This window comes from Bacillus pretiosus (genome assembly GCF_052947655.1).
Genome location: NZ_CM129593.1, coordinates 2,217,474 through 2,275,144, shown reverse-complemented (window position 1 = coordinate 2,275,144; position 57,671 = coordinate 2,217,474). Strand labels below are relative to the sequence as shown.

Annotated in this window: 61 protein-coding genes, 2 pseudogenes, 1 riboswitch and 2 other annotated features (2 of these 66 cut by a window edge); of the genes and pseudogenes, 20 read left to right on the top strand and 43 right to left on the bottom strand. The window is 32.9% G+C overall.

Annotated features, from left to right (window positions below; genetic code table 11):
- Positions 1-666, bottom strand: the 5' portion of a protein-coding gene (locus tag ACU8YW_RS11720; protein WP_001045580.1) for an MOSC domain-containing protein. The gene continues 21 nt to the left of window position 1, outside the view; only the first 666 of its 687 coding nucleotides appear in the window; its start codon is at positions 664-666; the stop codon falls past the left edge of the window.
- A gap of 262 nt (positions 667-928) precedes the next feature.
- On the opposite strand from ACU8YW_RS11720, the gene ACU8YW_RS11715 reads away from it, so the two are divergent.
- Positions 929-1,831, top strand: a complete 903-nt coding sequence (locus ACU8YW_RS11715) for a LysR family transcriptional regulator (RefSeq protein ID WP_426933676.1) — start codon at positions 929-931, stop codon at positions 1,829-1,831.
- A 102-nt stretch (positions 1,832-1,933) separates the two neighbouring features.
- Here ACU8YW_RS11715 and ACU8YW_RS11710 read toward each other — a convergent pair whose 3' ends face one another.
- The 3 genes from ACU8YW_RS11710 to ACU8YW_RS11700 form a co-directional block, all read right to left on the bottom strand.
- A complete protein-coding gene (locus tag ACU8YW_RS11710; protein WP_116867800.1) occupies positions 1,934-2,197 on the bottom strand; it encodes a hypothetical protein in 264 nt (87 codons plus the stop codon).
- 66 nt (positions 2,198-2,263) lie between these two features.
- A complete protein-coding gene (locus tag ACU8YW_RS11705; RefSeq protein ID WP_426933677.1) occupies positions 2,264-3,370 on the bottom strand; it encodes a C45 family autoproteolytic acyltransferase/hydrolase in 1,107 nt (368 codons plus the stop codon).
- A 167-nt stretch (positions 3,371-3,537) separates the two neighbouring features.
- Positions 3,538-4,581 carry an aspartate-semialdehyde dehydrogenase gene (locus ACU8YW_RS11700; protein WP_426933678.1) on the bottom strand — a complete coding sequence of 348 codons (1,044 nt, stop codon included), beginning with the start codon at positions 4,579-4,581 and terminating at the stop codon, positions 3,538-3,540.
- 129 nt (positions 4,582-4,710) lie between these two features.
- On the opposite strand from ACU8YW_RS11700, the gene ACU8YW_RS11695 reads away from it, so the two are divergent.
- Positions 4,711-5,577 carry a LysR family transcriptional regulator gene (locus ACU8YW_RS11695; protein ID WP_060488742.1) on the top strand — a complete coding sequence of 289 codons (867 nt, stop codon included), beginning with the start codon at positions 4,711-4,713 and terminating at the stop codon, positions 5,575-5,577.
- 58 nt (positions 5,578-5,635) lie between these two features.
- Here the strand turns inward: ACU8YW_RS11695 and ACU8YW_RS11690 are convergent, their stop codons facing one another.
- Positions 5,636-6,262 (bottom strand): PRK06770 family protein, encoded by a 627-nt coding sequence (locus ACU8YW_RS11690; protein ID WP_116300182.1) that lies wholly within the window; start codon positions 6,260-6,262, stop codon positions 5,636-5,638.
- Between the two features lie 188 nt (positions 6,263-6,450).
- On the opposite strand from ACU8YW_RS11690, the gene ACU8YW_RS11685 reads away from it, so the two are divergent.
- Positions 6,451-7,212, top strand: coding sequence for an arginase family protein (locus ACU8YW_RS11685; RefSeq protein ID WP_097906919.1), 762 nt, complete (start codon positions 6,451-6,453; stop codon positions 7,210-7,212).
- 36 nt (positions 7,213-7,248) lie between these two features.
- Here the strand turns inward: ACU8YW_RS11685 and ACU8YW_RS11680 are convergent, their stop codons facing one another.
- On the bottom strand, positions 7,249-7,890 hold the full coding sequence (locus tag ACU8YW_RS11680; RefSeq protein ID WP_088609724.1) for a nucleoside/nucleotide kinase family protein: 642 nt from the start codon (positions 7,888-7,890) through the stop codon (positions 7,249-7,251).
- 17 nt (positions 7,891-7,907) lie between these two features.
- A complete protein-coding gene (locus tag ACU8YW_RS11675; RefSeq protein WP_426933679.1) occupies positions 7,908-8,804 on the bottom strand; it encodes a CPBP family intramembrane glutamic endopeptidase in 897 nt (298 codons plus the stop codon).
- Between the two features lie 371 nt (positions 8,805-9,175).
- Here ACU8YW_RS11675 and cspD point away from each other — a divergent pair, with 371 nt between their 5' ends.
- Together cspD and ACU8YW_RS11665 are read left to right on the top strand one after the other, a co-directional pair.
- Positions 9,176-9,379 carry a cold-shock protein CspD gene (gene cspD / locus ACU8YW_RS11670; RefSeq protein WP_000176365.1) on the top strand — a complete coding sequence of 68 codons (204 nt, stop codon included), beginning with the start codon at positions 9,176-9,178 and terminating at the stop codon, positions 9,377-9,379.
- An 86-nt stretch (positions 9,380-9,465) separates the two neighbouring features.
- The gene (locus tag ACU8YW_RS11665; protein WP_000286202.1) at positions 9,466-9,651 is read left to right on the top strand and encodes a cold-shock protein; all 186 of its coding nucleotides are present in this window, start codon (positions 9,466-9,468) and stop codon (positions 9,649-9,651) included.
- 38 nt (positions 9,652-9,689) lie between these two features.
- Here ACU8YW_RS11665 and ACU8YW_RS11660 read toward each other — a convergent pair whose 3' ends face one another.
- On the bottom strand, positions 9,690-10,241 hold the full coding sequence (locus ACU8YW_RS11660; RefSeq protein WP_426933680.1) for a GNAT family N-acetyltransferase: 552 nt from the start codon (positions 10,239-10,241) through the stop codon (positions 9,690-9,692).
- A 487-nt stretch (positions 10,242-10,728) separates the two neighbouring features.
- Here ACU8YW_RS11660 and ACU8YW_RS11655 point away from each other — a divergent pair, with 487 nt between their 5' ends.
- Entirely contained in the window at positions 10,729-11,277 is a 549-nt protein-coding gene (locus tag ACU8YW_RS11655; protein ID WP_426933681.1) for a hypothetical protein, read from the top strand.
- A 51-nt stretch (positions 11,278-11,328) separates the two neighbouring features.
- Here ACU8YW_RS11655 and ACU8YW_RS11650 read toward each other — a convergent pair whose 3' ends face one another.
- The 5 genes from ACU8YW_RS11650 to ACU8YW_RS11630 all read right to left on the bottom strand — a co-directional run bounded on the left by ACU8YW_RS11650 (position 11,329) and on the right by ACU8YW_RS11630 (position 15,492).
- Complete coding sequence (locus ACU8YW_RS11650) at positions 11,329-12,729, bottom strand: protoporphyrinogen oxidase (RefSeq protein ID WP_426933682.1); 1,401 nt, start codon at positions 12,727-12,729, stop codon at positions 11,329-11,331.
- A 60-nt stretch (positions 12,730-12,789) separates the two neighbouring features.
- On the bottom strand, positions 12,790-13,518 hold the full coding sequence (locus tag ACU8YW_RS11645; protein WP_426933683.1) for an alpha/beta fold hydrolase: 729 nt from the start codon (positions 13,516-13,518) through the stop codon (positions 12,790-12,792).
- 114 nt (positions 13,519-13,632) lie between these two features.
- Complete coding sequence (locus ACU8YW_RS11640; RefSeq protein ID WP_000424361.1) at positions 13,633-13,782, bottom strand: aspartyl-phosphate phosphatase Spo0E family protein; 150 nt, start codon at positions 13,780-13,782, stop codon at positions 13,633-13,635.
- Positions 13,783-13,949: 167 nt separating this feature from the next.
- On the bottom strand, positions 13,950-14,897 hold the full coding sequence (locus ACU8YW_RS11635; RefSeq protein ID WP_088063336.1) for a hypothetical protein: 948 nt from the start codon (positions 14,895-14,897) through the stop codon (positions 13,950-13,952).
- A gap of 34 nt (positions 14,898-14,931) precedes the next feature.
- Positions 14,932-15,492 carry a helix-turn-helix domain-containing protein gene (locus tag ACU8YW_RS11630; protein WP_000581036.1) on the bottom strand — a complete coding sequence of 187 codons (561 nt, stop codon included), beginning with the start codon at positions 15,490-15,492 and terminating at the stop codon, positions 14,932-14,934.
- A 171-nt stretch (positions 15,493-15,663) separates the two neighbouring features.
- Between ACU8YW_RS11630 and ACU8YW_RS11625 the strand changes: the two genes are divergently transcribed.
- Entirely contained in the window at positions 15,664-16,551 is an 888-nt protein-coding gene (locus tag ACU8YW_RS11625; protein WP_088063335.1) for a DMT family transporter, read from the top strand.
- A 39-nt stretch (positions 16,552-16,590) separates the two neighbouring features.
- Here the strand turns inward: ACU8YW_RS11625 and ACU8YW_RS11620 are convergent, their stop codons facing one another.
- The 3 genes from ACU8YW_RS11620 to catA form a co-directional block, all read right to left on the bottom strand.
- On the bottom strand, positions 16,591-17,103 hold the full coding sequence (locus ACU8YW_RS11620; RefSeq protein WP_088063334.1) for a GNAT family N-acetyltransferase: 513 nt from the start codon (positions 17,101-17,103) through the stop codon (positions 16,591-16,593).
- 152 nt (positions 17,104-17,255) lie between these two features.
- Positions 17,256-18,182 (bottom strand): GNAT family N-acetyltransferase, encoded by a 927-nt coding sequence (locus ACU8YW_RS11615; protein WP_088063333.1) that lies wholly within the window; start codon positions 18,180-18,182, stop codon positions 17,256-17,258.
- Positions 18,183-18,403: 221 nt separating this feature from the next.
- Positions 18,404-19,054, bottom strand: coding sequence for a type A chloramphenicol O-acetyltransferase (catA, locus tag ACU8YW_RS11610; RefSeq protein ID WP_088063332.1), 651 nt, complete (start codon positions 19,052-19,054; stop codon positions 18,404-18,406).
- A gap of 185 nt (positions 19,055-19,239) precedes the next feature.
- On the opposite strand from catA, the gene ACU8YW_RS11605 reads away from it, so the two are divergent.
- Positions 19,240-19,422, top strand: coding sequence for a DUF4021 domain-containing protein (locus ACU8YW_RS11605; protein WP_000998381.1), 183 nt, complete (start codon positions 19,240-19,242; stop codon positions 19,420-19,422).
- A 47-nt stretch (positions 19,423-19,469) separates the two neighbouring features.
- Here ACU8YW_RS11605 and ACU8YW_RS11600 read toward each other — a convergent pair whose 3' ends face one another.
- Positions 19,470-21,701, bottom strand: coding sequence for an MMPL family transporter (locus ACU8YW_RS11600; RefSeq protein ID WP_426933684.1), 2,232 nt, complete (start codon positions 21,699-21,701; stop codon positions 19,470-19,472).
- A 116-nt stretch (positions 21,702-21,817) separates the two neighbouring features.
- On the opposite strand from ACU8YW_RS11600, the gene ACU8YW_RS11595 reads away from it, so the two are divergent.
- Positions 21,818-22,441 carry a TetR/AcrR family transcriptional regulator gene (locus ACU8YW_RS11595; protein WP_426933812.1) on the top strand — a complete coding sequence of 208 codons (624 nt, stop codon included), beginning with the start codon at positions 21,818-21,820 and terminating at the stop codon, positions 22,439-22,441.
- Between the two features lie 124 nt (positions 22,442-22,565).
- On the opposite strand, the pseudogene ACU8YW_RS11590 reads toward ACU8YW_RS11595, so the two are convergent.
- Positions 22,566-23,167, bottom strand: a pseudogene (locus tag ACU8YW_RS11590) (MBL fold metallo-hydrolase).
- A gap of 269 nt (positions 23,168-23,436) precedes the next feature.
- The gene (locus ACU8YW_RS11585) at positions 23,437-23,844 is read right to left on the bottom strand and encodes a GNAT family N-acetyltransferase (protein WP_088609712.1); all 408 of its coding nucleotides are present in this window, start codon (positions 23,842-23,844) and stop codon (positions 23,437-23,439) included.
- 530 nt (positions 23,845-24,374) lie between these two features.
- On the opposite strand from ACU8YW_RS11585, the gene ACU8YW_RS11580 reads away from it, so the two are divergent.
- Positions 24,375-24,815 carry a MarR family winged helix-turn-helix transcriptional regulator gene (locus tag ACU8YW_RS11580; protein ID WP_088609711.1) on the top strand — a complete coding sequence of 147 codons (441 nt, stop codon included), beginning with the start codon at positions 24,375-24,377 and terminating at the stop codon, positions 24,813-24,815.
- A gap of 37 nt (positions 24,816-24,852) precedes the next feature.
- On the top strand, positions 24,853-25,677 hold the full coding sequence (locus tag ACU8YW_RS11575; RefSeq protein WP_199695662.1) for a class I SAM-dependent methyltransferase: 825 nt from the start codon (positions 24,853-24,855) through the stop codon (positions 25,675-25,677).
- 117 nt (positions 25,678-25,794) lie between these two features.
- Here the strand turns inward: ACU8YW_RS11575 and ACU8YW_RS11570 are convergent, their stop codons facing one another.
- The 4 genes from ACU8YW_RS11570 to ACU8YW_RS11555 all read right to left on the bottom strand — a co-directional run bounded on the left by ACU8YW_RS11570 (position 25,795) and on the right by ACU8YW_RS11555 (position 28,088).
- Positions 25,795-26,265 (bottom strand): DMT family transporter, encoded by a 471-nt coding sequence (locus ACU8YW_RS11570; protein ID WP_088609709.1) that lies wholly within the window; start codon positions 26,263-26,265, stop codon positions 25,795-25,797.
- 16 nt (positions 26,266-26,281) lie between these two features.
- Positions 26,282-26,977 (bottom strand): Crp/Fnr family transcriptional regulator, encoded by a 696-nt coding sequence (locus ACU8YW_RS11565; protein ID WP_149214001.1) that lies wholly within the window; start codon positions 26,975-26,977, stop codon positions 26,282-26,284.
- A gap of 19 nt (positions 26,978-26,996) precedes the next feature.
- Positions 26,997-27,422, bottom strand: coding sequence for a DMT family transporter (locus ACU8YW_RS11560; RefSeq protein ID WP_060488717.1), 426 nt, complete (start codon positions 27,420-27,422; stop codon positions 26,997-26,999).
- Positions 27,423-27,602: 180 nt separating this feature from the next.
- On the bottom strand, positions 27,603-28,088 hold the full coding sequence (locus ACU8YW_RS11555) for a DUF2798 domain-containing protein (RefSeq protein WP_088063326.1): 486 nt from the start codon (positions 28,086-28,088) through the stop codon (positions 27,603-27,605).
- A 212-nt stretch (positions 28,089-28,300) separates the two neighbouring features.
- On the opposite strand from ACU8YW_RS11555, the gene ACU8YW_RS11550 reads away from it, so the two are divergent.
- Positions 28,301-28,903: a DUF2441 domain-containing protein gene (locus ACU8YW_RS11550; protein WP_088609707.1), complete on the top strand. Its 603-nt coding sequence runs from the start codon at positions 28,301-28,303 to the stop codon at positions 28,901-28,903.
- Positions 28,904-28,936: 33 nt separating this feature from the next.
- Positions 28,937-29,878: a nucleoside hydrolase gene (locus tag ACU8YW_RS11545; protein WP_142293542.1), complete on the top strand. Its 942-nt coding sequence runs from the start codon at positions 28,937-28,939 to the stop codon at positions 29,876-29,878.
- Between the two features lie 163 nt (positions 29,879-30,041).
- Here ACU8YW_RS11545 and ACU8YW_RS11540 read toward each other — a convergent pair whose 3' ends face one another.
- The 3 genes and pseudogenes from ACU8YW_RS11540 to ACU8YW_RS11530 form a co-directional block, all read right to left on the bottom strand.
- The gene (locus tag ACU8YW_RS11540; protein ID WP_088609705.1) at positions 30,042-30,908 is read right to left on the bottom strand and encodes an MBL fold metallo-hydrolase; all 867 of its coding nucleotides are present in this window, start codon (positions 30,906-30,908) and stop codon (positions 30,042-30,044) included.
- Between the two features lie 112 nt (positions 30,909-31,020).
- On the bottom strand, positions 31,021-31,650 hold the full coding sequence (locus ACU8YW_RS11535; protein ID WP_088609704.1) for an immunity protein Imm33 domain-containing protein: 630 nt from the start codon (positions 31,648-31,650) through the stop codon (positions 31,021-31,023).
- 48 nt (positions 31,651-31,698) lie between these two features.
- Positions 31,699-32,355, bottom strand: a pseudogene (locus ACU8YW_RS11530) (class I SAM-dependent DNA methyltransferase); the annotation flags it as partial.
- 160 nt (positions 32,356-32,515) lie between these two features.
- On the opposite strand from ACU8YW_RS11530, the gene ACU8YW_RS11525 reads away from it, so the two are divergent.
- Together ACU8YW_RS11525 and ACU8YW_RS11520 are read left to right on the top strand one after the other, a co-directional pair.
- Complete coding sequence (locus ACU8YW_RS11525; protein ID WP_426933685.1) at positions 32,516-33,253, top strand: ZIP family metal transporter; 738 nt, start codon at positions 32,516-32,518, stop codon at positions 33,251-33,253.
- A gap of 82 nt (positions 33,254-33,335) precedes the next feature.
- On the top strand, positions 33,336-35,036 hold the full coding sequence (locus ACU8YW_RS11520) for a pyruvate oxidase (RefSeq protein WP_088063317.1): 1,701 nt from the start codon (positions 33,336-33,338) through the stop codon (positions 35,034-35,036).
- Between the two features lie 442 nt (positions 35,037-35,478).
- Here ACU8YW_RS11520 and ACU8YW_RS11515 read toward each other — a convergent pair whose 3' ends face one another.
- From ACU8YW_RS11515 to ACU8YW_RS11480, 8 genes are all read right to left on the bottom strand, one after another.
- The gene (locus ACU8YW_RS11515) at positions 35,479-36,324 is read right to left on the bottom strand and encodes a DUF2785 domain-containing protein (RefSeq protein ID WP_098134188.1); all 846 of its coding nucleotides are present in this window, start codon (positions 36,322-36,324) and stop codon (positions 35,479-35,481) included.
- A complete protein-coding gene (locus ACU8YW_RS11510) occupies positions 36,321-37,079 on the bottom strand; it encodes an alpha/beta fold hydrolase (RefSeq protein ID WP_046955760.1) in 759 nt (252 codons plus the stop codon). The genes ACU8YW_RS11515 and ACU8YW_RS11510 overlap by 4 nt, the downstream gene beginning before the upstream one ends.
- A gap of 108 nt (positions 37,080-37,187) precedes the next feature.
- Positions 37,188-38,192 carry an ABC transporter permease subunit gene (locus ACU8YW_RS11505; protein ID WP_088063314.1) on the bottom strand — a complete coding sequence of 335 codons (1,005 nt, stop codon included), beginning with the start codon at positions 38,190-38,192 and terminating at the stop codon, positions 37,188-37,190.
- 1 nt (position 38,193) lies between these two features.
- On the bottom strand, positions 38,194-39,060 hold the full coding sequence (locus ACU8YW_RS11500) for an ABC transporter permease subunit (protein ID WP_060488707.1): 867 nt from the start codon (positions 39,058-39,060) through the stop codon (positions 38,194-38,196).
- A 53-nt stretch (positions 39,061-39,113) separates the two neighbouring features.
- The gene (locus ACU8YW_RS11495; RefSeq protein WP_088063313.1) at positions 39,114-40,400 is read right to left on the bottom strand and encodes an MFS transporter; all 1,287 of its coding nucleotides are present in this window, start codon (positions 40,398-40,400) and stop codon (positions 39,114-39,116) included.
- A gap of 214 nt (positions 40,401-40,614) precedes the next feature.
- Positions 40,615-41,646 carry an alpha/beta hydrolase gene (locus tag ACU8YW_RS11490; protein WP_088063312.1) on the bottom strand — a complete coding sequence of 344 codons (1,032 nt, stop codon included), beginning with the start codon at positions 41,644-41,646 and terminating at the stop codon, positions 40,615-40,617.
- A gap of 273 nt (positions 41,647-41,919) precedes the next feature.
- The gene (locus ACU8YW_RS11485; protein ID WP_426933686.1) at positions 41,920-43,803 is read right to left on the bottom strand and encodes an FtsX-like permease family protein; all 1,884 of its coding nucleotides are present in this window, start codon (positions 43,801-43,803) and stop codon (positions 41,920-41,922) included.
- Positions 43,804-43,814: 11 nt separating this feature from the next.
- Positions 43,815-44,582, bottom strand: coding sequence for an ABC transporter ATP-binding protein (locus tag ACU8YW_RS11480; protein ID WP_000106412.1), 768 nt, complete (start codon positions 44,580-44,582; stop codon positions 43,815-43,817).
- A 389-nt stretch (positions 44,583-44,971) separates the two neighbouring features.
- Between ACU8YW_RS11480 and ACU8YW_RS11475 the strand changes: the two genes are divergently transcribed.
- Complete coding sequence (locus tag ACU8YW_RS11475) at positions 44,972-45,454, top strand: DUF2975 domain-containing protein (RefSeq protein WP_046959368.1); 483 nt, start codon at positions 44,972-44,974, stop codon at positions 45,452-45,454.
- Between the two features lie 125 nt (positions 45,455-45,579).
- Here ACU8YW_RS11475 and thrS read toward each other — a convergent pair whose 3' ends face one another.
- The 4 genes from thrS to ACU8YW_RS11455 all read right to left on the bottom strand — a co-directional run bounded on the left by thrS (position 45,580) and on the right by ACU8YW_RS11455 (position 50,235).
- The gene (gene thrS, locus ACU8YW_RS11470) at positions 45,580-47,499 is read right to left on the bottom strand and encodes a threonine--tRNA ligase (protein ID WP_098134186.1); all 1,920 of its coding nucleotides are present in this window, start codon (positions 47,497-47,499) and stop codon (positions 45,580-45,582) included.
- A 44-nt stretch (positions 47,500-47,543) separates the two neighbouring features.
- Positions 47,544-47,767 (bottom strand) — a binding site (T-box leader).
- A gap of 35 nt (positions 47,768-47,802) precedes the next feature.
- Positions 47,803-48,026: a binding site (T-box leader), on the bottom strand.
- A 125-nt stretch (positions 48,027-48,151) separates the two neighbouring features.
- Positions 48,152-48,859, bottom strand: a complete 708-nt coding sequence (gene rluF, locus ACU8YW_RS11465) for a 23S rRNA pseudouridine(2604) synthase RluF (protein ID WP_001222161.1) — start codon at positions 48,857-48,859, stop codon at positions 48,152-48,154.
- Positions 48,860-49,042: 183 nt separating this feature from the next.
- Complete coding sequence (locus ACU8YW_RS11460; protein ID WP_088063309.1) at positions 49,043-49,663, bottom strand: YdbC family protein; 621 nt, start codon at positions 49,661-49,663, stop codon at positions 49,043-49,045.
- A 206-nt stretch (positions 49,664-49,869) separates the two neighbouring features.
- Positions 49,870-50,235 carry a hypothetical protein gene (locus ACU8YW_RS11455; protein WP_098133849.1) on the bottom strand — a complete coding sequence of 122 codons (366 nt, stop codon included), beginning with the start codon at positions 50,233-50,235 and terminating at the stop codon, positions 49,870-49,872.
- 132 nt (positions 50,236-50,367) lie between these two features.
- Here ACU8YW_RS11455 and ACU8YW_RS11450 point away from each other — a divergent pair, with 132 nt between their 5' ends.
- The 3 genes from ACU8YW_RS11450 to ACU8YW_RS11440 all read left to right on the top strand — a co-directional run bounded on the left by ACU8YW_RS11450 (position 50,368) and on the right by ACU8YW_RS11440 (position 54,167).
- Positions 50,368-50,943 carry a hypothetical protein gene (locus ACU8YW_RS11450; protein ID WP_046955749.1) on the top strand — a complete coding sequence of 192 codons (576 nt, stop codon included), beginning with the start codon at positions 50,368-50,370 and terminating at the stop codon, positions 50,941-50,943.
- 208 nt (positions 50,944-51,151) lie between these two features.
- Positions 51,152-51,272, top strand: a riboswitch (glycine riboswitch).
- A 107-nt stretch (positions 51,273-51,379) separates the two neighbouring features.
- On the top strand, positions 51,380-52,747 hold the full coding sequence (locus tag ACU8YW_RS11445; RefSeq protein WP_000451054.1) for an alanine/glycine:cation symporter family protein: 1,368 nt from the start codon (positions 51,380-51,382) through the stop codon (positions 52,745-52,747).
- A 226-nt stretch (positions 52,748-52,973) separates the two neighbouring features.
- Positions 52,974-54,167 carry a S8 family peptidase gene (locus tag ACU8YW_RS11440; protein ID WP_046955748.1) on the top strand — a complete coding sequence of 398 codons (1,194 nt, stop codon included), beginning with the start codon at positions 52,974-52,976 and terminating at the stop codon, positions 54,165-54,167.
- A gap of 99 nt (positions 54,168-54,266) precedes the next feature.
- Here ACU8YW_RS11440 and ACU8YW_RS11435 read toward each other — a convergent pair whose 3' ends face one another.
- Together ACU8YW_RS11435 and ACU8YW_RS11430 are read right to left on the bottom strand one after the other, a co-directional pair.
- Positions 54,267-54,791, bottom strand: coding sequence for a DinB family protein (locus ACU8YW_RS11435; RefSeq protein WP_046955747.1), 525 nt, complete (start codon positions 54,789-54,791; stop codon positions 54,267-54,269).
- A gap of 14 nt (positions 54,792-54,805) precedes the next feature.
- Complete coding sequence (locus tag ACU8YW_RS11430) at positions 54,806-55,573, bottom strand: DUF3891 family protein (RefSeq protein ID WP_046955746.1); 768 nt, start codon at positions 55,571-55,573, stop codon at positions 54,806-54,808.
- A gap of 204 nt (positions 55,574-55,777) precedes the next feature.
- Here ACU8YW_RS11430 and hbs point away from each other — a divergent pair, with 204 nt between their 5' ends.
- A complete protein-coding gene (gene hbs, locus ACU8YW_RS11425) occupies positions 55,778-56,050 on the top strand; it encodes a non-specific DNA-binding protein Hbs (protein ID WP_001043960.1) in 273 nt (90 codons plus the stop codon).
- 39 nt (positions 56,051-56,089) lie between these two features.
- Here the strand turns inward: hbs and ACU8YW_RS11420 are convergent, their stop codons facing one another.
- The 3 genes from ACU8YW_RS11420 to ACU8YW_RS11410 form a co-directional block, all read right to left on the bottom strand.
- Positions 56,090-56,632, bottom strand: a complete 543-nt coding sequence (locus tag ACU8YW_RS11420; RefSeq protein ID WP_088063307.1) for a cold-shock protein — start codon at positions 56,630-56,632, stop codon at positions 56,090-56,092.
- A gap of 35 nt (positions 56,633-56,667) precedes the next feature.
- Positions 56,668-57,417, bottom strand: a complete 750-nt coding sequence (gene sfp / locus ACU8YW_RS11415; RefSeq protein WP_046955744.1) for a 4'-phosphopantetheinyl transferase Sfp — start codon at positions 57,415-57,417, stop codon at positions 56,668-56,670.
- 64 nt (positions 57,418-57,481) lie between these two features.
- A protein-coding gene (locus tag ACU8YW_RS11410; RefSeq protein WP_046955743.1) for an MDR family MFS transporter crosses the window boundary here: on the bottom strand, positions 57,482-57,671 show its end. The gene runs 1,250 nt beyond the window's last position; 190 of the gene's 1,440 nt are visible here — the last part of the coding sequence; its start codon lies beyond the right edge, outside the window; its stop codon occupies positions 57,482-57,484.

Genomic DNA, 57,671 nt, shown 5'->3' with positions numbered 1-57,671 from the left:
CTCCCTCGTATTAATTTCTTCTCCTCTCATTCGCTTTTCAAATGTATTTCTCCAACTTGTAGAAAGTGCATGTACTTCTAAGATCCTTTTTAGCCCTTCCATATTTTGTTTTTCCTTATGCATAATACGATTAGCAAATGCTACTGTAACACCTTTTGGATCAGACTTTATTAACTTTAACGTATCAACAGGTGATACCCATCCTTCTTTTAATACACGAAAATAAAATCCTGTATATCCTGTTTCTTGAAAATAAAGTGGTAACTTTGGAATATTGTATTTCTTAGCTAATTTAAAACAAGGTTGTCTTGGCTGTGTTACTTGTACAATTGCTTCTCCAATTTGAAATGTATCACCAATACAAACATCCTCTTCACACAGACAATTAATTGTTATATTTTCTCCGAATGCTCCATATACAAGGGCTTGATTCAACTCTTTTTCCCAGTATCTATAATGTTCTCCAGAATACACACAAACTGCTTTATCTACTCCACCATGATGAACTAAGTCCGCTTGCCCATCTCCATTAAATTTTAAAAAGGATAAAAACACCGGTTCCCTTACTTGCTTCTTATTTATACCTGTATGAATTACCTTTCCGCCGTATGTAACCTCTTTTGGTAACCCTATATTTAAAGATAGTACCTCATATACTTTATTCATCTTAATCGCTCCTCTTACTTACCCTACAATTTTTCAATAGATTAATTTATACTTTCAAACTCTCTGTCTATTTTTCATTTAAAATGACAAAAGGTCAGCAAATGTAATAACCACTCAAATATCCTTGCTCCGATACTTATCTATCCTTACTTCAAAACTTTTCAATCCCTCTCTAATAAAGTGATTATAAGCTCAACAAAATCATTGTTCAATCCAATTATTTATATAATAATGATAGGTATAACCTATCATTAAACTTGAGGTGATTCCAATCGAATTAAGACAACTTGAATATTTTTTAGCTGTTTCAAAAGAATTGCATTTCACAAAAGCAGCTGAGAAACTAAATATTTCACAACCTTCTTTAAGTCAGCAAATACGTGCATTAGAACATGAAGTAGGAATGCCGCTTTTTGATCGCATTGGTAAAAAAATATCTTTAACTGATGCAGGAAGGATTTTATTATTACATAGTAAAACCATTTTTCATGAAGTCGAACAAGCTCGTTCTGCAATTCAAGATCTAAACGGATTACAGCAAGGTTCCTTAACAATAGGCTCTTTGTTAACCGTCGTAAATTATTTACTACCACCAGCTATATTAAATTTTAATCATTCATATCCCAATATAGAGCTTTCTGTATTAGGGCTTCGTACAGGAGATATTCGTGAAAAATTATTACAAAACGAACTAGATATTGGCATTACATTTCTCCCGGTGCAAGATAAGGAGATTATCTCTATCCCTCTATACAAAAGTGAACTTACATTAGTCGTACCAACCGATCATCAATTAGCTGAACGTAATCATGTATCTATTGCTGAATTACAGAACTACCCTTTAATTCTTTTACCTAAAAATTTCTTTTTAACTGAACTAATTACATCTCATTGTCAAAAATTTAACTTTAAACCAAAACCAATTTTAGAAATTAGTACGATGGAATCTTTAATCCAAATGGTTTCAAAAGGAATGGGAATTACAGTGTTACCAAAACCGTATATAGACTTTTTACAAAATAAAAACATTCAAGCAATTAAAATAGAAAATCCTACCCCAACAATAGAAATTGGGCTTATTTATAGAAAAGATAAATATATGTGCGCTGCAACTCAAGAATTTATTGAACAACTAAAAAGAACAGTACGTTCTTTACAAAGCTAAACGAACAAAAGAGATTATCCTATAAAACCGTTTCACAACGCTCTAGTAGAATAATCACTTTTCAAAACAAAATACAACATAACTTTTAAACTCAAATAAATTTCAATGTACCTTTTTAGATATCGGAATATATTTCGTAAAATATGCCCCCACTAGTAATAAAACAATTGAAATTAACCAAATAAAAATACCGCCAAAGTTAAACCAATATGCAAGCAAATTTAAGATTGCTAGTGTAAAGAAACAAATTGAAGTTAACGCACTCTTCAATCCTTTTACCCCTGCTTTTTTTCTTTTTTCATAAGTAATATACATTGAAACGGCAACAAATAAGATAAGAACAATCGGTAACATTACTTTTAGCAATGGCAATCCCTCCCGTACATACACCTTACTATTACCATTTTATCTCATTTATTCTTCTTGAATCAATTAATAGCATTCTTCTCTCCAAAAGTCAGTATACGTTTTATTATTAAATTTCACATTTACCTGAGAAAATGAAAGACTTCCTCCAACTTTCAATGAGTACCAGTCGTTGAATAGTGGAGATCCGAAGCAAATATTCATTATACGATTATGCAAATCAAATAAGACAGAATGCAAAGTTCCAAACCATTCTTCATAATTATGTACTGTCAGCCCAGTAGGATACTCTCTTTCTACTAATTCTTTTAAAGAATCCATGCTCACTAGTTCATTTTGATTTAAATATTCATACAATATGTGATATCTGTTTGTGGATTGTTCTAATCTTCTATTATTCAATTTTTGAATAGGTAAACTAATCGCATGGTTTGTTGATACGATAAAATCATGGCTTTCCTCATCAATTGTGGTTATTGATTTATATCCGTCAAATATTTCAATACGCGCTGCGTCTAAAGGATCTGCTACAATTAGATTAATATTACTTGCAATTGGCATTTCATCAACTAGTGATATCGCCTCCTGCACATTTTTACATTTCTCCAATAATACTCGAATTACCGCAAAGCATTGTAAACCACTTAACACTGGCTTTCGTAAGCCTTCAATATTTCCTACTGGTTGACCACATGCTGAAAATGTAACAGCTAACCCATGCTCGTTAACTCCTTCTGTTCGACCGAAATAAAAAGCAGAAAAACCACTATGTACATATGCACCTTCAACATGTGTTGAGCAAAAACGCATATCATCTATTTTGGGTGACAAATCATAATTTCTTAATACATATGTGTGCTTTGAATCTGTCTTTTTAGGTAATACGACACAATGACTACATCCTGCTTTTAATAGTGTTTGATAATAATACATCAGATTTCTAGCAGGAATTTTCAACACTTCACAAAACCCTTCAATTTCTTCATTAATTCCTGGACAATATTGATTTAATATATTTCTAGATTCTGTCCAATAATTATCTGATACTAAATGTTCTTGCTGTATAAATTGTGGAATGAGATACGGATGATTTTTCACAAACTCTCCTTGTTGCTTTCCAATATCATAATGACTTCCTTTTAATGATGAAAAGTACCCCTTAACTTGGTACATCTAAATCCCACCTTACATCTAATTTATCCATATCATACCAAATGAATTTTATTCATTCTTGATGTTTTTTACTGTCTTTCAAATCAAATTTGGCTGGAATAAAGAAAACAATTATAAAATAAAAATTAGGAAACTGTAATCATTAATAGTTTCCTAATTTACCTATACTATATTATCCCCTCTTCCACCAACGTTTCTGCAATTTGAACCGAGTTCCAAGCGGCCCCTTTTAATAAATTATCGGAAACAATCCAAAGATGGAATCCTTTTGGTGTATCAGGGTCTTTTCTAATTCTCCCGACAAATGTATCTATTTTCCCTTCTGCATATAATGGCATTGGGTACAGCTGTTCACTAGGATTATCTTGCAGTATAACACCTGGTGCATCCAGCAACACTTCTCTTATTTCTGCAACAGTTGCTTCTTTTTCAAGTTCTATATAAACCGATTCTGAGTGCCCGGATACGACCGGAACACGCACACAAGTAGCTGCCATTTTCAAGTTTTGGTCCTCCAAAATTTTCTTCGTTTCTTGAATCATTTTTACTTCTTCAAATGTAAAAACATTATCTGTAAATATATCTACTTGAGGCAATACATTAAACGCAATCGGATAGTGTTTTTTATCTTTTTTCGCTGGCAGTATAGTACTCTTAACCTCTTCACCTTCAAGCATTGACTTTGCCTGTTCTTTTAATTCATGAATCGCATGAATTCCTGAACCTGACACAGCTTGGTATGTGGAAACAATAATTCGTTCCAATCCGAATACTTTTCGAATTGGTTGAAGTGCCGTCACCATCTGTAATGCTGAACAATTCGGAACTGCTATGATACCGTTATGCTCCTTTAAAGTGTGCGCATTTACTTCTGGAACAACGAGTGGTACATCGTGCGCCATTCGGTATTCACTTGTGTTATCAATTACGATGGCACCACTAGTGACTGCGTGATTAACAAATTGTCTAGACACTTCTCCTCCAGCGCTAAAAAAGGCAATATCTACACCTTCAAAGCTAGTTGCTTTTGCCTCTTGTATCATTATCTCTCGTCCTTTAAATTGCACTAACTTGCCAGCGGATCGTTTTGACGAAAGCAATGTAACTTCAACTATATTAAATTTAGTTTCTTTTTCTAACAGTTCAATAATTTTCTGTCCTACTGCACCTGTAGCACCAACTACAGCTACATGATAGCCCTTTTTGATCATCATTTCTCCTCCAATATAATTTAAATGAATATTTCTATAATTTCATTTTATAAAGAATTTAATCATTTGGAAAATTGAAATACGTGATATAATCATTCACAAATCATGATAATAAAAGAGGGATAGCTTATGGAAATGAGACATGTTAAAACATTTTGTGCCATCGTTAAGTATGGTAGTTTTTCTAAAGCTGCTCATGCGTTAGGTTATGCGCAATCTACTGTAACAGCGCATATGAAAGCATTAGAAAACGATTTACGTCTCCCTCTATTCGATCGATTAGGGAAAAAAGTACTTCTTACAAAAGCAGGTCATCAATTTCATCCTTATGCTCTAGAATTACTAGCTATTTATGAAAAAGCGCAAGAAATCCCTCAAAATAGTGATGATTTAGAGGGAACTTTAACGATTACATCTAACGAATCATTAGCAGTGTACCGATTACCACAATTATTACGTATGTACAAACAGGAGAATCCGAAAGTAAATATCATACTGGAAACAACTACAAACGAACAAGCAATGAATAAGCTACGTGAAGGAGAAACAGATGTTATTTTCATAATTGGAGAAAGTATGGAACATAATGATTTTATTACGCGTACTTTTTGTAATGAAGCATTTGGATGGATTTTACCTCCCCATTACTCTACACACTCTAATCCATTTTGTTTACTAAATGATACTCAATTTATCTTTACAGAACAAAGCTGCGGCTATAGACCGATGGTAGATCGGTTTTTACGTCAAAGCGGAAATATTCCAGCTAAAACATTTGAAACTTCCAACGTTGAAGTCATTAAACAATCTGTGATGTGTGAGTTAGGAATTTCAATTCTTCCTTACATTGTTGTACAAGAAAGTTGTCAAAAAGAACAACTCTGTTTTCAGCCTATCGAAACTTCAACAGTTATTCAAAGCCATGTAATCTATCATAAATCTAGATGGATTTCACCCGTTTTACAATCGTTTCTTTCCTTACTAGAGCGAGACTAAAAGGTGCACAAAAAAAGAGTAACTGCCTAATAAGCACTTACTCTCTTCCAATATTATCTTATTTATTAGTCTGTCCCCCATCTGCAATTAATTTACTACCTGAATATGTACCTTTTTGCATAAACAATTGATTAATTAACTCTTTTTGTTCCGCTTCTGACATTACTCCTTTTCCTTCGCCTAAATTCCCGCTTTGTAATTTCCAAATCTTGTTGTGATCTGCGTCCATCTTTTCATATTTCCCTTGTTTCCATCTCTCTAAAATATCTGCATATGTATTTCCTTGTACTAGATCATTACTCTTTACAATATCAAGTAAACTTTCAATTCGTTCTTGTGTGATAAAAATATAGCCCCACTTTTGATCAGCTTTCGTTTTTTGATGTGCCATTTCATGTAATGCTGTCTGTATGTTCTCATCTGTCCATTTAAAATTTTTATTAAAACCGCTATTTGGTAATGAATGATTGCCATTTTCTAAAAGCTTTGCATCTTCAGCTTTTACATTACTATCAGCTAGTACTTCTGCTGCCGGAGCAGCTGGTGATGCCTTTTTCGCAGCTGGTTTACTATTATTTAGATAATACAGCATACCATATGTTACACCTACACCGATTACCGCCATGCCAGCTAAAATACCTATTATTTTAAAAAATGTTTTCATCTTGCTTGTTTCCTCCCACATATCCCATTCATATTTTCTATTTCTCGAACCACATATATATTTCCTTATATTATATTTCTTTTCTTTATCAATTGAAAGATTATTCTGTCAAAATATCCATCTTTTTCAAATGCAGATCCATCTCTAAGCATTTCGTTTTAATTTTATAAAAATATATGCTAGCCTACATATTAAGGAGATGAATAAATATGAGTTTATTGTATAGCGGTTTAACTTTTTTAAACTTTGACGATACATATTTATTACAAAATAAACTTCATTCTTATTCACATGAAGATATTGATTTTAGTCATTTAGAGCACACAAACCTGTATTGCGAGATTCCTTCTTTAAAGCGTATAAAACGGGAGTTATATCGTAGAAAGCAAAGAGGAATCACCTTTATCGGTTCTGGAAATTATCATTATGTATCTTATTTGCTACTAAAAGAAATAGATGAACCATTTAGCCTTATTTTATTTGATCATCACACTGACATGAACTTAAAAGAAGAAAATGAACATACTCTTATTTCTTGCGGGTCATGGGTATCGTTCACACTTCAAAATAACCCAAAATTAAAGAAAGTAATTATTATCGGACCTTCTTCTTTAACCATTCATTCTAATGATTATTCATGCGTAGAAGTATTCCCGATAGATACAACTTATGAAGTATCTACACATACGATACTTTCGCATATTCATACAGATACTATATATGTAAGCATTGATAAAGATGTTTTAGATTCAAAAGTAACTATTACAAATTGGGATCAAGGACATATGAAACTTTCTACACTATTAAAATGTTTACATTCTCTTATTAGGAATAAAAATGTTTATGGTATCGATATTTGTGGTGAACTACCGGTTTATCCTTCTCAGCTCTTTCTAGCTAAATATGCAAATGCTATTAAGAAAAATGAAAAAGCAAACTTACAAATTTTAAAATCAATATATAATACATAAAAAAACAACGAGTACCTTATAAGGCACTCGTTGTTTTTATGCACGATGTTCTTTTAACCACTTCGTAATCGCATCTAACCTCGAAACATCAAAACGTCTCTCTTCACACACATTTAAACTATTTAAACTTTTCACAATTTCTAATTCATTCGATTTTACACTTTTCGCATCAATCATTTTGCAATATCCGTCTGTAACAGCATTTAAATTTTCATAATAACGTTGAAACGATTTTGATATATGTAAATGTTTTTCAAAGTTTCTTCTTCTTTTTGTCTCGTCAGATTCTTTCCGTTTTCTAAGTTCTTCATCATTCGTATATAAATAAAAATATTGATCGGGAAAACCAATTTCCCTATGTATCAGCTTTTCTTTATAAAAGTTTTCTATTAAAGATAACGGCTGATTAAATATATCAAAATGGAAACACCAATTATAACTAAGTGGTTGATAAATGTCGCCATCAAGTATTACTAATTCATATTGCTCTGATTTCTGCGCTGCTATTTTCCAGCGCTCTACTTGTTTTTCAAAATACCATGTTCTATGTTCGTTTTTTGGTCTTTCAAACAATAAATTCACTTCAGGTATAATGTACGCACCATAATTTTTTTCTAACTCACGACACGTGCTACTCTTACCAACCGCACTTGCTCCCTCAAACGCTATAATCCCCATAGTTTCTCCCACTTTCATTAACTTAAATCTCTTTGCTTTGCATTTTTTCCCCATAACTGTCTCCATAAAACAATTGAAGCGATAGAAAGCATAATTGTTGTAATGATACTCCCCTCAATACCGAACGAGCCCCCATGAAGGACTTCCGATCCTTTTGTTACAGGTTTAAAAAGTGGTGTAGAATACATTGCCATTCCACTTACTGCAAAACCATAAATATTAAACTGTGCCCAATTCCACAACGAATGCCACGCGCATATCCCCCAAAGACTACTGTCCTTTAAAGCGTAAAAAGCTGCAAATACACCAACTAATATTATATTCGATATTGAAAGAATTGTAATACCTGGATTTAGTAAATGCAGAAAACCAAATAAAAAAGAAGTTACAACAATCCCAATCCATATACGGCTTCTAACAGAAAGGACTGGAAATAACCAACCTCGAACAACAATTTCTTCTGTTGCACCTTGTATTAAAAAAGCAACTAAAGATCCCACAATTCCAATTATAGCGGTTGGCGTAATTTGTTGCATTTGTAGTTGTACAATTCCTGTTAATAAAAGTATCATTACTGGTATTGAAATGAAAACAAAACCTATTAATGCACCTCTCAAATATTTTCTTATCCACTGATTTTTCCAAAAACCAATGGATGAAATTGATCTTTTCTCTACAAATCTAACCCATAAAAAAACAAAAAATACAGCTCCGCCAAACGTCAATATCATCTCAATATCACTATAAATTGCCTTCATTAAAAGTGTTTCTGCTTTCGGTAAAAACAACATAAATAACATGAACAATTCACCTAAAGTTAAAAATACAATTGCAAGTATAACAGCGAATATTGGATGAACTTTTTTTCTTCCTTCTTTAGCTGCATCAATTATTTTAAATTGCGTAAATTGCAATATTCTCGCCTCCATAACAAATATATTAATACTATATATCGTTTCTCTAATACAAACTTCCAATAAAAATGCTCTCCGTTTAGCATAAACCTAAATTTGGAATAATATATAAATAAAAGAGATAACTTTGTGCGTTTTACTATTATCACCAAGATTATTCACTGGTATTACCAGCACTTGCTATTTCCCACCATTTGTTGTAAGATAGTAATTAAGGTCAATTTAACATCATATTTCCTTTGCATATTATCAAGTATCAATCAGGATTATTTTGTACTCCTTATGGGTGTTTGATAATATGTGAACTTTTATTTTTCATTCAAATAAGGCCGATCATATTGTAATCTTTTTAAATTTTAGGAGGCATTACCATGACATTAACAGGTAAAGTAAAATGGTTTAACAGCGAAAAAGGTTTCGGTTTCATCGAAGTTGCAGACGGTAACGACGTATTCGTTCACTTCTCAGCTATCACTGGCGACGGCTTCAAGTCTCTTGACGAAGGTCAAGAAGTTAGCTTCGAAGTTGAAGACGGTAACCGTGGACCTCAAGCTAAAAACGTTGTAAAGCTATAATTCAAACAATAAAAAGGTTGTTACCAGCTCGGTTAACAACCTTTTTAATATATAACTAAAATTTTTTACATAAAAGGAGTGGTTATATGTATCGCAATCGAAAGAACGATGTAGCTGAAGTACCACCAGAACAAACCCCTGTCTGGGAATGTGAATCAGAGGATTGTTTAGGATGGATGAGAAAGAATTTTTCATTTGAAGAAGAGCCTAAATGCCCTTTATGTAAAAGTAGCATGAAAAGCGGAGAACGTTTATTACCTAAAATAGGTTAATTTTTACTTCCCCCCTCTTTTATAAGAGGGGGTTTTTATTATAAATTTATATCCTCTACATCCGTTCGAACTATAGAATACAATAGTGCATCATGTTGCTTATTTCCTTGATGAATATAGCCACGTAATAACCCTTCCTTATGAAAGCCTATTTTAGATAACATTTTACAAGAAGTACCATTTTCAGGGTATGTAATAGCTCCAATTCTAAATAAGCCTAAATCTCGAAATCCATAATGAATAATTTCTCGAGCCGCTTCTGACGCATAACCATTCCCCCAATAACGAGGATGTAAGTCATATCCAATTTCAGATCGTTTACTCCATAGTTGTAAATTATTTAATCCAATTGTACCCACTAAAGTATTTGTTTCTTTTAATACAATCCCCCATCGTATTGCCTTTTTCTCAAAGTAATTTTTTGAAAAAGATTCAATCATACGTGAAGCTTGTCCAAACTCCGTAAAAGAATTCATACCGTAATAACACGTTACTTCATCCAATGAAAAGATTTCATATATTTTTTGACAATAAGATTGTTCTATTTCAACTAAACGCAAACGTTCTGTTTCTAATATAGGAAACGCCACAGGATCACTCCTTTCTTTCTACTCATTCATTATAGCAGAAAAAGTATTTATAATTAGGAAAGTCCTCAATGTCCCATTTATCAAATATTTCTAGAGAAGCTTATCCTCTTAATTCAATACAAACTAAAAATAACCCTTCTTGCTTTTGCATGATTAGAAAAAATAAAGAGGTGATCAAAATACTATGATCACCTCTTTATGCTCTATTTATTTGCAACTAATGCCCAAGAGCTGTTTGTCTCCAGTTTACACTTAAAAAACCAGTTTCTCTAAGTAGTGTATCTAACTCATTAACAAAAGGATACAATCACATTCCCTACTCTTACCTTTATTTATAAAAATTAATTGTATTATTTTCATTTTCACCACTCCGTCTTATAATTTCGATTCCGTGCTCACTTTTCCCTTCTAAAACACACCCCTGATCCATACATTTATGGTAAAATGTAGTTAACGTTATGTTTTTCTGTGGAGGTGTAAATGTTCTATGTATATATTCATCGGCTTATCCCTCTTACTCATATTACTCATATTTTTATTTGCAAAAAAGTTCGCCCCAAATTCATTCATGATGACTAGTTTTAAAGGTAATAGCTTTATGACATTTTCAATCGGCATGTTAATCGCTTCCACTCTTTCGCTTTCATATGGAATCTATCACGCAGCAACCTATCAACCTAAACATTTAGATATCACGTTACAAAATCAAAACTTTACTGTTTTCGGTAATGTTGGGGTGCTTGGATATTTCTCAGAAGAGTTACTAAAAAAAGATACAGCAGTTGAATTACATTTTGCCTCTTGGGAAACAATTCAATTAAATAATCCAGAAATAATAGTAAAATACCCTTCAGGTAAACAAGAATCATGGAAACCGAACATAACATCACTTCCAGCCAATAAATTAAAAGAGAAACATGGCATAAAAGAGCTTTATCAACTCTCATCATATTCATTTAAAGAATCTGGGAACATAGCATTAACGATTACTGAGAATAATACAACTAATAAAAAAATCTCAATTCAAGTGAAATAAATAAAACGTCCCTCCAATATACTGGAGGGACATTTTATTTATATATGTATTCTATTTTGACTGTTTCTTTAATGTTGCAATTATTTCATTTGCAGTGTTCTTCCCATTTCCAATACACGCACCAATTCCGACACCGTAATATGAAGCTCCAGCTAAGTATACATTAGGATAAAGATCCGTCATTTTTTCTTGTAATATTTGAACAGCTCGATTATGTTCTAAATGATATTTCGGCATTAAATCTTTCCAATTTGTAACTTCAACTACTTCTGGTTTCCCTTTAATTCCCAGACTCTTTTCAATATCATATAAAGCGACTTGTACCAATTCTTCTTCACTATAATTTTTAATCGTTGCATATACTGGATTTGTACTCTTATAAAACATTCTTACTAATAGCTTTTGTTTTCCCGATGTATGCTTCCACTTCCGGCTTGTCCATGTACACGCATCACAATGTAAATCACTGTTTTCCGTTACGATAAATCCTGTGCCGTCCGCCGGTAATTGTTCATCAAGTATATCAAATCCTAAGTAAATACTTATAAGAGATGAGTTTTTAAATGTATGAAACTGCTCGTTTAACTCATTAGACCGTAATAAAGTTTCTGCGATATCATGCGGAGCTGCTAAAACAACATAATCAGCTTGGATTGATTCATGATTTGCAAAGGAGATTTCATAGCAATCACCTTGTTTCCTTACAGCAGTCGTTACAGCGCCTTTCTTAACGACTGTCTCAGTCAGCATTTCTTCTAAACGATCAATAATCGTAGATAGTCCACCTTTAAATGATACGAACTTTTTGTTTCCTGCTGATTGAAACTGTTTTTTATTCTCTTCAAAACCTTTAATAATACTTCCATATTTATTTTTATAATCCAGTAAATACGGTAATGTCGATGCCATAGTAAGTTCATTCAATTTACCGGAATATACTCCTGAAAGCACCGGAGCAATTTGTCTTTCCACTAACTCTTTCCCTAAAAAGCTTTCTAAAAATACAGCAAGTGAAGTATCTTTTGTAAACTCTTTATTTTTCGTTATAAAATCTTTTAAAGCAACAATTTTCCCTTTCGTTGATACTAGCGTACTGCTAAACAATGACTCCACACTCATCGGTATCCCAAATATAGTGTCAGATGGAATTGGGTGTAAAGTATTATCAGAATGTATGTAAGAAATACCCGTTTCGTTATATACCATTTCTTCTTCTAAATTCAAATCTTTTACAAGCGGCATAACATGTTCATTACGAGCAACGATAGAATCCGCTCCTGATTCCATAATAAAATCCTTTTCTTCTACACTATGGATTTTACCACCTAAGTACTCTTCTTTTTCTACAAGGATTAAATTTAAATCGATATTATTATCCTTTTTTAATTTTTCTAAATAAAACATAGTAGAAAGTCCCGTTATACCTCCACCGATAACAACAACTGTTTTCATATGTACTGCGCTCCTAACCGATACAATTAATAATTCCTTTATTATTATACCCAAAAGTCCTTATATTCGACTAGCAGCTTGTGCATTCTGTAAGAAATTAGACAATATATTCGAATATATTTCAGGTTGATCGTTATGCACTAAATGACCAGCAAACGGAATAACAGCAATATAAATATTATCGTTTAATTGTTTGAACATTGTAGTAGCTGTAACTTCTTCTTCTGCATCTCCCCCAGCAATACAAAGTGTAGGTATTTGAAGATTAGCTACATCACCTGTTTCATCAAATGGGTACCAATCTTTAACTTGCCACGATTCAAGTAATGCTTTCCAGTCACTTTTCTCATGAATTTCATTCATATACGTTATAAGTTCTTTATTTTCCATCAATTCCTGATGACACTTTGCTTCATACTCCTGAGACTCTTCCCAATTTTCTCTCTTAACCGGAAAAATACCTGAAAAAGTTAATGTTCTCACTTTATCTGGATATTTTTTTGCAAATAATAAAGCGACTAATCCTCCTAGTGAAACACCAGCTATATGACATCTATCAATTTGTAAATGTACTAACGTATCATGTAAATCCTTTACAGATCGTAGGAAATAATTCTCCAACGTCCCCCCTGATCTTCCATGTCCTCTTAAATCAGGACGAATGATTTGATAGTTTTTTTCTCGAAAAAATGCTACCTGCTCTTCATACTCTACTAAACCTGTCATACTACCAGAGTGTAAAAGCATAATTGGTTCCCCTTCGCCTGAAATGTGCGTATGTAATATCATATATCTCCCTCCTTCAAAACAGAATATTCTATCTATTATCAGTATATAGAATATACATCTGAATTTCCAAATAAAAAAGAACTATAACATTTTCAAATCATGCCATAGTTCTTTTTATTTTAAAAACATAAAGTAATTAATCAATTTGTCTATTTCTTGACTTAATGCCAATACTTTTTCATGTTGAATTCCGTAATCCGATACTAAATATAAAAGTTCTTCTTTCTTTATTTCAATGACTTTTTCCAATTTCACTAATTCCATGTCGTTTTACTTCTCTCTCCAATACTAAAATATATGTATTTTAGTATAGCCTATTTACATAATTAGTAAAAGTAAAATAAGCATGTAAAATCTTACAAATAAAAAAATAATATACCTATCAACAAAAAATTTTAAATTTAACCCTTTATACAGATCATTAGACTTCATTATGTATTAATAACAAATCGGAATTTCTCTAATGTAATATCTTTATATTCTGGAGCTCTCTTTATATGATCAAAATAACTATATGAGAATTTAAAAACATGCCCGAAATCCCAATCAAACGCACTATAGTCTTTTAGCCAAAATTGATTTTCTGTTGGTAATACATAAGCACGTTTTGATTCGATTAAAGGTAAACGATCTATAGGTGAGTGCAAGTTAATTTCAGTATTCGGCATAAGATATTGACTAGCACGTAACACGTATACTAGTTTTAACAGTGGACGTATCCCTCGTTGGAATATATCTCTATGCCCTAAATCATACATAATATTAATTGCATGAGAAAAAGTAAGCAAATGACCAATTAAATCATGATGCGCTTCCGCTCTATAAATAATATTAAATTGCGAGAGCTCCTTTAAAATAAACTTAGATAATTGTTTCGGGTTTTTGAATTCACTTTCTATCTCATCGTTTATACTTAATTGTTTTACTTCCTTCGTCGTAAAACCAATCCACGATCTACCAGGAATTGTTTTTCGAAACGATAATATAAGGTTAGTAATTCCCTCAATTGCTTGATTATTCCCCCATTTTTGTAACTCTTTCATAGCTAATAAACTTAATGCAGCATAAATGACATTATGCCCCACCCAATGAAGTTCATCAATTGTATGCTCCATTGATTTTATAATCAGTTTTTCAGCACTTTGAAAATCAATTTCTTTTTTACTATCGATGATTTCACCTAAGTTTTGATTGTTCAACATCATTTTTGTTTGAGAATACATACTACGATTTATCTCTTCTTCCATATTGTTATCTTTCATAAAAAAATAACTAGCAATTGCAGCTGCTCCGAAATGCGCATGCCAAATATCATTTGTTTGTTTTTTACACTGAGAAATAATTGAAAGACCCTCTCTTAAAACAGTTTTATTTTCCATCTATTTTTCCCCCGTAATAAAAATCACTTAATACTCATCCTAAAGATGGTGTCAATACAAATAAAATATGATTGGATTCATCACTTTTATTCAAAAAGCGATGTTTCACATTTGGCGGAATACGTACAACATCGCCTTCTTCTAAAAAATATTCTTTTCCTTCTAACTCCACATACACTTCTCCTTTCATAACAACAGCAATCTCTTCTTTATCTTCATGTGAATAGTGACTTTCCGTTGTGTTTGCTTGTTTATTTAAATCCATTATTAACATTTCAATTCGTGCTTTCATAAAATCCGGTGTTAATACATCATATACAATGTGATCATTGTTCTCCCGATACACTTTTTTTCGATCTTTTTTCTTAGAAATGAGTGAATCTGTATCAATCTCATTAATAAAAAGTGTAAATAGCGGTACATTTAATGCTTTCGCAATTAATTCCAATACACTTAAAGAAGGATTCGCATATCCTCGTTCAATTTGACTAATTAGTGAAGTACTAATTCCTGCATAATCAGCAAATTCACGAATTGTCATATTATTTTTCTTACGATAACTTAATACAGTTTGTCCGAGTCTATCATGTATCATAGTAAAACCTTCCTTTCGTTCATCATATTGCATGTTTCGTTGTCTTTGTGCTGACATAGTAAACAAAGGCAAATAATCCTTTCCTATCGCCTTAAGGACTTATATACTTACCTTTGTACATTATATCGTATTTAGTTCATTATAATAAACAATCTATCGGAGGGACAAACTGTGAAATCACCTATTCTTTCATATTGCATCTTATTTTTCGGCGTATTCGCCCTATCAACTTCAGCAATTTTCGTAAAATTGGCAGATGCTCCTGCGGCTATCATTGCTTTTTACCGTTTATTTTTTGCTGCACTGATTCTATTACCGTTATTACTATTTAATAAAAATAATCGAAACGAGCTAAAAACAGTAACAAACAGACAATGGGGATTCGGATTCATATCCGGGCTATTTTTAGCTGCACATTATGTACTATGGTTTGAATCATTACAATATACTTCTGTAGCGAGTTCTACAGTTATCGTAACGTTACAACCTTTATTTTCAATGATTGGTGGTTACTTTCTATTTAAAGAGAGATTTACGAAAGGAGCGGTCATTGGTTGCCTCATCGCTATTTCAGGAAGTATCGTCATCGGATGGCAAGACTTCCAAATTAGTGGAGAAGCTTTATACGGGGACATTTTAGCCTTTATTGCGGCCGGAATTATTACCACTTACTTTTTCATTAGCCAACATGTTCGTAAAGATTTATCACTTATACCGTATTCGGTAATTAGTTATGGAAGTAGCGCCTGTTTTCTCGGTATTTTTTCCTACATGCAGCAAGAATCTTTCATCCATTACTCTACACAAACTTGGTTGTGCTTTATCGGCTTAGCATTTATTGCTACAATTTTAGGGCAAACAGTTTTTAATTGGTTATTAAAATGGATGAGTGCTACTGTAATCTCTATGAGTATTTTAGGAGAAACGATTGGAACTTGTATACTAGCGTACTTTATATTAAATGAGACTATTTCTTTACAACAAGGGCTAGGCATTACATTTATTTTTATTGGTTTAGCATTATTCTTATTACAACCAAAACTACCGAATCACAACTAACAAATAAAAAAGCATGACATTAATTTGTCATGCTTTTCACTATTCATTATGTACAATTAAACCATCAGGTCTAAAACGACTCATCATAATTTCATTAATAAACTTTCCGTGAGCCTTCAAATTCCCTACTTTTATTCCCTCTTCTACAAATCCAAATTTTTCATATAGCGATTTCGCTTTCGGATTCGTTTCTAAAACACCAAGCTCTACTCGCTCTAACATTAACCAATTATCAGCTAAATCAAGCATTTTTGTAAGAAGTGTTTTCCCAATGCCTTTATTATGATATTCACTATCTACCCCCATAAACAAATCCCCCGAGTGAGATCTACGTCCTGGGCTTTGGGTTAATCCAACAAATCCAACAACTTTTCCATCATACTCTGCAACAAATTCAAATTGATTTGGCGCTAAATTACGAATTCTATTTTCCATCGCATCTACACGCATACTAGGTAAGAAAACCATATAAGGTAATACATCATCTTGTATGCATATACGATGAATTGCTCTAGCATCTTGTATTTCTACCGCTCTTAGTTTGATCTCCATATTTTCTCCCCTCCATATTCATAACAATACATTATTCATTCTAGACCCCCGGGTGAAACCCCTTCTCTTCTATATTTCTTTATGTTATTTTTACATAATCATTTCAGTATAACATCCAATTTTTGAACAGCTTATCCTTATCTACAATTTAGTTAACTTTTTACTCTATTATATAACTCCAGCAGATTTTCAATTGGAATACCATTTATTTTCATACCAGTTATATCACAATTTTCTATTTCCATATTTTTCAGATTACTATTACTTATCGCACTACCTTCCAAATCACATCTATTAAATGAAATAGGATGTTTACCTTCTCCAAGGTTTGTATCTTTAAAATGAACTCCACCTAAAGTCACAAAAGAAAATTTACTACCGGAAAGATTTAAATCGGCATATAAAGAACTTTTAAAATTTATATTTCTAAACTTTGATTGACTCACATTACAATTACTCATCTTCATATTCATCATATTGCTACCAACAAAGGAACTGTTTTTTAAATTCACTTGATAATACTCTGTATTTGCTAGATTACAGTTTTCATATTGGCTATTTTTCATATCATTATTTTTAATCAGGTTCTCTTTAGCTGACTCTACAGTTATTCTTTTTACATAACAATACTCATCTTCAGATTTAAAAATTATTTCATAGCCCATTTTTTCATAAAAATGATGATTATTAAGTTGTCTACTGGATGTTTCGAGATCCCAAACCCTTATGCTTGGATATTCCACTTCAATTGATTTAATAACATGTGATCCAATTCCTTTTCCTTGATAATCAGGATCTACAAAAATACGATCAATTCGACCGTATGACTTACCAGAAATCGTAACTATAATTCCTCCGATTATTTTGTCATCCACTATTACCTTAAAAGAATCCAGTTCTTCGATTGAATATCTCATCATTTCAACTGAAGAATAGCCTGGTGGTTGGATGTTATAGTCAATGACATCACCTTGACCGCATAGCCATCGTTTTGCTTCTTCATCAAATGTTCTTGTCATTATTTCTGTTAACTTTTCAGCATCTAAAATTGTAGCTTTTTCTATAGATATTATTATCATTTTTGTTTTCTCCTTCATTGTTACAAGATAATAAGTTTTGCGAACCGTATAGTTATAAAATAAAGAAAATTAAAATTAATAACTTCATTTACTATTAAACTACAAATAAACCTATATTTTCCACTGTTACTTAGCATTAATGAATAAAAAAGAGACCATGCTATATAAACATGTTCTCCTCTTTTATTCATTTTCAATTGTGTATAATTAAAAATTAGATATTACTTTAGCCACTCGTTGCAACTATTACTTAACTCCTGTAAATCCTCTATAAATCGACTCGCATGATATCCATCACAAACCGAATGATGAATTTGTAATGAAACTGGTAGCATAACCTTATTTTCTTCATTAAAATATTTCCCACAAGTTATAATTGGTAATAGAAAATCACCATCATTATTAATATTAAGATTAAATCCAGTAAAACTAGCCCAAGGTATGCTAGAAATAGGAAAAACATTTGGCGGAACATTTTCTTTTGTGAAGAGACCATGAACACCAGCATAGCACCTCATATCCTCTTCATAGTTTTTATAGAAAATGTGAAAATCATTAGAATAATCCGTCCATATACTTGAAAAAGATTTATCATCTTTATGGAAGATTGTATAACTTGGTATCATTTCCTCCCAATATCCTAAAACTCCTTCATCGTTAAAACATGTTCGAAATTCTTTATGATTATTTATTACTCTAGAAATTAAATATATAAAAACGGGATAAAATTTTATTCCTTTTTGATGTAATTCCTTTAATAACCTCGTAATATCAACATTCACAGTCATACTAAACGTACATTTCAACTTTAAATAATGTTCAAAATACTGCTCTCTATTCCAATTTTCTCTGTCAATTATATAAAACTTCATTGTAATAGCCTCCTAAAATTTTTTTATTTTAGAAGGCTAACTTTCTTGTTTTCACCAAACCTGTTCACTCCTAATAGTTAAAGTTTTTATTTAATTATATAACATCTACAAAAATTCATTCACATATTTATTGAAATCCAACCACATACTATTAATAAATCAACTGACGTTTGGAGGATTCAAACATGAATGACAAAAATGTAAATAAAAAAGATAATGCTATCGCAAACAATACACCTATTCAAAATAATAATACTGTAAACCTTAATGTAGAAGAACAAGCAATGAACGGCTTATATGGAATGCCAGAAACTGCTATTGAAGATGCTGATCATGCTGTAACTGATGATTTGACTTCAAAAAATTAATAAAATACATAGAAGAAAGCCAAGGAAAATATCCTTGGCTTTCTTAACTATGCATCCACCTTTTGTACTTCTTCACTCTTTCTTGAAAGCTTTCCTGGCCAAAAAGCAAAGCGACCTAGAACAACTGTAATTGCTGGTACAAGTAATGGTCTAACAATAAATGTATCTAGTAGTACACCAATTGCAGTTACAATACCAAATTGAACAAGAACTTGAATTGGAAGTGTACCTAACACTGCAAAAGTTCCTGCTAAAATTAAACCTGCGGATGTAATGACACTACCTGTTTGTATAACGCCATTTTTTATAGCATCCAAGTGATTTTGTGTCTTTCTGTTTTTCCATATTTCTGAAACCATAAAGATATTATAATCTTCACCTAAAGCAACCAGAAATACGAATGCATACAACGGTATCGCACCTTGAATGGCCGGCGCTCCCATACCATAATGAAGCAATAGCCACCCTGCTCCTAGTGCCGAGAAGAACGATAATACAACAGTTACAATTAAATAAATCATCGCGACAATTGATCGTAAGTAAACAAGTAATAATAAAGCTATAATACTAATCATTACTGGAATGATTACTGCTTCATCACGTTCCGTAATTTGCTTTGTATCATATAATGATGCTGTTTCTCCGCCAATCCATAGTTGATCTTCTGCATTACTAATCCCAGCATCTTTTAATACTTTTTCTACACTACTTTTCAATTTAGGGATTTGATCTAACGCTTCAATTGAGTATGGATTTTCAGCTAAAGAAACCTCATACATTTGTATTTGCTTATTTTCTTTACCCTCTTTTGGGTCTTTTACTGTATTTACAAAAGAAAATCCCTCTAGTTCTTCTTTAATAGGAAGCTCTTTTCCTTTCGTATCAACAACAACTTTTACTGGTGCTAGTTCTCCAGCTGAAAAATGATCACTAATTAACGTAAACCCTTCACGTGAAGGCATATCTTTTGGAAACGATTCTAATAAGTCATATGTGTATTGAATACGTGGTACAAATGAAGCCAATCCACCTAAAACAAATACAGTGAGCATAATTATTGTCCACGGTCTTCGTACTACGACATCTCCAAGTTTTTTACTAAAAGCACCTTTTGATTTTTTAACTTTTACAACTTTCTTTTTCTTTCTTACCCATTCCTCATTCATTGAAGTTGTTCTCGGTATAAATGGGAAGAATGCAGTTCTACCGAAAATTAATAATAACGCTGGTAAAATTGTTAAAGCAGCAATTCCCATTATGAATACAGCAACACTAAATGGTACCGCAAATCGATGAAAGGCACCGTAATGAGCGAGTAATAATGTTCCTAATCCAAGTACAACAGTTAACGCACTCATTATAATTGCTCCGCCAGAAGCTTTAATTGCAAGTTGCAATGCTTTATATTTACTTTCTTCCTCTAGCAAGTACTCCCTATATCTCGAAATTAAAAATAGACAATAGTCCGTTCCAGCACCAAACAATAATACTGTCATAATTGATATCGCTTGGGCATCTACTTTAATCCATCCGTGATCAGCTAAAAAACCAAGTGTAGGACTAATAATACCGTATGCAAAGCCCACAACAAGTAAAGGTAAAATTGCTAAAATTGGTGAACGATACAGTAAAATTAATAAGACTAATACGAGTAGTACAGTAGCAACTAACAGCTTCACATCAGCTTGACTAAATAAGCTAACCGCATCAGTTTGAATACCTACAGGTCCAGATAATCGAACATGTAAACCAGATTCACTTATTTTTTGTTTAAATGGATCTTCCTTCACCTTACTATTTACTATCTTTCTTAAATCTTCAAGATTTCCTTTTAATATATCTGTTCCGGCAGATTTATTAAAGAATACCGGTGTGACAAATGATGTACCATCTTTTGATGCGCTTTTTGATAATACTTGTTCTGGTATTGTATCAAATGGTGGTAACGTTGATTGTTCTTTTAAAGGACTGGCCTTTAATTCTTTATAAACGTCTTGTATGAGTTTATAATCCTGTGACTGTAATCCATCATCTTTATACCATACTACTAATAAAGGATTCCCTGCATTATTCGGAAACTCTTTTTTCATAAGTGCTTCCGCTTGCTGCGACATAGCTGTTTCAGGTAAATTTTTCGGATTCGGTTCTTTTGTACTATTTACTTGTGGTAACGTAAATGAAAGTAATAATGTAATAAGAATCCATACTGATAAAGTTATCCATTGTGTATGCTTCCCTGCTACAAGCCTCCCTAACATATGTAACGGGTGCTTTTTCATAAAAACCCACCTTCCTTTTTTCTTCCACTATTAATTATATATACTGGTCGGTTAATTAATCAAGAATGAATAAAAATTTGTGTTATAATTATCTCAACAATACATGTCAGGAGCGAATAGATTTGGAACAAAAACAACGTCCTCTCGGAAGGCCTCGTCAAAATAAAAATACAAAATCTACAAAAGAAACCATTTTGGAAGTGGCAACTCGGCTATTTCTTACTCAAAATTATCAAGTCGTTTCCATGGATGAAGTCGCAAAAGTTTGTGGTGTTACGAAAGCAACCGTCTACTATTACTATTCAACAAAAGCAGATTTATTTACCGCTACTATGATTCAAATGATGATACGTATACGCGAAAATATGTCTCAAATCCTTTCTACAAATAAGACTTTAAAAGAAAGATTATTGGACTTCGCTAAAGTCTACTTACACGCAACGATGGATATTGATATGAAGAATTTTATGAAAGATGCAAAACTATCATTATCTGAAGAACAATTGAAAGAATTAAAAGACGCTGAAGACAACATGTATGAAGTATTAGAAAAAGCACTCGATAACGCAATGCAAATTGGAGAAATCCCAAAAGGAAATGCTACATTTGCTGCTTACGCTTTCGTTTCTTTATTATCAATGGGAAATTTTAAGGATGAGAGCCATAATGATATTCCTTCAAATATAGATAACTTAGCAAAAAAAATCGTTTCTTTTTATTGGAACGGGTTAGGTCATTAATATTAAATAGATTTTCTTGAATAAAAGAGCATGTTTGAATTTTTTTCAAACATGCTCTTTTATTTATTTACTATTAATTAGATTATACTTCAGCTCAGTTTAACAAAAAATTCCTCTTCAACTTTTACAAATTTTGAATTTGAATCTTTATATTCTCCTTACTTAATCCCCCATGGTAACAAACTACCGATTCAATATCAAGATTTGAATACCTCTTCAAAGACTGCTGTGCTTCCTTAACATTTAAAGTAGTTAGGACGTGAATTCCTCCTAACTTTCCATTCACACTATATATAGAATCTCCTGCAATAAGGGTTTTACTTTGTTTCAAATATAAACTAATATGACCTGGAGTGTGTCCTGGGGTATGTAGAATTAGTATCCCACCGCAATACGGAAGTTCTTGCCCATCAATCACAGTATTACTCACTTTTCCTTTTGGTGGATTCTCGACTTTTCCATCTTTCAATAAAGGTAAATTTCCCTCAATATATGGCTTATCTAACTCGTGCGCATAAACTTTAATATTACTTCCACAGCGTTGCAATAACTCTGGAAGACTACCTATATGATCTATATCCTGATGCGTCAAAATCACGACTTTTAACTTATCAAATGATACCCCAACCTTTTCCATCCCTACTTGTATATCTTCAAATTGTCCAGGAAAACCAGTATCTATTAAAACTGCCATTTCATCTCTCATAAAAGAATTGGGTGAATAATAAAGTGAAACTTTAATCAGTGGGGGTTTTCTTCATCCCCAACTGATTATTAGTTGAACCAATCGGACTTTTATGGGCAGTTGATCCCCCACCTAAATTCTTTGCTTTCGTTGAATTTTGAGGTGGGGGTCTTACTGCCCATTAAAGCGGGATAAATTCTTGAAACTCAAGTTGTAACATTTCTACCCCTTTAGCAATCTCCATATAGCAATTCTCCTTTATACTGAAGTTTGAAGATATGTACGAATAAACTGGAAATATAAAGCTCCACTATCTTATAATGTGTTTTGTCATTCCAACAGAAAATGCCTCAAACCCCATAGATTCATAATAAGATTGCAATTTTTCCACACACATAAGTTGAGGAATTACCTTGTTTTGTTCGCAGTGATGGATTAATCGTTCTACTATTTCTTTTCCAATACCAATGGACTGATACTCTGGTAATACACAAACACCACAAATAACGCCTGTTATCACGCCATCTGATATAATACGCCCCATCCCTACTAGCTTCTTATCATCAAAAGCATACATTGCATACCAACTTTGTTTACACATTTGTTCTAACTCGTTAACCGTTAATTGAAGAGAATTCCATCCTAAAGATTCATATACAGTTAATAATCCATTGAAATTTGTTGGGTGTTCCATTGTATAATTTATACTGTTATTCATGTAAATACTCCTTATTTTCTCGTTTGTTTTTATTTCATACAATTATCTTTAATATGAAATTAATTTATACAAACTTCCCTAAGAACAATATAATTCCTTCTTAACATAAAATAAAAAGAAGTTATCTCACTTAAGATAACTTCTTTTTTATAAGACTCTCATTATATTATCAACCAAAAATTATACAACTGCATACGATAAGCACAAACAGAACTAATAAACCATTTGAGAAATACCCCATAGAATACTACCCCTTTATTTCATTATGTTAAAGATTTTATCATAAAATTATTTACAACATAATAACTGAAAAAGACATTGCATGCATTAGTTATATGTATTTAGTAATATTCCCTTTCCGGTCATACTCTCCTCTCCTAAAAGCATCTCTCATACTCTTCTATTTCAATTCATATAATTTTAAAAATAAATCATAGTAAACATTAATTTACTATGATGGATTAAATCACTTGTTTTACCATTAAAATAGTAATAAAATAATTACTAAATGCATAAAGGAAGCGAAAATGATGACCCAAAACGAATTATTAAACGAATACATGAATTTATTATTAAATATGTCAGGTACTTTCAAATTATTATCGGAAAAATCATCTGAATTTACACATATAGAGCAACACGTAGTGGAATATATCGCACAAAAAAAGGTGCCTGTAAATTTAAAAATGATTGCCAGTTATTTAAACATACCTAAACAACAATTAAGCGTAACAGTTCGTAATTTAGAACTAAATGGATACATTATAAAAAAACAAGATACGGTAGACAAAAGAGCTATATTAATCTCTCTAACAGAAAAGGCTGAAAAGGTACATTATGAGAGATGGAAACAAATATATAATAATTTCACTAATAATCTTGAGAAACTAAGTGAAGAAGATCAACGTGATTTAACTTACGGATTGTATAAAACAAATAAAATGCTCTCAAAAATGTTAAATAACGATTAAAAATATAAATAATTTTTTATTACACGGAGGATGTTTCATGGTTAAAGAAATAGATATTCATTCAGTACAAGGTACGATGCTTATTCCGCTATGGGGACGTGCCTATGGCAGTGAGAAAAATAAAGATATTTTAGATGATACGGAAGCAATTCGAATTATTAAAGAATGTGATTTTGACTTCTCAACAATAGCAAATACATTTGGTGAATACGGATGTATCACATACATTACTCGCGCACGAAAAATTGATGATACGATAAAAAAATTCATTATAAAACATCCAAATGCTACTATTGTAAATATCGGTTCTGGACTAGACACTACTTTTTCTAGAATTGATAACGGTACGATACATTGGTATAATCTTGATTTGCCCGATGCTATTTCATTTCGAAAAACATTAATTGAAGATACACCAAGAAACATGAGCATCGCTAAATCATTTTTTGATACTTCTTGGTTTGACGATATAAAATATGATCCAAACGACGGTATTCTTTTTATATCAGCTGGCGTGTTTTATTACTTTAAAGAAGAGGATTTGAAGAAAATCATAGTCGCTGTGTCAAAACGTTTTCCTGGAGGCGAATTATACTTTGACGCTGAATCAAAATTTGCACTGAACCTTTCAAATGCTACTGTAAAGAAATCCGGTAATAACGGCGCAATGATGCATTTTTATGTAAACAATCCAAAATCAATAGAAAAATGGTCTTCTACCATAAAAGTATTAAGCTGCTCTCCTTTCTTTAAAGATATACCTACAAATAAAGATTGGGATGGTAGTACGCGCATTATGATGCGAATTGTAAACTTAATAAAGATGTTAAAGTTTGTTCATGTGCGATTCAATAGAAAATAAGAAAAGAAGAAGATCTTAAGTTTACAAGGTCTTCTTCTTTTCTTATTTTTCAACTGCTTTAGTTACTGACTTATAATTGTATTGTATAGATGTAAACTCTTCACCAAAATATATTCACTACTTCTTATCCTCATTTATATGAATAGCTTTCTTACTCGAAAATAGATTTTTAAAAATTCCTACCCCTACAATTAATAGACCTATCCCAACTAATTTATTTATTTGCAATGGAATGCTCTCCATTCCAAACAATCCGAATGTATCAATACATAACGCAACAACTAATTGAGTAATAAGGCTAATTAACACCGTATACGCTGGACCTAAACTCTTTATTGCACCCATTATACAAATAATTAACCCGATGCCAAACAATCCACTTACATAAAACAAATAATTTGTAGTATACACTTTAATGCTAATACTGTTTTCTGTAATGATATAAAATAGAATAGAACTTATGAGACCTATTCCAAGAACACATGCTGTTGTTAACCACTGTCCTACACTTTCATTTACCTTTGCATTAAAAATAGATTGTAAACTAATTAATACGCCAGCTATTATAGCTAAACTAAATCCAATCATATTCCCTCTCCCCTATTCATTGCTCATATATATTATTTTTAGCAACTTCCTTCATTCTAAAAAAATCTTTAATTACAATAACACCATTTTTCTTTTCAATTAATTTTTCTTTATAAAATTTTTGTAACACCCGTATGACGTGCCTATAACTTACTCCTATAAAATCCGCAATACTTGATATCGAAGTTGCATCCAAATCTTTTTTATACATATTCCCGTTACTATCAGTAGAAATAGAAAGTAAATAACTAGCTACACGTACTTCTACTGGATAAAGTAAATTAAGTGCTGTAAAACGAGTCGATATTTTTAATGTGTTTGCAATGTTTTCAAGCAAGAAGTTCATAAATATAGGATCATGTAATAACTTATTTCTAATTACAGCATGAGAAATAGAGATGGCTATAACATCTGAACAAGCTTCAACGACATTATGCGCTTTGCTATTTTGTATTAATTCAATATCGCCAACAACCGCCAATGGATTGATAAAACGAAGGATCAGTTTCTTTCCCTCTGGTGTAATCGTATAAACTTTTACTTTACCTTTAACAACAAAATATAAACGATCCATTGCGTCATCTATATTGCAAATAAGCTCGCCTTTTTCAAAATGATTTACTTGAAAATAAGCTGTATCTATCTCTGAAAAAATTTCAAGCATTTTATTAGTTTTCAAATAATGGATAATTAAATCTGATCTATTCTCCATTTTCATTTCCTCCTTTCATTTACATATTAAATACAACAATACCTATAATCATTACTATTGTTCCCACAATATGATATCTCTCCATCTGTATCTTTTTTATTTGAAATAATCCCTTCATTTCAATTAGAGTTGCTGTTAATAATTGAGCAACCATAAGTGTTCCAGCTGTTAATGTAACTCCCATTGCATGTATCGCTACTGTTTCTGCACAAATAATTAATCCGCCAAGTGCACCAGCTACTAAATATATTTTTTTCACATCCTTTAAATCCGCTATTTTCTCTTCTTTCTTTAACAAAAATATTGTTGTTGCAATAATGAATCCAATTAAATGCGTAATAATACTTGTCGACCATATACCGATATGTGAACTAAGTTTTGCATTAAATGTACCTTGAAGTGTAATAAATACGCCAGCTAAAATAGCAAATACAACGCCTTTCAAAAAATCATCTCCTAATCTTCTATTTCTGACTTAATTAAAAGCTATAATCCTATAAAGGCAAAAGGACAAATGTCACATCAATATGAAAATAGCTACAAATGAACAATAAAAAACACAACTCAAAATATTTGAGATGTGTTTTTATTGTTTTATCGTTATATAATATTTTAATATTTATAACTACGCTATATTAACAGGTTTATTCTTCATAACAAACTTTCCAAATAAGAAACGCACAAGTGGCCCCATAATAATTAATTGTAATGGATACGCCAAAATGAAATTTTTAATGAAAATTGAAAAATACATCGATACAAATGAGTCTCCTTGTAGTCCACCATGTAAATACATCATAGCCATTCCGTAAAAAGACATAAAGAAAACCATTCCAATTACCATAGCTGTCGCCATCGCAACTATAATATTTATTTTCTTCGATTTATCAAACGGTAACATGAATACAAGTTTTTTCGTACAAGGTCCAACGATACATATTTCAATTAATAATGCAATAATGAATCCAATTATTAGTTCTAATGCGATCTCCTTAATATGAATTGGCCCTCCTGCTCCATTCAGTAATAAATTATAAAACGTCATTACAATAACCATCCCAAGGCACATCATCATACCAAATTGGAGGTTTTCCTTTCTTGTTGTTGGCAATTTCTATCATCCTTTCTGTTTAAGTCTTTGTCATTATATCGATTATGGAAACCTCTTCGTAAGTGAACATTTTGTGAACAAATTTAAAGCGTTATCATATATTCACTATACTTTCTGATCAAATTCTCACTCTTACTTATAAAGGTTTTATATATTTCAATGTTGAATTACTAAATTTAACATTGAAATACATTACTACTAGGAGGATAACCATGAATGACATAGAATTTTACGTATACCACATCGTTACAAGGGAAAAAATGAATATTGGACAAATAATTCATTTCGATAAAAATCAAACGAATACCCTCTTTCATTTCTTTTTTGAAAGGGAACATTTGAATTCTAACGGTGAAGATCCCATGCAAATTTTAAAAGAACATTATACAAATGAAGAATTACATATAAATAATGAAAATGCTAAAGTAGTTATGAATTATATGAATCAAACAATTAGAGCCGTTAGAGAAACGATTGTAGAAATGGTAAGACTACAAGAATTCCCTGAATACCCTTCAAGATTATCTTGTTTATATGCTGCAAAGAGCTATGAAGATACTTTAAAATGGAAAGCATTATTTGATTCTTACAATCGAGAAGTTTTGCAGATTGTTAAACTACGAGTAATTGGCAATTGTTTTGAAGGTGACGGAAATCTTTTACCGAAAGAAGATGGTATTCCTTTCTCTCAAAAAATTGAACAAGCAAGAGAGTATTGGAAAGGAAACGTTAGTAATGAACTTCCTGAGTTACTGATCAATGGAAAAATTGAAGTGGTGGAAATTATTGATGATTTTTCCGCAATTCATATTTAATTCCTAACTAAATCATATAGGATGGAGATTATAATGATGAAAAAAGTGTACTTCAATCATGATGGTGGTGTAGATGATTTAATTTCATTATTTTTATTACTCCAGATGGATAATGTCAAACTTACAGGTGTTTCAGTTATCCCTGCAGATTGCTATTTAGAACCAGCAATGTCTGCAAGTCGCAAAATTATTGATCGCTTCGGCAAAGGAAATATTGAAGTAGCCGCATCAAATTCCCGTGCAAAAAATCCATTTCCAAAAGAGTGGCGGATGCATGCATTTTATGTAGATGCTTTACCCATTTTAAATGAGTCTGGAAAAGTTGTAACACCCGTAGCAGAAAAACCTGCACATCATCATTTAATTGAAACCCTACTACAAACTGAAGAGAAAACAACTTTATTATTTACAGGGCCTCTTACCGATTTAGCGCGTGCACTATATGAAGCACCTGTAATCGAGGGGAAAATTGAGCGCCTTGTTTGGATGGGAGGAACATTTCGTACTGCCGGCAATGTACATGAACCAGAACATGATGGAACGGCTGAGTGGAATTCGTTTTGGGATCCTGAAGCAGTAGCTCGTGTGTGGGAATCAAAAATTAAAATCGACTTAGTAACGCTAGAAAGTACAAACCAAGTTCCATTAACTATAGACATACGTGAAAGTTGGGCAAAAGAGCGTAAATATATTGGTGTTGATTTTCTTGGTCAATGCTATGCAATGGTTCCTCCCCTCGTTCATTTCTCAACTAACTCTACTTACTATTTGTGGGATGTATTGACTGCTGCCTTTATCGGGAAATCTGACCTTGCAAAATTACAAACAATTAATAGTATTATTCATACATATGGACCTAGCCAGGGGCGTACAGTGGAAACTGTTGACGGACGACCTGTAAATGTAGTATATGATGTAAACCACAATGGATTTTTTAACTATATAACTGAATTAGCGAAGAAAGCTTCCACTTGAACCACTATCTATATGAAAAATAAATAGAATGGCATTATTTTAGACGATAAACCCCATATTTAGAATTTGTTTGAAACTACATATTTAACTATTGAAAAGAGTATTGAATTAACTTTCAATACTCTTTTTATGCAGTTTAATTATATTTGATTAGTGTAGTGTCTTACTGATTATTCATTTCATAACCATTTACAAAAAACGTAATTGTTTCTAATTCATCTTCATTTAATTCTCTATTTACGTCTCGTTTATACGCTGTCTTTATGTTTTCTTCATCGCCTTTATGAATTTCTGTATAAGTTCCTACTGTTTTTAACAAATGCATTTCTTGTAAAAACTCATCCTGACTTATAGCTGTCCCATGAGAAAGAATATAAGTTTCAGCATCAAATGACTCCAACTCTTCTATTAATTTAAACGTTCGTTTCATCGAATAGTTCCACTTTGAAGAGAAGATATCTGCATATATACAGTCTCCTAAAAATAAAATCTTTTCTTCTTTCACGTAAATAACAACTGAATCATGTGCATGATCTCCGCCGACATGTTTTAACACGCATGTCACTTCACCAAGGTCTAATTCAATTTGATCCTGGAACGTTAAGGTCGGAGGAATAATTTTAATATTTCTCGCTTTTTCTTCAAACTCTTTTTTAATGCAATCTGCACAAAATGCAATTTCAGTCCCATCTTTTACGCGTGCGTCCAACGCTTCATCTGTCCATTCATAAGATACTAGTGGCTGCATTTCTTTCTTCGTTTCTGCATGCGCAATAGTTAATGCATCTTGTAGTACAGGCAACCCAAAAATATGATCCCAGTGCCAATGAGTTAATGCTACGAAATCAGGACTTGATACATTCTGTTCTTTTAGCATTTCTAAAAATAATTGTGCATGTTCTTCTGAATTTCCTGCATCAATCATTAAAGTTTTTTCTTGTCCAACGACCATTCCTAATATAGGTCTATCTGTTTCAGAAACAGGTGTCATATACCAAAATGAGTTTCCTATTTTTTTTATTTGCTGCATAATTAGTTCCTCCATTTACTACTATTCTCTTCAATTATTATCTGTAAAACCTTCATCCAGCACATAGCATGAAATAATATATATCGCTTTCTTTAGAACATAGTAACTTCATCTATCCATTTAAATAAGCATCCCAATCATAGTCTTCAATCTTATAGAATCTACCTTCATCATTTCTTTCATATGCACATAAAGGTGGTTCCTCAAGAAAGTTTAAAATAGAATCATCTATATTCAAAATGACTCCAATTGAAATAATTTGAAAGTTTTTAGGATTATTGACATAGTCATCACTTTCATAGCCACTCAATATTGACCAACCAGAGTCACCTTCTTCTCTTGAACCCTCTTTAAGCATAAAGTTAAATTCTCTTTTTTCAAGTACATCATCACTAACAATTACCTTCGTATCAAAATAAAAATCCCAATCTTTTGAAGCTGGATCATTATATTCCGTATCACATATATTTTCAATTCCAAATGAAATTTTATCACCTATTTTTAAATCTAAACGATATGGCTCATTGATCAGTTCCCCTACAAACTTTTTCTCATTCCTTTCAGTGATTTCCACCCACATTCGTTCACCATGAAACCCATCTTCGTCTTCGATTTTAGTTACAAAAATTAACTTTACCAAATCTCCAACCTTTAATTTCTCCAAAACTTCTGAGCTAGGAAGATAGAATGTATAGGGCGCTTCTTTATTTATTTCATAAACATTATCTAAGTACCAAGTCATCTTTTTCTCTCCTTAAAAGCTTTTCACACTCATATTTTAAAAATAACACTATTTTTTCTTCCGACAAACTACTACCATAGAATAGCAGTCTTCCCCTAACTCATTTCCTTCCCAATCATTATATATATGTAATAATTCAAAACCATTCACTACTAATAATCTTTCTAACTCCTGTGGATACGTATAGCGAAGATCAATCGTTGTTTTCAGTTCTTCTACTTGCATATCACCCTCATAAAATCTTCTTGTTGTTATGTAATGCTGTATTTGCTGAATTGAATCGTATGTCATTTCAGTATATAGATCGCATTTTCTTTCCTTTTCATCACTAATAGTTGTCCAATATTCTTCTGTAGATGGTTGTATTAATTCTTCTTTTGAAGGAAAACGTGTATCGAATATAAATATACCATTATCAGCTAACACATGATGAATAGATGTTAATAACTTATTTTGATCTGTATTCGTAAGAAAGTGTTGAAATCCATGACCAACCATAAATGCTAACAGAATTGTTTCTTCAATCTTTAATTGTAAACAGTCTTGTTGTAACCATTTTACTTTTTTACAATCCATAGATTTTCTCTTTGCTTCAGCAAGCATACCTTCATGTATATCTACACCAATCATTTGATATCCGTTTTCTATAAATGGAATTGTAACCCTTCCTGTTCCGCAGGCAATATCTAGAATCCATTCATTTTGTTTGCAAACGTATTCCCCATTTCATATTTCCACTTAAGTTTAATATATAAATTATAACGAATTATTAGTTTTTTCTCTATAATCAAACATAATTACTTGGACTAATCTAACTTTCCTTTTCGTAAGCTAAAAATAAGTGGAAGAATCGGAGTGTGATACGATGGAACGATTATGGATTCCAATGATTGTTACATTTTTTTCATTTGGTGGATTACTATTAGGCGGTGCTGTTGGCATTGCTACACGCCAGCTAATTGAAGAAAAAATGCATCGTTTATACGCATTATGCGGCGGAATTTTGCTTGGGCTTTTATCCCTTGAAATAATTCCTGAAACATTTTCAAGCTTTGAAATAATTGGGCCTATACTTGGTATAGCTATCGGTATTTTAGTTATGAGCTTATTAGATAACTATTGTCATCATCCAATGATACATAAAAAAGATCAACAAGCATGGCAAACTTTTCTTTTTCTTTCTTTTGCTATATTTATTCATAATTTGCCAAGTGGATTTGCTTTAGGTACAGCTTTTATTAATCATGCTGAATCTGCAGTTCCTTTTTTAATAGCAATCGTTGTTCACCATATTCCTGAAGGATTAGCTTTAATTATCCCCTTTCTCTTTACAAAGCATAAATATATTTCATTTTTACTAACAACTTTATTACTTTCACTTATTCTCGGTACCGGTACTGTTTTTGGTATTTTGATGGAAGGAAAAGCTCTTCATCTACAAGGGCTCATTATGGGAAGTGCTATCGGTTCCCTTGGCTATGTTACAATTCATGAAATGCTTTGGAAAGCAAAGAGACAGCTCTCTTTCCTGACATTTTTAACATGGGCAACTAGTGGATTTTTACTAATAACAGTATTTACACTATTCGCTGGTCATCATTAAAGATAATAATATAATCATTTGTATATTTTTCCTTTTTCTCCAAAGCATAATAGTATCTACCTAATTATAAGGAGGAAAAATTATGTTTGGGAAAACAGCGGGTGAAGCTCTAGTTGACCTTTTAATTGACTGGGGAGTAGAACATATATACGGAATGCCTGGAGATTCCATCAATTCTATAATTGAAGCTTTACGAAAAAAACAAGATAAAATCAAATTTATTCAAGTGCGCCATGAAGAAGCTGGTGCACTTGCAGCAGCTGCCTATGCGAAATTAACAGGGAAACTCGGCGTTTGTATGGCAATCGCAGGGCCCGGTGCTATTCATTTATTAAATGGTTTATATGATGCTAAACTCGATAAAGCCCCTGTTCTAGCAATTTCAGGTCAAGTAGAAACAGATTTACTCGGGACGGATTTTTTCCAAGAAGTAAACTTAGAAAGATTATTCGATGATGTTGCGGTATATAACCAGCGCATTATGTCAGCAGAACAGTTGCCTGCTGTCGTGAATCAAGCGATTCGAATGGCTTATACGAAAAAAGGTGTATCTGTTCTTACGATTCCAGATGATGTTCCGAAATTCGAAGTAAAAAGTGGTGCTCGTGTTACAAATACTTCTTTTACATTACCTGAATTATTTCCGCAAGAAGAAGATTTACATGCTGCAAAACTCGCAATAAATGAAGCGAAAAAGCCTGTAATTTTAGCTGGAAAAGGTGCGAAACATGCGAGAGACTCTTTACTTACTTTCGCAGAACACATCGGTGCTCCAATCGTACTTACATTACCAGCTAAAGGAATTATTCCTGATGAACATCCACTTTGTATCGGTGGATTAGGATTAATTGGAACGAAACCTTCTTATGAAGCAATGAAACATGCGGATACTTTAATTATGATTGGTACATCCTATCCGTTCACAGGTTTCTTGCCCGAAAAAGCAAAAACAATTCATATCGATACTGATCCTGCCCAAATCGGAAAACGTTACGTAACAGATATTGGCTTAGCTGGTGATGCTGATAAAACATTAAAATGGTTAATTGAAAATGTAGAAAAACACGAGGACCATTCCTTCTTAGAGCATCATCAAGAAATGATGAAAAAGTGGGAAGAAAAATTACACAATCAAGAAGAAGATTCTTCTACTCCAATTAAACCACAACGCGTTATGCATGCACTGCAACAAGTAGCTCATGATGATGCAATATTATCAGTCGATGTCGGAAATGTAACAGTATGGACAGCAAGGCACTTTCGTATGACAAATCAGCAATTTATTATTTCTAGCTGGCTCGCAACACTTGGCTGCGGTTTACCTGGTGCACTTGCTGGAAAAATTGCTTTCCCGGATAAACAAGTATTTGCGGTTTGTGGTGACGGTGGTTTTGGAATGACAATGAACGATTTCGTAACAGCTGTTAAATATAAACTACCAATCGTTGTCGTCGTTTTAAACAATAATAAAATCGCCATGATTAAATTCGAACAAGAAGTTATGGGGAATATCGAATTTGGTACAGACTTAACAAACCCTGATTTTGCAAAATACGCAGAGGCGTGCGGAGGTATTGGATACCGTGTTGAGAATTTAGATGAACTACTTCCTGCTTTCGAAAGTGCGGTAAAACAAAATAGTCCGTGTATTATTGATGTAGTTGTAGATGTAAATGAAGCACCAATGCCAGCAAAAATCACCTTTGGTCAAGCCGCTGGTTATACGAAGCATATGATAAAAGAATTATTTGAAGAAGGTAAGATTGATTTACCACCACTTTAAACAAAAAAAGATAGCTGAAAACGATTTGTTTTATTTAGAACCAAGAAATAGGTATTTAGCATATGTATATCAATAATAGTTATATAATGTTGCACATTGTATAGACGAAAAAGAAGAGGATAGATAAAGCAGAAAGTATATGCATTATCTATCCTTTTTGTACTACATATGACCTCATTTACTAAAACAACATTTTTAGACCTTATTGAACTAACGCATGCGTTAGTTCAATAAGCATTTTTTCACAATCTTTACAGAAATGCTATCCTTTAGTTCAATGAGGAAAAACTGCCTTAATTGCAGCCCTTGCCTCTCCTTTTGTGCGTGGTGGGTGGTACTTCCATTTTACCAATGGATGGTTTCTTCTTGTTTTTCTTGACATAAAAAGGGGCCGTCCCAAAAGCCAATTTCCGATGGCTTTTGGGACGGCCCCTCTAACCCTTTAACTGAAAGAAAACCTGTTCAAAATTGCCTCAGTACTAAGTATGACAGTGTTAAGCTCATTCCCTCGGCTATCTTTTCCCCTTCTGAAATAGAGACTGCGTAAAAAATTTTTGCTGTTCACGCGAGCAATCACCTGACTGCGACTTCTCGGCAAATTGCAGCATTGCGCTAAGCCGCTAATCCAATCAGCGATTTCTTGATGTGGAAGTAACTCTTTGTCAATCATCGTATCCACGATGTTTACCAACCGCTCATCATCCTCATCGCTAAAAATGTGTCTACCATTATGAAGCATGCCAGAAATAGCGACAAGAACCTCACGCAGCATTGCGACGCTGCTCTCCTCGCACTGCACCAGCTCGACAAAAACATCCGCACCATGAGACGCGCTGTGAGCCCAGCCTCCTACTGAAATGTAACCTCGCAGATCCTTCTCCTCTTTATAATAACGGAGCATCGCATGTATTAATTGCTCAATTTCCGCTTGATTAAAAAATGGATTCTGTCTGTGACGTTGCACAATCAAAGCGATAGGTAAAGCAGAGAACGTCCTTGTAAAAACTGACTGATCATCCTCGCTACCAATACTATAGAACAAATGGTTCTCATCAGTCAGAACAGTTAAGAGGCTTCGTAACTCCTCTTCACTGAATCTATTCTCTTCTCTAATCCACATATAAAACATCGAATAAATCAGGTTATCCCGTAATTCTGGCTGAGGATCGCCAATATATTGAAGTAACAAAGGTAAGAAATCTTGATGCTGCTCACCTTCGCGTAACTGATACTCATCCTTCTCAATTCTTTGCAAATCCAGCATCAATTTAGTCCTTGTATCGCTCATTTCCCCATCTCCTTCAACATTAACATAATCTCCTCTATAACAACTTCTGGCTCATCATGATGAATATAATGTCCACTTCGACTAGCAATCCGGTACTTGCTTGACGTTGATAGCCATTGGAATTCTGCTTGGAGTCTTTGCTCAATTTCCAATATTTCTTGAGATGGCCATCCCTCTTCAACATTGTCAGGTAAACCTCTTGTAATAATTACAAGAGGGAGGTTACTTTGCTTTGAATGATCAACGATTTGCTTATAACTTTGTATTTTATCAATCTTCTCACTATTCAACATAGGATTCTCGTAATATTCCCTATTTCTTGCAAGCAGATTTTCGGGTAGAACCTTTTCATAGGCAAGTTCTTTATATTCCGGTGCAGCGTCAACCAAAATCATACCGCAGATGTTCAGTGGATAAAGGCTGGCATATAATCTAGCGACCAAACCACCAAAAGAATGTCCTACCAATATATAGGGCTTCTCCACTTCAAGCGCTAGCAACAATTCGTTTAGCTCCTCGACTAGATTATAGCAAGTCGTCGGGACGGATGCGACTTGACTCCTGCCAATACCCGACCTGTTATAGGAAAAGGTTGATGTTTCTTGCGATATTCGGTCTTGGACTTTTTTCCATGTCTCATAACTATCGCCTAACCCTGCTATGAAGATTACGCTTGGAATACTGTTACGTGAATATTTATTTAATAGTCTGTGGTTATCACATATATCAATTATCTTTTTATTTTGTATAGTCACTTTTAATCACCCAGTTCAATTATAGGATTTACACTATCGATATTTCCATAATAATTCGATTATTATTTCTTTTAAAACTTTACTGTTTTTTAACTTCAGCTATCTTTTTTATTTTTGTACCTCTCTATAGAAAGAAAAATCATTCACATTAGTTTGTATTCGTTTCTCTTCCTTTACTTCTTTATCCTTGCTCTTAAGTATTTTTATATTTCCTAGTTTAATCGCATCTTGCATACTATTACTAACTAGATTTCCCGCTAAAATCGTCATACTATAAAAAGCAATTGGTATAAGTACAATCCATGTATGTGTAGTTAAATGGCGGAAGTTTTGACCAATTAGGCCAGTCCATTCTTTTGTTACACTATCTGGATCCATTCCACTGAAGGTTATTGTTCCACCAAAAAATAATTGCAACAAACCAAGGTGTAAAAGAAGCAATAAAGTACTCACAAATTGTTGGGCTACTAATAAAAGAAATGGTGGTAACATATGCGGCCATATATGGCGCTTCAACCTCTGCCATTTACTCCCGCCGAGAACAGTAGCTGCCAACATAAATTCCTCTTTCTTAATACGTTTTACTTCTTGCGCTACATATAGCATAACTGTTGGTACAGCAAGAAATACAAGAACTATAATTTGAAATGCCACCCGCAAATACAACGGCACAACTTCCGCTCCACTGTCAAACGTTAAAACTTCATTTAACATAAAATAAGAAATCATGACCATTGGTACAATACTAAAAGGATCAAAAAATGATGAAATAACTGGAAAAGAACGTTTACCATACATACCAAGAAGTAAACCAACTCCCCCTCCAACTATAACTCGTAAAATCGCTATAATTATACTCGCTCCAACTGTCCATTTCGCGCCTTCTATTATTAATTGAACAATGTCGCGGCCTTTCACATCACTTCCAAACCAAAATTTACTTGATGGCGAAAATGGAGCTGCCTCTAGTTCTCCTTTTTCGTTATACATCATCGTAAGTTCGCGAATATTCCCATCAAAAAACACCGTATATCCAATACTAACAATCATTAGTACACTTAAAAAAGTAATACCTATCCAAAATCTCACATCTCTTTTTACAACTTGCCACATATTACACACGCTCCTTTATCACATTTTGCAAGAGTGTATGTAATATACGAAATAGTATAAAAAGCGGTACGTATAATATTACTAGACTCACTGTAAATATTTCTAATTTAGAATTTTCTTTTACAAAAACAAACATACCATATGTATTAAATATCCATTCAATAATATATAAATTGGAAAGCATAAATAATATATTTGTTTTCGCATAATAAATTGTCGTCAATAAAACATTTCTTGAAATATGATGTGTCAAAATATGCTGTAAGCTTAATCCTTTACTCTTGGCAAACAAACTATAATCTTTCTCTAACTCTTCTTTAAATCGTAATAATAACAGTTTAATAAATAATAATGTTGTTGGTATTGTAAGACATATAATCGGTAACAAACGTATCCTTTCTTCCCCTAATCCAGCTAGTTTGACCGGCATAAATCCTGTTTTTTGAAAAAGAATTACGACAAGAAGTTGTGATAATAAAATAAGTAATATATCTGGTATACTCTCAAGCGTAAGAAAAATCCCGTTCCACATTTTCTGTTTCATATGAGAACGTTGCAATACCCAAACGACAAGTACATACGCTATAAGCAAAGATAGTAAAAACGCTGATAGAAATACAATCATCGTTTCAATATAATGAATCCATATTTGTGGAAATAATTTTCTTGAGTCCCGAAATCCATATGTAATTTCACCTGGTTGAAGTAACTTTCCTCCAAGAAATACAATCGTGTTCCAAAAACCGATTAAATCCATTTGCAATCCCTTAAATAAACGTGGCAGCGCACCTAAGCAGATTATACATAAAATAGCAGCTACTAGTTGTAAACAAGTAATCCCACACCATTTAACAATTCGCATCAACATAACGATTTCTCCTTACTATCCGATAGAATATTCAGAAATCAAAACCAGATATATTACATCTCTTCAGCTATACCTTGCACTCGTTTCTTTCCACTAGGTAAAATGGCTCGATATAAACACGTAACAAAAAATAATAAACCAAATAAAATAATAAACAACGTATCTGCACGAATCCATTTCGGGAACAACATCGCTATCGCACCGAGAGATAACAGCTGGAATCCTGTCGTTAATGGACTAAGTAAACTTTGAACGCGTCCCATGAATGACTCTTCTACAATTTCATACATCCAGCCCATTATTGCAACATTAATAAATGGTAAAAAGAAAGTCGCAAAAGCGATACATACATAAAAAGACCATACGTGATTTACAAAGTAACACATACCGAAAAAGACTCCTGAGCCCGCCATACCAAATACAATAATAGGCTTAGGTGCATATTTCTTACCTATACTTGTTGCTACTATACTTCCAATTAATAATGAAATCCCTCCAACTACACCGCCCACCATCGCTAAACTTTCATACGTTGCTGGTGCTAATTTATATTTTAATATGTAAGTAGTGGATACGCTTAAAATACCATTTAATAGTCCAAATACGATAAATCCTAAAAGTAATTTTTTTAAAGTGTCATTTTGATATATATACTTGATCCCTTCTTGAAACTCTGTTATTAACATCTTCAAATTAACTTCTTTCCACTTTGTTCTACCATTTGGCAAACGAACTTTTTCTGGAATGGAGATCGTTTGAATCAAAATACCACTCATAATAAATGTGAGCGTATTTACTAAAATGCTCCCGTAAATTCCAAAAGTCCAGTACACCATCGTTGCAATTCCTACCCCAAACAAAGCATACAAACTATTTACCATTTGATTCATACCTGCTGCTGCACCGTATTGGTCTGATTCAACTACTCCTTGTATCATCGACTGTTCTGATGGAGAGAAAAATTGTATACATGCATTTTCCAAAAATAAAAATATAAAGACGAGTATAATCATTCCGTAATAAAGCGAAATTAGAATTCCGATATTACAGAGCGAACAACATATGTTGCTTACCGTACAAATACGTTGTCTATCAAAACGATCCACTACTGTCCCTACTAATAGAAAAAAGATTAATGCGGGTAATGCCATCATAATTTGTGTCATCGTTGCGTAAACTGGTTGTTTTCCGTACTGGTCTAACAAATAAAACATTAAAGAAATTCCAGCAATCATAGAACCGAGTCGCTCTAAAATATTTGCTAGAAAAAAACGGGCATACACTTTGTTGCGAAATAACTGTAGCATTTCTTTCATACTTCTAACCCTTTCTCTCGACAAAATTTTATTTTTTCAGTCATTTCTTGGAAGTTATATTATATTTTTCGACCATTATCCAATCTTTTCCTTCTGTATAGAGAACAATATAAAAAAGACTCTTGTTTTTTATCAAGAGTCTTTTTATTTAACTTCGCTTCAGTTAATACTATGCATCTAAATATCTTTATACGTCTCGCTAACTATTATAATTTTCTAAAGTTCGGATACACTTTATTTATTTTACGAATGTATCGCACATCCAATTATAAAATTTTTCTTCCTCCTCAAATTGTGGATAATGAGCTGACTTCTCAAAAGTAATAAATTCTTTTTGACCTGCTTCAATCGTATCAAAATATGTTTTTGCTGCATGATATGAAGTGTTATAGTCATATTTCCCCATAAGGAAATAAAGCGGTAGCTTCATTTTAGTCACCTTAGTAGGCAATGGATTCTTTAAATCCTTTTCTAATAAGACAGTTTGAGAATGTGATAATCCAACGTTATAACGAATTACGTCTAACAAGTTATATTCATTACTGAGTAACATTCCGATGTTATCACCATCTGGATTTTCAATGAGTCTTGATGTTCCACCATATTTCGCAACATAATTTCTCGGAGTGTATGTATCGCCATTTTTAATTTTTTCAGTCAACCCATTTAAATAGGACACCTCATCTGTATTCCCAGCTTTTTGTGCCTGTTCAACCACATATTTTAAACTATCGATTTCACTTTCTACTGTATCACTCATTTGCCCGATGCCAACATATGCTTCAAATTTTTCCGGGGCTTTATTGGCAGCTTGCATTCCGATATATGTACCGTAAGAATGACCAACCAATATTATTTTTTCTCGACCAAGACGGTTTGAAATATAATCTGTCATAGCTAATAAGTCTTCTACAAGAAGATCTGATATAAGGTTCGAATAGTCTTCAAAGAAATGATACGACTTCCCGCTCGCTCTTTGATCGTAATTAACAACTGTGAATTTCTCTTCCAATAAGTTTTGGTATTTTTGAGCATATGGTATTTCTGAAGTTCCTGGTCCACCATGTACAAAAATAATAACTGGATTGTTCCTATCTTTGCCGCGTATCATAATTTCATGACCACTGCCATTTATCTCTACTTGCTCTAATATGTTTATACTGTTCTTCCCCTTTATTTGCGAAGTCCATGTAGGAAATATTAGTGCTACGATTAATAATAGTGTAGTGATGGCACCAATAAGTTTTATTAATTTTTTTATCTTCTTCATAAGTAGTCTCCTTTCTTTTAAATTTATAAAAACATCAATTTAATTCTGTAAAACTCCCTCAAAATAATATGAATATATAACAATTTCTCTCTCTAATTTCATCTTGCTCGTTTGCACATTTTTAATATCCCATACACTTCTTAACTTTCCCCTATATAAACTCTTAATATTTTCTTAATTTTCAATATAAATTTTATAGAAAGACTCGGTCACAATGTATTAAAAATAAAGAAAAAAGCCCTTGTTTTCAAAACAAAGACTTTTTTCCTTTAACTATTTCGCTACCTCTTCTTTCGGCATTACCATACCTTTGTAAAGTTGAACAGTTATCCAGTAATAGATGAAATAAATGACTAAGAAAATCCCTATCGGCACCCACACTTTTACAAACGGGTCAACTAATATGAAGCTAAATAAGTTTAGCCCTACTAACACGTGGGAAATCCCAATGATTGCCGGGAAGATAAATAAATATGAAATTTCTTTATATATACTTTTCGTTAACATACTACGTCTCACACCAATTTTTCGTAACATTTCATAACGTCGTACGTCACGAGAAGCACCTGTTAATATTTTGAACATAAGAGAACTTGCCATCATTGCTAAAAAGGCAATTCCGAGGAAAAATCCCATAAACATTGTTCCACTCATGAAACTGTTCATAAACTGATAAATTGTCATTTTCGTAAATAAGTCTACTTTTGCACCTGTTGTTTTTTCAATTTGTTCTTTTTGTCTCTTGTCTATTTCAATTAACAACCGTTTATATTTTTTCATATCATCTACTTTTGCTAATGTTACACTATGTTCCGTTCCTTGAACTGCTTTGTAGTGTTCTTCATCTGCAATCCTTACAGGTTTTCCGTTAAATTGATTATGTGTAATTTGTATTTCTCTTACAACCGCATCTTCCCAATCCCTTGGCATACGAGGAAATTTATTGGCTGCTTCAGGAGCTTCCAAAGCAGAATAAACAGGTTCAGTTAAAGGTTCAGCCACACGTTTACGAGCAGGTTCTTTTAAAGTTTTTGTATCAAAGTGGTCTGAAACAAGTGGTGGTTTCTCAGTTAAGTCGTTACGTAAATAATAAACCGCTTCTCCATCTACTTTATACTTATACTTGCTTTCTTCCACAATTTCCATTTCTTTTAAGGCTGCTTTATCTTGATTATTTGGATCATGAATTACGACATCATATACACGAGAGAAGTCTGTCATAATACCTACATTTTTTTGGAACGCCATCCCTGCCGTCATCGCACCTGCACCTAATGCAATTAACATCGCTACGGTACCTAATACTCTCGATAAACTATTTACTCGAAAGCGTAGCTGTGCATATGTAAAACTATTTAAGCCCGTTTCATTTCGTTTTTTATTCCCTTTAATTTTCATCACAAAAAATGGAAGCAATGAACTAAAGATAAAATATGTTCCGAGTGTTGTAACGATTGTCGCTATTATAAAACCAAGTTCAGCAAACATTTTTATATTTACCATAAAATAATATCCTGTACTTACTAGTAATACACCAAGTACAGTCATTATAATAATGCGAGTTTTACTTTTCTTCACTTCATCTAGTGTTTCATCTTCACGTATTAATTCTAATTCTGTTTTACGTAATAAACGGATGCTATTCATTAAACCAGTAATAAAAAATAGTATTAAGAAGAAAATAGCTGTAACTAAGATTGCTGGTGTATATACAGATGAATAACTACCTTTTGTTGAAATTTCCATACCATTCATTAAAAAGTTTCCTGCTACACTTGCAAGTAACATCCCTACTAAGATCCCGATAATAATACTGACAATACCCATACCGAATGTTTCAATAAATAATAACTGTGCTACTTTTTTCTTTTTCGCACCGAGCATCATGTACATACCGAGTTCTTTTCTTCTTAATGTGAGTAAGAAAGAATTGGCATATATAATATAAAATACAGTAATGAAAGATAATAGTATGGCACCTACCCAAAATACGAGTCTAATACTACCAATAAGACTATTATCCTTCGTAAATTCACTATTCATCGCCATCGTTTGGAACATGTAGAAAATACTAATACTAATAACGAGACCAATAAGTAAAACCATATAATCTTTTAACATCTTTTTCATACTATGACGTGATAATTTGAATAACATAGTCTCGCCCCCTACTTAGACTCAGCAGCTGAGCCCATATGAGCGAGCACGCCTAAAATGTCTTGATAGAAATTTTCTCGCGTTCCTTGACGTTTTAACTCTTTATAAAGAAGACCGTCTTGAATAAATAAAATACGTTCACAATAACTCGCGCTAAATGCATCGTGTGTAACCATCAAAATACTTACATTGTGATTTTCATGTAAATCTTGCATCGCTTCTAATAAGCTTTTTGCATTTTTACTATCAAGCGCACCTGTCGGTTCATCTGCTAATACGATTGCTGGATTATGTACTAAAGCTCGTGCTGCCGCCGTTCTTTGCTTTTGTCCACCAGAAACAGCAGTTGGATATTTCGTTAAAATTTCAGTAATCCCTAATTTCTTTGCAACCTCATTTACCTTCCCCGTAATCTCACTTGAAGGTACGCCTTGCAGAGAAAGTGGTAAAGCGATATTTTCATAAATTGATAAGTTTTCTAGTAAGTTAAAATCTTGAAAAATGAATCCTAATTTTTGAGATCGAAAATCAGATAATGCATTCCCCTTCATAGAAGTAATATTTGTACCAGCTATTGTCACACTGCCACCCGTTGCTTGATCCAATGTACTAATCACATTAAGTAAAGTCGTTTTTCCAGATCCAGAAGGACCCATAATCCCGACGAATTCCCCTTCTTTAATACTTAATGACACACCCCTTAACGCTTTTGACTGATTCTCATTTCTTTTCCCATACGTTTTTTCTACACGTTCTACAGTAACTACATTTGTTGACATCTCTTTCACTCCATCCCTTTTGTATAAAATTAATTTCTCACATATTTCTTATCTTTTTCTCATGTAAATCCTTAATAATTTTTAAACTTTTCAATCAGAAAGGATTACACGAGTTACGTAAACCTTTTTCCTATTCCATATTCTCACTTTTCTAAAACTCGTTCCTTCGATTTCGCTTACATTTACCTTACATTTTTGTAAGGTAAAAAATATTACAGACCATTTCATAAGGTGGATTCATTTGTAATGAGCAAGTTTTTTATTTTTATCAAAATTAATAGGATACATAAATAACAATAATAACAAGTTAAAAAACAATATAATTTTATTTTAAAACGATAAATTATATGATAAAATCATGTTGTCATTAAATAAACGAGGTGCTTTTTATGAAACAAGTTACAACACTCTTTTTAAAACTAGCTATTGTTTTTATAGGTATAGTAGTACTTGCATTGTGCATATTTTTAGTTCCTAAAATCGGGAATTTCGCTGGAGAATTGTATCCAGCTATTGCTTATATGAAATCTCTCGTTTTAATCGATATGTACGTAGCGACGATACCTTTTTACTTCGCTCTGTATCAAGTTTTTAAACTTTTAAGTTATATTGATAAGAACAAAGCGTTCTCGGTATTATCAGTAAAGGCTTTAAAAAATATAAAATACTGTGCCCTCACTATCGGTACCATATACATACTAGGTATGCCACTTTACTATCTTATGGCAAAAAAAATTGATCCTCCAAGTTTTATACCAATTGGATTGATCATTATTTTCTCCTCTATCGTGATTGCTGTTTTTGCTGCAGTTCTCCAAAAGCTCTTACAAGAAGCCATTAATATAAAATCAGAAAATGATTTAACGGTATGAAGTGAAGTATATGGCAATAAATGATGAAGGGATAGCGATTAAGCTATCCCTTCATCATTTATTATGGTTCTTTAATGAGTTTAAATTCAGTAATACATGTTAATGGTGTATTTTATTATCAATCTCTATTTCTTATTTTTTATTTCCTCTTTTATACTCTCCACAAACCCATTTAGTTCAATAACTTCTGACTGGTCTTCACCGTATTTACGTACATTTACAGATCCGTTCTCCATTTCCTTATCCCCAATAACAAGAACATAAGGAACTTTTTGCATTTGTGCTTCTCTTATTTTATATCCTAACTTTTCATCTCGTACATCTCTTTCAACACGAATGCCAGCTTGTGCTAATTTATCCGCAATCTCATCTGCGTATTGTACATGGACTGCATTCGAAACTGGAATGACCTTCACTTGAACCGGTGCCACCCATGCCGGGAACGCGCCTCCAAAGTGCTCAATTAATATCGCTAAGAAACGGTCTAAAGATCCTAAAACTGCTCTGTGAATGACAACTGGTCTTCTCTTTTCATTCTTCTCATCTATATAATTTAAATCAAACTTCTCTGGCATTTGGAAATCTAGTTGGATTGTCCCGCACTGATGACTTCTATTTAAAGCGTCTTTAATATGGAAGTCGATTTTCGGTCCATAAAATGCACCGTCACCTTCATTTAGTCTATATTTATAATTCAATGAATGTAATACATTTTCTAATGCCTCTTCTGCTTGCTCCCACAACTTATCATCACCCATTGAATCTTCTGGACGAGTAGAAAGCTCTACTTCATATTCGAATCCAAAAGTTTTATAAACGTAATCAATTTGCGCCATTACAGATTTAATTTCATCTTCAATTTGTTCTGGAGTTACAAATAAATGAGCATCATCTTGGCAGAATGTACGTACTCTTAATAATCCATTTAATGCCCCGCTAAATTCGTGTCGGTGTACTTGACCGAACTCACACATACGAATTGGCAATTCGCGATAAGAGTGTAATTTATTTTTGAACATTAACATATGTCCTGGGCAGTTCATTGGTTTTAATGCGAAACTTTTATTGTCTACTTCAGAGAAATACATGTTGTCTTTGTAATGTCCCCAGTGTCCTGATTTCTCCCATAATTCTTGGTTCATCATAAACGGAGTACGTACTTCTTGATACTTATACTCTTTTTGAATTTCTCTTAAAAATGCTTCTAATTCATTACGAATAATTTGTCCTTTCGGTAAATAAAATGGCATTCCCGGAGCCTCTTCAGAAAACATAAATAACTCCAGCTCACTACCTAATTTACGATGATTTCTTTTTGCTGCTTCTTCAACGAAATGTAAATAACCTTCTAATTCTTTTTGAGAAGAGAACGCAACACCATATATACGCTGAAGCACTTGATTGTTACTATCACCTCGCCAATATGCACCAGAAACGTGAGTTAATTGGAAGGCTTTCAAATAGCCTGTTGACGGTAAATGAGGTCCTCTACATAAGTCTACAAATTCACCTTGTTTATAGAGTGTTACACTTTCCCCACTAGGAATTGCTTCTAACAATTCTAATTTCAGGTGATCATTCATTTCTTGAAACAGTTTTTTTGCCTCTTCTCGTGAAACCTCAACTCGCTCTATTTTTATATTTTCATTTATAATTTTTTTCATTTCTTTTTCGATTTCCGGCAAATCTTCTACGTTTACACTACTCGGAAGATCCATATCATAATAAAATCCATTTTCAATAACAGGTCCTACACCAAGGTTTACATTACCATGCATTCTCTTTACAGCTTGCGCTAAAATATGTGCCGCAGAGTGTCTTGCAATTTCTACCCCTTCATTTGAATCTATAGTAACGATTTCTACTTCCGCATTTTCTTCAATATTTCGGCGTAAATCATATAACTGATCATTTACTTTCCCTGCGACTGCTTTCTTTTTTAAACTACTGCTAATGGATCCCGCAATTTCTTCTAAAGTAATTCCTTTTACAAATTCTTTAACGCTTCCATCCGGAAATTTCATTTCAATCATCTGTTCTTTCATTTTTCATCTCTCCATTTCATAATAAAAAGCACACTCATCCCTAAAATAGGGACGAGCGTGCTTTTACCCGTGGTTCCACCCAGATTCCCATCACAAAAAACATAATGGCTTCTTTTACGGTAACGTCGTTTACACGGCACTAGATACTTAATTTCCCCAGTACAGCTCTAAGGTGGTAAGTTATTTTTCTGCGTTAGGAAGTTCTCAGCTTTCCTTCCTTCTCTGTATAACCGGATAAAATAACTCGTGTCCTTTTCTTCGCTTATTATGAAATTGAATACAAAAAAGCATATTCATCCCTAAAATAGGGACGAATATGCTTATATCCGTGGTTCCACCCAGATTCCCATCACAAAAAACATAATGGCTTCTTTTGCGATAACGTCGCTTACACGGCACTAGATACTTAGTTTCCCCAGTGCAGCTCTAAGGTGGTAAGTTATTTTTCTGCGTTAGGAAGTTCTCAGCTTTCCTTCCTTCTCTGTATAACCGGATAAAATAACTCGTGTCCTTTTCTTTGCTTTTAAAAGTACATCCATTAATTGTTATTTACTATATCTTATTCATTTTATTTTTGCAAGTGTTTAAAAATGATTTTTTATTTAATAAAAAAAGAAACCAAAAATAGATTTTTGGTTTCCTCTTTTCAATTTTACCAATCTTGTGGTTCGTAATTTAAGTCTGAAAATAGACGTCGTTTCTCTTTCTTCGATAAATCTCTCCACTGTCCAACAGGTAAATTATTTAATTCTATATTCATAATTCTTGTACGCTTTAAAGTGTATACTTGATAACCTAAAGCTTCACACATACGACGAATTTGACGATTCAACCCTTGAGTTAAAATAATTTGGAATTCATATTTTGATAACTGTGTTACCTCACAAGGAAGCGTTTTCGTTCCTAAAATTTTCACACCAGCTGCCATTTTCTCTAGAAAATCAGGTGTAATTGGCTTATCTACTGAAACGATATATTCTTTTTCATGTTTGTTTTCAGCACGTAAAATTTCATTTACAATATCACCATCATTCGTTAATAAAATTAAACCGTCTGAGTCTTTATCAAGACGTCCAATGTGACTAATTCGTAATGGATGATTCACTAAATCGATAATATTACCTTTTACAGCTTTTTCACTCGTACATGTAATACCTACTGGTTTATTTAAAGCGATATATACGTGATCTCGAGCAATACGAAGTTGCTCTCCATTTACACGTACATCATCACCTGGATTTACTTGGTCACCAATTTTTGCAACCTTACCGTTAATAATTACTCTTCTCTCATTAATTAGTTTATCTGCTCCACGTCGAGACGCTTTTCCAGCTTCACTAATAAATTTATTGATACGCAAATTAGGCACATCCTTTTCAAAAAAATTCAAGCTCACACTGCTTCTACCGTACAATACAAAAGGGTAAGCCTTCTATTATAACTTAAATATATTAACATGAAAGGGTATATAACGTCTTCTATTAATTACTCGTTTATAAGAAAATATCTTTATTATACATTCATTTATGCACGTTTTGTACACTTAATATACAAGCCACTCTTCCTTACATACAGCTTGTTTACTTCTTATATCTTTTAAATCATCATGAATATTAGCTAGTTTATACAACTCTGGGAAAATCTCTTCTACATAATTTTGATGCGCCATTTCATCTTTCCAATAAGTTAACACTATGTAACAATTTTCATTTTTTAAAGACTTTCCAACAACTCCACCTAACATCCCTTTTGCATTTTCCATCCCTTTATTCCAAATTGTTTCTTGTTTATGTAAAAACTGCTTTTTTCTTTGTTGTTTTACATCACAAATTGCAACTCGTACAAAAGATCCTGCTGTAATTACATCGTTCAAATGCGTATCAGTTATATCATACAACGGTTGAAATAATTCAATTTCACATGAAAGAAACGTATCCTCTTGATTACTATTTAAATAAATGGTATCGTGTGCACTATTCATAAATGATTGATAAGCCCTTCTATCTTCCCATAAAGTGAACACACATGCCTCATCTTCATTCCATCCACCAAATTGTCCGTGAAATCCATCTAGATGCTGTATAGCTTGCCATTTTTCTTGTGCTTTTGAAAATAACTCTTTTTTCTCTTCTTCCACCTTACAGTAGATTGTTTTTAGTAACATTTTTAACTCCCCCTTAGGATATAATTTACCTTCCACTTATAATTTTCAGTTTACATAATATTTTTATAATCTCCTCATTACTCTTTATGTGCATATAGAACTAATCATATTTATCACTACATCTATCAAACCATCTATCTGATTTTATTTCAAATAATTCAGAATCAAAAGAAAAGATGTAACCCTTAACGAATTACAACTTTATCTTATCTCCCTTTCTTATTCACCTTTTGTTCAAATAAATAATACGTAAGTTCTCCTGGATAATGTAATACAGTTACCTTCCGCTCCCCTTTTTTAAAACTAACAGTATGTCCGTTTTCCCCTAAGTTCTCCCATCCACTAGCCTTTGTAATAGGCATTACACTTATATATTTATACTCCTCTTCCTTATCATTGTTAATATGAATTGCTGACATTGGTACTGGAAAATCTTCAATTTTAGATTCTTTGTCTAAATATATAAGTGTAAATAAACTAACTAATAACACAACCGTTGAAATATTTGAAACTAGTTTTCTTCTATTCATTTTCACTAAAAACCCTCTTTTCTCACATATTACTTTCATTATTTTACTAATCTTGATTATTTGTGTATATAAAAAATATAATTAAAATTAATTCCAGACTATATTCTCTATTATTAACAATATTATTGTTATATATTATAATTAAAGGATATTTACTTTTGGAGGTATTACCCATTGAAGAAATTATTTTTTAATAAATGGACAATCGTTATTTCTATTTTTATTATTACCTGTACGATTTTCTACACAACTAAAGATAAAAATAATAACGAAAAAACTATCGTAGAAACAATTGATACAAAAAGTTTTAAAACTAAATTACAACCAAAAATTGATGAATTAACTACAAATTATAATGACATCATCGAAAAAGATTGGTTGCCTGCCTGGGAAGAGATTAACACGAACGGAGATTCAGTAGACAGAGATAAACTATTAGTCACAATGACTGCTATTTCCAAACAATATGAAAAAATCATGAACGAAATAGACACTGTGAAAATTAAAGAAAATATATCAGAAGTACAAATACAAGAACAACTAATTTATTTCACAACTGAATTTAAGACTGCTTCTAAATTTATGAAAAACGCAGCAAATTTAATTATAGACGGAGCAAATAACTCTACTCCATCCAATGAAACAATTGAAAATACTAAACATGCTTTAGGACTTGCGGACCAACATATTGTCCTCGCTTTATCTACGTTAAATGAAGTTGAAGTTAAATTAGGACTTGCAAAAAAATAAAACTGGTTACTATTTTAACATAAAAAAAGATTGCAATTCATATTTTGTCTGTCTATAATGTTTTTATTGATTTACAATCAATATTTTTATAAATTTTATAATTCGGATGAACCATTCAGGAGAAGGTCTATTGATCTACCGACGGGGCAAAAAGTTGCTGAATCAACTTTGAAACTCTCAGGTCTTGTTTACAAGTTGAACTGCATGGGGACGAATCTCTGGAGAGACTCCCTCTCGCTTTTATATAGCGCGGAGGAAAAAGAGCACCGAAGGAGCAAATCCGCTACTATAGCGGATAATCTCTCAGGTAAAAGGACAGAGACAAGCGAAAGAAAATGCCGATTTGTATCGGTTTATTTTTCTATCCCTTGTTTCTCCAGAGACCATTTCATTTACTTGAAGTGGTTTTTATTTTTTCATAAAAAGGAGAATACAGATGGAGACAGTAAGTACAGTATTAGAACAAATCAACCACTATGTGTGGGGATTACCAACGTTGTTGTTACTCGTTGGTACTGGTATCATTCTCACAGTGCGTTTAAAAGGATTACAGTTTAGTAAACTATTATACGCTCACAAACTAGCTTTTAAAAAATCAGAAGATACATCTTCCTCTGGAGATATTAGCCACTTCCAAGCACTTATGACAGCTATGGCGGCAACGATAGGTATGGGAAATATAGCCGGTGTTGCAACTGCAGTAACGATCGGTGGACCCGGTGCAATCTTTTGGATGTGGATTACTGCTTTGTTCGGTATGGCAACAAAGTATGCCGAAGCAATTCTTGCGGTGAAATACCGTGTTAGTAATGAAAATGGTGAATATTCAGGTGGACCAATGTACTATTTAGAACGTGGTTTAGGTAAGAAATGGCTTGCAGTTTTATTCGCTATATTCGGCACAACTGCTTCTTTCGGTATCGGTAATATGGTGCAATCTAACTCAGTTGCAGAGGCAATGCGAATTAATTTCTCTTTCCCTCCTGCTTTAACTGGTATATTTATGTCGTTTTTAATCGCCATTGTTATTTTAGGCGGTGTGAAAAAAATCGGGAAAGTGACAGGATATATCGTTCCTATTAAAGCTTTCTTTTATATCATTGCTGGGCTTATTATTATTTTCTATCACTACGATCAAATTCCAGAAGCATTCTCACTTATTTTTTCTGGCGCATTCAATGGGACTGCAGCTGCTGGTGGTTTTATTGGCGCAACAATTGCATCTGCAATTCAAATCGGAATGGCGCGCGGTGTATTTGCAAACGAAGCTGGTTTAGGGAGTGCCCCTATTGCTGCAGCTGCCGCAAAAACTGATTCACCTGCAAAGCAAGCTTTAGTTTCTATGACTGGTACTTTTCTAGATACGTTTATTGTATGTACCATTACAGGGCTAGTATTAATTACTACAGGTGCATGGAAATCAGGTAAAACTGGCGTTGAAGCGACAACACTTGCGTTCCAATCTGTATTTGGCACTGCTGGTAGTATGATTCTTGGTATCGCAATTATATTATTTGCCTACTCTACTATTTTAGGATGGTCGTATTACGGCGAGAAGTGCGTGGCTTATTTATTTGGAGAAGGTGCTGTTAAATATTATAAAGCGATCTTTATTGTCATGATTGCTATTGGGGCTAATTTAAAACTAGGTATCGTATGGACATTTGCTGATATTGCAAATGGACTTATGGCGATTCCAAACTTAATTGGCCTTATTGGGTTAAGTGGTATTGTTGTTGCTGAAACGAATCGCTTTTTACAAGCAGAGAAATTGAAAGAAAGTCATAAAAAACAGGCAAGTTAATATAAAAAAAGGAATGACTCATACATAATGAGCATTCCTTTTTTCGTTTTCTAACTCAGTAAATGTCATGAAAAATATATTTATATCGATCTTTCCCTTTTTTTATTCCACTAAAAGTTTTTCACATAAATGACATAAATCGTATGGTCTAACTATATAGTTGAAAAGGAATGTGACATTAAAGTGTCGCCGAAAAACTCATCCAAGAAAAGGGAGGAAAAATCTTTTGAAAAACAAAATCATTGTTTTCCTATCTGTGTTATCATTTATTATTGGTGGTTTCTTTTTTAACACAAATACTTCAAGTGCTGAAACATCATCTACTGATTACGTCCCTAACCAATTAATCGTTAAGTTCAAACAAAATGCCTCTTTAAGTAATGTTCAATCTTTTCACAAATCTGTCGGTGCTAACGTTTTATCTAAAGATGATACGTTAGGTTTTGAAGTCGTTCAATTTTCAAAAGGTACTGTCAAAGAAAAAATAAAAAGTTATAAAAATAATCCAGATGTGGAATATGCAGAACCGAATTATTACGTTCACGCCTTTTGGACTCCGAACGACCCATATTTTAAAAATCAATATGGATTGCAAAAAATTCAAGCTCCACAAGCTTGGGATAGTCAACGAAGTGATCCTGGTGTAAAAGTAGCTATTATTGATACAGGAGTTCAAGGTTCACACCCTGATTTAGCTTCGAAAGTAATTTACGGACATGATTATGTTGACAACGACAATACATCTGATGATGGTAATGGTCATGGTACGCATTGCGCTGGAATTACTGGAGCACTTACGAATAATAGTGTTGGAATTGCTGGTGTTGCCCCACAAACTTCAATTTATGCCGTCCGCGTATTAGATAATCAAGGAAGTGGTACTCTTGATGCTGTAGCGCAAGGGATTAGAGAAGCTGCTGATTCAGGTGCAAAAGTAATTAGCTTAAGCTTAGGCGCTCCAAATGGTGGGACTGCTTTACAACAAGCCGTTCAATATGCATGGAATAAAGGCTCTGTTATTGTTTCAGCTGCTGGAAATGCTGGAAATACAAAAGCTAATTATCCTGCTTATTACAACGAGGTGATTGCAGTTGCTTCTACAGATCAATCAGATAGAAAATCTTCATTTTCTACTTATGGTAACTGGGTAGATGTTGCAGCACCAGGTTCAAATATATATTCCACATATAAAGGAAGCACGTATCAATCATTAAGTGGTACATCTATGGCAACACCTCATGTTGCAGGAGTCGCTGCTCTTTTAGCAAATCAAGGATATAGCAATACACAAATCCGCCAAATTATTGAGTCAACGTCTGATAAAATTAGTGGTACAGGTACGTATTGGAAAAATGGTAGAGTCAATGCATATAAAGCTATACAATATGCTAAACAATTACAAGAAAATAAAGCCTCTTAAGAAATAATGTAAAACTTTAATCAGTGATCTGCCATTAGTGCGGGATAAAATAGAAGGAGAGACTTTTACAATTAAAGGCTCTCCTTCTTACAAACTATATTACTCCCCCTCCTTCTGCACCATATGTAAATACAGTACAAAATCCGTCATTGTCGACGAATGACCGAGTTGACGGATCATCGCTGTTATATTTCCTCTATGATATGTACCATGATTTACGACATGTTGTACTAACTCTAAAATTGAAGTTTCTAATTTCCCTGCATATGGATTCTCGATAACAAATACAGCATTCACGTCTTGTATTGTAATTAAAAAGTCTTTATATTGATTTGCCATGTTTTTAAACATTTTTTCTAATTCATGTAACGATTTAGTTTCGATTTGTTTTCGTAAATTTTCTCGGTCTTGTATTGCTTCATTCATACTTTTACCATGCAATATGTGTAACCACACTTGATCTGTAATATAAATATGCGCAAAAGTATCCTTAATTGATGGAAATACACTCTGTATCTTTTCGCTAAAGATTGTCTCATAGCTTGGTAACTCTTTTAATCGATTGAATAATCGCGTATTAGCCCAATCATGGTAATCAAACTGTTTTAACATGTACTCTTTCAATCTAAATCGCCTCCTTATTGTACGAAACGAATGTTTTGTTTCTCCATTTCCGATTCTCTATCAGCTTTTGCAATCCCTTTTTCTTCAACTACATGTTTATTTATAGTTTTATATTTTACATACGTATGAAATTCCGTTTGAAATGGAAACGGTGTAATCCGTATTGTTTCCTCGTCCACCCATTCAGCTTGAATAGGTTTCTCCACCTTACTATTAAACATTTCCGTTCCTTCAAAACCACCTTTAAACAAATCAATTTCATCTTCCTTTTCTACGCCAGGTTTATTCATACACACATATAAAGAAAGTTCATCGCAAAACTTTAATAATCTATAATGTTTATCGAACATCGCAAATTGTTCTTTCGTTAACGTTTTCAAAATTCTTTTTTGTCGTTTCAATTCATGTTTATAAAAAGACATCATTTCTTCGTCTTCGTCATTTAATGAAAATGATAAAAAATGTTTACTACAAAGTAATGCTCCGTATGGATTCGAATCTTCAATTTCATTCAAACCAATCGTATAAAAAACAAAACGCAATGAACTTGGACAATCCATAAATGTATATGGAATATTTTTAGCATCATTCAAAATTGGTACTTTATCAAGTTCTATCCATCCTCTATCATGCTCATATATTGCATCAATTGTCTCTTTTAAGTATGTTTCATCTTCAAAAAAATCTTCTTTTATATGCTTTGCAATCTCTCCAGCTAAAAAACCATGATCATGTTGACGAATTAATATACTTTCTTTCTCATTCTTTTCACGAAAAATCATTCATATACTCCCCCTCATCCTCATATTACAGCATTTTCTATACATCAATTCTTAATTAATCCCTAATTATTAGCAGGGATTCAGTCTCTTACAACGAAATTAACATAACTATATAGTATTCTTTCTAACCATATAAATAGCTTTCTCTATACTATCCATTATACTAAAACATTCATTCTAAAAAACTTTTTATGAGGTGAAAACATGAACAAAACAGAATTAGTTAAAAACGTGGCACAATCCGCTGATATTTCTCAAAAGGAAGCTTCTGCAGCGGTACAATCCGTATTTGACACAATTGCTACTGCATTACAATCTGGCGATAAAGTTCAATTAATCGGCTTTGGAACGTTTGAAGTGCGCGAAAGATCTGCTCGTACAGGACGTAATCCACAAACTGGCGAAGAAATTCAAATCGCTGCTGGTAAAGTTCCAGCATTTAAAGCTGGTAAAGAGTTAAAAGAAGCTGTGAAATAAATAAGAAACCAGCCATTTTATAGGCTGGTTTCTTATTTTCTATTTAAGCAGATTTTTTATATTCTCTGCATGATATACTTCACAAATATAAAATATGCATTTGCAATTACTTACAATTTGATATTTTCTAGTTGGATACACATTCGCCGTAACAGAGCATCCATCAAACAATTCAATAATATTCCCAGATGGCTGATATCCTTCGTATAATACGTTTCTTCTTACTTCCATCTTTTCTATAATTTTTTCAACTGGAATATTCCCACTCTCTAATTCACTCTTAATTGTATTTGGTAAAAACGAAGTGTCCGCAAAAATTAGATTCTCAGATAACACTTTTCCTTTATAACTAACATTGGATACACGGTAAAGAAATGTTCCGTTTTTATCAAAGAAATTCTTTGCTTCTTTCGGGATGTACTGTCTATCAAATACCTCTTGTTCGAGAATTTCAAACTGAACTGTATCATTCAAAAGCTTTTCTAAAGCATGAATAGATGATGTATCTCCAGAAAATAAAATATTTTTAATTGCTTGTACATTATAAGTGAATTCATTTGTTCTATTTTCCGCTACTAACATGAGGAACACCTCTTCTATAAGATTTTTTATTTAACTTATTTATAATTTAAAAGCGCTACTGCGTCTAACTGTGTAATTTCAGTTACTTCTTTACTAAATATTGCAATTGAAGCCATATAATCTGCACTTGGCCTTATATCCTCCATCATTGTATTTTCTACTAACTCTTGCCTATCCTTAAAAACTAACAAATTTGGAGGATCATTTGGAGCTGATACAGTAATACCTACTGGTGAAATCATTAGTCCTTCACCTGTCGCTTTTAGTACCGCTTCTTTTCGAGTCCAATATGTTAAAAAACCTTCTATTTTCTGTTCATTAGGTAATTTCATAACTTGTGCTATTTCAATGTCTGTTAATACGCCCTCTGCCATTTTCATAACATCTACATTTGGATTCATTTGTTCAACATCAACGCCTACAGGTGCAGACTTTGTAAATGCAACAACAACCCACTCACCCGAATGTGAAACAGATATTTGCGGCATTCCTTCTGGTAATTGTGGTCTACCATGTTGTAACTTACATACAGGGCACATTCGATTAATCGGTACTTGAACTGGCGACATAGAAAGGATCTTTCCAAGAACTAATCTACTAATTACACAACCTATTATAAATCGTGCACGATCTGCCGAATGATGATATGAATTTGCTTTCTCTCGTTCAACATCATTTAGTAAATTGTAATGCCATGATTGTAAATCTGAAATTCTTGCCCACCATATTTGACAACTATTCTCATTAAGAGTTGGTACAGAATCTACAACTTTACTCTCTATCATGTAAACTCTCTCCTTCTAAAAAACAATATCATTTTATTTCAAAAGAATATTATTATTCTATAACTTATTCGTTTACAACTTCTTTTTCTTTTTGTAATATAGGTAACGGCTTTTTCTTCTTCTTTGCCATTACCTCTTTATCAGAAATACGTAAAGAAAATAGTAATGCTACGAGTAAAAATATTGCTGATCCAATTAACGCAGCTTGATATGGTAAGAAATCTGACTGAGCATTATTTTGTACACTATTATTT

Bases quoted from the DNA above. Each gene is read 5' to 3' on its own strand.
- ACU8YW_RS11705 (WP_426933677.1), bottom strand. From the start codon at position 3,370: ATGTACCAAGTTAAGGGGTACTTTTCATCATTAAAAGGAAGTCATTAT.
- ACU8YW_RS11700 (WP_426933678.1), bottom strand. From the start codon at position 4,581: ATGATCAAAAAGGGCTATCATGTAGCTGTAGTTGGTGCTACAGGTGCA.
- ACU8YW_RS11695 (WP_060488742.1), top strand. From the start codon at position 4,711: ATGGAAATGAGACATGTTAAAACATTTTGTGCCATCGTTAAGTATGGT.
- ACU8YW_RS11690 (WP_116300182.1), bottom strand. From the start codon at position 6,262: ATGTGGGAGGAAACAAGCAAGATGAAAACATTTTTTAAAATAATAGGT.
- ACU8YW_RS11685 (WP_097906919.1), top strand. From the start codon at position 6,451: ATGAGTTTATTGTATAGCGGTTTAACTTTTTTAAACTTTGACGATACA.
- ACU8YW_RS11680 (WP_088609724.1), bottom strand. From the start codon at position 7,890: ATGGGGATTATAGCGTTTGAGGGAGCAAGTGCGGTTGGTAAGAGTAGC.
- cspD (WP_000176365.1), top strand. From the start codon at position 9,176: ATGACATTAACAGGTAAAGTAAAATGGTTTAACAGCGAAAAAGGTTTC.
- ACU8YW_RS11665 (WP_000286202.1), top strand. From the start codon at position 9,466: ATGTATCGCAATCGAAAGAACGATGTAGCTGAAGTACCACCAGAACAA.
- ACU8YW_RS11655 (WP_426933681.1), top strand. From the start codon at position 10,729: ATGTATATATTCATCGGCTTATCCCTCTTACTCATATTACTCATATTT.
- ACU8YW_RS11650 (WP_426933682.1), bottom strand. From the start codon at position 12,729: ATGAAAACAGTTGTTGTTATCGGTGGAGGTATAACGGGACTTTCTACT.
- ACU8YW_RS11645 (WP_426933683.1), bottom strand. From the start codon at position 13,518: ATGATATTACATACGCACATTTCAGGCGAAGGGGAACCAATTATGCTT.
- ACU8YW_RS11640 (WP_000424361.1), bottom strand. From the start codon at position 13,782: ATGGAATTAGTGAAATTGGAAAAAGTCATTGAAATAAAGAAAGAAGAA.
- ACU8YW_RS11635 (WP_088063336.1), bottom strand. From the start codon at position 14,897: ATGGAAAATAAAACTGTTTTAAGAGAGGGTCTTTCAATTATTTCTCAG.
- ACU8YW_RS11630 (WP_000581036.1), bottom strand. From the start codon at position 15,492: ATGATACATGATAGACTCGGACAAACTGTATTAAGTTATCGTAAGAAA.
- ACU8YW_RS11620 (WP_088063334.1), bottom strand. From the start codon at position 17,103: ATGGAGATCAAACTAAGAGCGGTAGAAATACAAGATGCTAGAGCAATT.
- ACU8YW_RS11615 (WP_088063333.1), bottom strand. From the start codon at position 18,182: ATGATAATAATATCTATAGAAAAAGCTACAATTTTAGATGCTGAAAAG.
- catA (WP_088063332.1), bottom strand. From the start codon at position 19,054: ATGAAGTTTTATATAATTGACAGAGAAAATTGGAATAGAGAGCAGTAT.
- ACU8YW_RS11605 (WP_000998381.1), top strand. From the start codon at position 19,240: ATGAATGACAAAAATGTAAATAAAAAAGATAATGCTATCGCAAACAAT.
- ACU8YW_RS11600 (WP_426933684.1), bottom strand. From the start codon at position 21,701: ATGAAAAAGCACCCGTTACATATGTTAGGGAGGCTTGTAGCAGGGAAG.
- ACU8YW_RS11585 (WP_088609712.1), bottom strand. From the start codon at position 23,844: ATGAATAACAGTATAAATTATACAATGGAACACCCAACAAATTTCAAT.
- ACU8YW_RS11580 (WP_088609711.1), top strand. From the start codon at position 24,375: ATGACCCAAAACGAATTATTAAACGAATACATGAATTTATTATTAAAT.
- ACU8YW_RS11575 (WP_199695662.1), top strand. From the start codon at position 24,853: ATGGTTAAAGAAATAGATATTCATTCAGTACAAGGTACGATGCTTATT.
- ACU8YW_RS11570 (WP_088609709.1), bottom strand. From the start codon at position 26,265: ATGATTGGATTTAGTTTAGCTATAATAGCTGGCGTATTAATTAGTTTA.
- ACU8YW_RS11565 (WP_149214001.1), bottom strand. From the start codon at position 26,977: ATGGAGAATAGATCAGATTTAATTATCCATTATTTGAAAACTAATAAA.
- ACU8YW_RS11550 (WP_088609707.1), top strand. From the start codon at position 28,301: ATGAATGACATAGAATTTTACGTATACCACATCGTTACAAGGGAAAAA.
- ACU8YW_RS11545 (WP_142293542.1), top strand. From the start codon at position 28,937: ATGATGAAAAAAGTGTACTTCAATCATGATGGTGGTGTAGATGATTTA.
- ACU8YW_RS11540 (WP_088609705.1), bottom strand. From the start codon at position 30,908: ATGCAGCAAATAAAAAAAATAGGAAACTCATTTTGGTATATGACACCT.
- ACU8YW_RS11535 (WP_088609704.1), bottom strand. From the start codon at position 31,650: ATGACTTGGTACTTAGATAATGTTTATGAAATAAATAAAGAAGCGCCC.
- ACU8YW_RS11525 (WP_426933685.1), top strand. From the start codon at position 32,516: ATGGAACGATTATGGATTCCAATGATTGTTACATTTTTTTCATTTGGT.
- ACU8YW_RS11520 (WP_088063317.1), top strand. From the start codon at position 33,336: ATGTTTGGGAAAACAGCGGGTGAAGCTCTAGTTGACCTTTTAATTGAC.
- ACU8YW_RS11515 (WP_098134188.1), bottom strand. From the start codon at position 36,324: ATGAGCGATACAAGGACTAAATTGATGCTGGATTTGCAAAGAATTGAG.
- ACU8YW_RS11505 (WP_088063314.1), bottom strand. From the start codon at position 38,192: ATGTGGCAAGTTGTAAAAAGAGATGTGAGATTTTGGATAGGTATTACT.
- ACU8YW_RS11500 (WP_060488707.1), bottom strand. From the start codon at position 39,060: ATGTTGATGCGAATTGTTAAATGGTGTGGGATTACTTGTTTACAACTA.
- ACU8YW_RS11490 (WP_088063312.1), bottom strand. From the start codon at position 41,646: ATGAAGAAGATAAAAAAATTAATAAAACTTATTGGTGCCATCACTACA.
- ACU8YW_RS11485 (WP_426933686.1), bottom strand. From the start codon at position 43,803: ATGTTATTCAAATTATCACGTCATAGTATGAAAAAGATGTTAAAAGAT.
- ACU8YW_RS11480 (WP_000106412.1), bottom strand. From the start codon at position 44,582: ATGTCAACAAATGTAGTTACTGTAGAACGTGTAGAAAAAACGTATGGG.
- ACU8YW_RS11475 (WP_046959368.1), top strand. From the start codon at position 44,972: ATGAAACAAGTTACAACACTCTTTTTAAAACTAGCTATTGTTTTTATA.
- thrS (WP_098134186.1), bottom strand. From the start codon at position 47,499: ATGAAAGAACAGATGATTGAAATGAAATTTCCGGATGGAAGCGTTAAA.
- ACU8YW_RS11460 (WP_088063309.1), bottom strand. From the start codon at position 49,663: ATGTTACTAAAAACAATCTACTGTAAGGTGGAAGAAGAGAAAAAAGAG.
- ACU8YW_RS11445 (WP_000451054.1), top strand. From the start codon at position 51,380: ATGGAGACAGTAAGTACAGTATTAGAACAAATCAACCACTATGTGTGG.
- ACU8YW_RS11430 (WP_046955746.1), bottom strand. From the start codon at position 55,573: ATGATTTTTCGTGAAAAGAATGAGAAAGAAAGTATATTAATTCGTCAA.
- hbs (WP_001043960.1), top strand. From the start codon at position 55,778: ATGAACAAAACAGAATTAGTTAAAAACGTGGCACAATCCGCTGATATT.
- ACU8YW_RS11420 (WP_088063307.1), bottom strand. From the start codon at position 56,632: ATGTTAGTAGCGGAAAATAGAACAAATGAATTCACTTATAATGTACAA.
- sfp (WP_046955744.1), bottom strand. From the start codon at position 57,417: ATGATAGAGAGTAAAGTTGTAGATTCTGTACCAACTCTTAATGAGAAT.